At 60.0% G+C, this 57229-nt stretch carries 51 protein-coding genes (1 of these 51 cut by a window edge); 17 read left to right on the forward strand and 34 right to left on the reverse strand.

Annotated features, from left to right (window positions below):
- Window positions 1-245 precede the first annotated feature (245 nt).
- From KGB03_RS30440 to KGB03_RS30465, 6 genes are all read left to right on the forward strand, one after another.
- Complete coding sequence (locus KGB03_RS30440; RefSeq protein ID WP_223530843.1) at window positions 246-1262, forward strand: AraC family transcriptional regulator; 1017 nt, start codon at window positions 246-248, stop codon at window positions 1260-1262.
- A gap of 255 nt (window positions 1263-1517) precedes the next feature.
- A complete protein-coding gene (locus KGB03_RS30445) occupies window positions 1518-3182 on the forward strand; it encodes an AMP-binding protein (protein WP_223530845.1) in 1665 nt (554 codons plus the stop codon).
- Window positions 3183-3198: 16 nt separating this feature from the next.
- Window positions 3199-3960, forward strand: coding sequence for an SDR family NAD(P)-dependent oxidoreductase (locus tag KGB03_RS30450; RefSeq protein ID WP_223530847.1), 762 nt, complete (start codon window positions 3199-3201; stop codon window positions 3958-3960).
- Window positions 3961-3972: 12 nt separating this feature from the next.
- Window positions 3973-5166: an acetyl-CoA C-acyltransferase gene (locus tag KGB03_RS30455; RefSeq protein WP_192409411.1), complete on the forward strand. Its 1194-nt coding sequence runs from the start codon at window positions 3973-3975 to the stop codon at window positions 5164-5166.
- Between the two features lie 161 nt (window positions 5167-5327).
- Window positions 5328-6455: an acyl-CoA dehydrogenase gene (locus KGB03_RS30460; RefSeq protein WP_223530849.1), complete on the forward strand. Its 1128-nt coding sequence runs from the start codon at window positions 5328-5330 to the stop codon at window positions 6453-6455.
- Window positions 6456-6469: 14 nt separating this feature from the next.
- Window positions 6470-7243, forward strand: a complete 774-nt coding sequence (locus KGB03_RS30465) for an enoyl-CoA hydratase (protein ID WP_223530851.1) — start codon at window positions 6470-6472, stop codon at window positions 7241-7243.
- Between the two features lie 162 nt (window positions 7244-7405).
- On the opposite strand, the gene KGB03_RS30470 is transcribed toward KGB03_RS30465, so the two are convergent.
- Together KGB03_RS30470 and KGB03_RS30475 are read right to left on the reverse strand one after the other, a co-directional pair.
- On the reverse strand, window positions 7406-8557 hold the full coding sequence (locus KGB03_RS30470; protein WP_129443945.1) for an acyl-CoA dehydrogenase family protein: 1152 nt from the start codon (window positions 8555-8557) through the stop codon (window positions 7406-7408).
- A gap of 3 nt (window positions 8558-8560) precedes the next feature.
- On the reverse strand, window positions 8561-9667 hold the full coding sequence (locus KGB03_RS30475) for an enoyl-CoA hydratase/isomerase family protein (RefSeq protein WP_223530853.1): 1107 nt from the start codon (window positions 9665-9667) through the stop codon (window positions 8561-8563).
- 448 nt (window positions 9668-10115) lie between these two features.
- Here KGB03_RS30475 and KGB03_RS30480 point away from each other — a divergent pair, with 448 nt between their 5' ends.
- The 7 genes from KGB03_RS30480 (at window position 10116) to astA (ending at window position 15867) form a co-directional block, all read left to right on the forward strand.
- Complete coding sequence (locus KGB03_RS30480) at window positions 10116-10895, forward strand: transporter substrate-binding domain-containing protein (protein WP_111451608.1); 780 nt, start codon at window positions 10116-10118, stop codon at window positions 10893-10895.
- Between the two features lie 75 nt (window positions 10896-10970).
- Window positions 10971-11696, forward strand: a complete 726-nt coding sequence (locus KGB03_RS30485; protein WP_223530855.1) for an ABC transporter permease — start codon at window positions 10971-10973, stop codon at window positions 11694-11696.
- Window positions 11693-12403 (forward strand): ABC transporter permease, encoded by a 711-nt coding sequence (locus KGB03_RS30490; RefSeq protein ID WP_008155279.1) that lies wholly within the window; start codon window positions 11693-11695, stop codon window positions 12401-12403. The genes KGB03_RS30485 and KGB03_RS30490 overlap by 4 nt, the downstream gene beginning before the upstream one ends.
- Before the next feature lie 56 nt (window positions 12404-12459).
- Window positions 12460-13221, forward strand: coding sequence for an ABC transporter ATP-binding protein (locus KGB03_RS30495; RefSeq protein WP_074876725.1), 762 nt, complete (start codon window positions 12460-12462; stop codon window positions 13219-13221).
- Between the two features lie 12 nt (window positions 13222-13233).
- Window positions 13234-13713 carry an Lrp/AsnC family transcriptional regulator gene (locus KGB03_RS30500; protein WP_007974731.1) on the forward strand — a complete coding sequence of 160 codons (480 nt, stop codon included), beginning with the start codon at window positions 13234-13236 and terminating at the stop codon, window positions 13711-13713.
- Window positions 13714-13897: 184 nt separating this feature from the next.
- Window positions 13898-14836 (forward strand): citrulline utilization hydrolase CtlX, encoded by a 939-nt coding sequence (ctlX, locus tag KGB03_RS30505; protein WP_008155283.1) that lies wholly within the window; start codon window positions 13898-13900, stop codon window positions 14834-14836.
- Complete coding sequence (gene astA, locus KGB03_RS30510) at window positions 14833-15867, forward strand: arginine N-succinyltransferase (protein ID WP_223530857.1); 1035 nt, start codon at window positions 14833-14835, stop codon at window positions 15865-15867. Before ctlX ends, astA begins: the two co-directional genes overlap by 4 nt.
- A 132-nt stretch (window positions 15868-15999) precedes the next feature.
- Here astA and KGB03_RS30515 read toward each other — a convergent pair whose 3' ends face one another.
- The 9 genes from KGB03_RS30515 to argH all read right to left on the reverse strand — a co-directional run bounded on the left by KGB03_RS30515 (window position 16000) and on the right by argH (window position 25536).
- The gene (locus KGB03_RS30515; RefSeq protein ID WP_223530859.1) at window positions 16000-16695 is read right to left on the reverse strand and encodes an HPP family protein; all 696 of its coding nucleotides are present in this window, start codon (window positions 16693-16695) and stop codon (window positions 16000-16002) included.
- Between the two features lie 159 nt (window positions 16696-16854).
- Window positions 16855-18033 carry an MFS transporter gene (locus tag KGB03_RS30520; RefSeq protein WP_192409406.1) on the reverse strand — a complete coding sequence of 393 codons (1179 nt, stop codon included), beginning with the start codon at window positions 18031-18033 and terminating at the stop codon, window positions 16855-16857.
- Between the two features lie 177 nt (window positions 18034-18210).
- Window positions 18211-19560: an MmgE/PrpD family protein gene (locus tag KGB03_RS30525; RefSeq protein ID WP_223530861.1), complete on the reverse strand. Its 1350-nt coding sequence runs from the start codon at window positions 19558-19560 to the stop codon at window positions 18211-18213.
- Complete coding sequence (locus KGB03_RS30530) at window positions 19557-20444, reverse strand: polysaccharide deacetylase family protein (RefSeq protein ID WP_223530863.1); 888 nt, start codon at window positions 20442-20444, stop codon at window positions 19557-19559. Before KGB03_RS30530 ends, KGB03_RS30525 begins: the two co-directional genes overlap by 4 nt.
- Window positions 20437-21285, reverse strand: coding sequence for a polysaccharide deacetylase family protein (locus KGB03_RS30535; RefSeq protein ID WP_223530865.1), 849 nt, complete (start codon window positions 21283-21285; stop codon window positions 20437-20439). The genes KGB03_RS30530 and KGB03_RS30535 overlap by 8 nt, the downstream gene beginning before the upstream one ends.
- Window positions 21286-21440: 155 nt before the next feature.
- A complete protein-coding gene (locus KGB03_RS30540; RefSeq protein WP_218534696.1) occupies window positions 21441-22265 on the reverse strand; it encodes an ABC transporter substrate-binding protein in 825 nt (274 codons plus the stop codon).
- A 39-nt stretch (window positions 22266-22304) separates the two neighbouring features.
- A complete protein-coding gene (locus KGB03_RS30545; RefSeq protein WP_111451619.1) occupies window positions 22305-23069 on the reverse strand; it encodes an amino acid ABC transporter ATP-binding protein in 765 nt (254 codons plus the stop codon).
- 10 nt (window positions 23070-23079) lie between these two features.
- On the reverse strand, window positions 23080-23958 hold the full coding sequence (locus tag KGB03_RS30550; RefSeq protein ID WP_223530867.1) for an amino acid ABC transporter permease: 879 nt from the start codon (window positions 23956-23958) through the stop codon (window positions 23080-23082).
- 150 nt (window positions 23959-24108) lie between these two features.
- Window positions 24109-25536: an argininosuccinate lyase gene (gene argH / locus KGB03_RS30555; protein WP_223530869.1), complete on the reverse strand. Its 1428-nt coding sequence runs from the start codon at window positions 25534-25536 to the stop codon at window positions 24109-24111.
- 296 nt (window positions 25537-25832) lie between these two features.
- Between argH and KGB03_RS30560 the strand changes: the two genes are divergently transcribed.
- Window positions 25833-26798 (forward strand): LysR family transcriptional regulator, encoded by a 966-nt coding sequence (locus KGB03_RS30560; RefSeq protein WP_218534699.1) that lies wholly within the window; start codon window positions 25833-25835, stop codon window positions 26796-26798.
- A gap of 240 nt (window positions 26799-27038) precedes the next feature.
- Here the strand turns inward: KGB03_RS30560 and KGB03_RS30565 are convergent, their stop codons facing one another.
- The 9 genes from KGB03_RS30565 to arnB are packed head-to-tail and all read right to left on the reverse strand — an operon-like array spanning window position 27039 to window position 37428.
- Window positions 27039-28625 carry an ArnT family glycosyltransferase gene (locus tag KGB03_RS30565; RefSeq protein WP_223530872.1) on the reverse strand — a complete coding sequence of 529 codons (1587 nt, stop codon included), beginning with the start codon at window positions 28623-28625 and terminating at the stop codon, window positions 27039-27041.
- Window positions 28626-28630: 5 nt separating this feature from the next.
- A complete protein-coding gene (locus tag KGB03_RS30570) occupies window positions 28631-30010 on the reverse strand; it encodes a UDP-glucose dehydrogenase family protein (protein WP_218534701.1) in 1380 nt (459 codons plus the stop codon).
- Complete coding sequence (gene arnF, locus KGB03_RS30575) at window positions 30007-30408, reverse strand: 4-amino-4-deoxy-L-arabinose-phosphoundecaprenol flippase subunit ArnF (RefSeq protein ID WP_111451624.1); 402 nt, start codon at window positions 30406-30408, stop codon at window positions 30007-30009. Before arnF ends, KGB03_RS30570 begins: the two co-directional genes overlap by 4 nt.
- Window positions 30405-30749, reverse strand: coding sequence for a 4-amino-4-deoxy-L-arabinose-phosphoundecaprenol flippase subunit ArnE (gene arnE / locus KGB03_RS30580; protein ID WP_223530874.1), 345 nt, complete (start codon window positions 30747-30749; stop codon window positions 30405-30407). The genes arnF and arnE overlap by 4 nt, the downstream gene beginning before the upstream one ends.
- On the reverse strand, window positions 30746-32395 hold the full coding sequence (arnT, locus tag KGB03_RS30585) for a lipid IV(A) 4-amino-4-deoxy-L-arabinosyltransferase (protein WP_223530876.1): 1650 nt from the start codon (window positions 32393-32395) through the stop codon (window positions 30746-30748). Before arnT (KGB03_RS30585) ends, arnE begins: the two co-directional genes overlap by 4 nt.
- On the reverse strand, window positions 32392-33276 hold the full coding sequence (gene arnD, locus KGB03_RS30590; protein WP_218534704.1) for a 4-deoxy-4-formamido-L-arabinose-phosphoundecaprenol deformylase: 885 nt from the start codon (window positions 33274-33276) through the stop codon (window positions 32392-32394). The genes arnT (KGB03_RS30585) and arnD overlap by 4 nt, the downstream gene beginning before the upstream one ends.
- Window positions 33276-35267 (reverse strand): bifunctional UDP-4-amino-4-deoxy-L-arabinose formyltransferase/UDP-glucuronic acid oxidase ArnA, encoded by a 1992-nt coding sequence (gene arnA / locus KGB03_RS30595; RefSeq protein WP_223530879.1) that lies wholly within the window; start codon window positions 35265-35267, stop codon window positions 33276-33278. The genes arnD and arnA overlap by 1 nt, the downstream gene beginning before the upstream one ends.
- On the reverse strand, window positions 35264-36283 hold the full coding sequence (gene arnC, locus KGB03_RS30600) for an undecaprenyl-phosphate 4-deoxy-4-formamido-L-arabinose transferase (RefSeq protein WP_218534706.1): 1020 nt from the start codon (window positions 36281-36283) through the stop codon (window positions 35264-35266). The genes arnA and arnC overlap by 4 nt, the downstream gene beginning before the upstream one ends.
- The gene (gene arnB, locus KGB03_RS30605) at window positions 36280-37428 is read right to left on the reverse strand and encodes a UDP-4-amino-4-deoxy-L-arabinose aminotransferase (RefSeq protein ID WP_008155322.1); all 1149 of its coding nucleotides are present in this window, start codon (window positions 37426-37428) and stop codon (window positions 36280-36282) included. Before arnB ends, arnC begins: the two co-directional genes overlap by 4 nt.
- A 391-nt stretch (window positions 37429-37819) precedes the next feature.
- Between arnB and xerC the strand changes: the two genes are divergently transcribed.
- On the forward strand, window positions 37820-38758 hold the full coding sequence (gene xerC, locus KGB03_RS30610; RefSeq protein ID WP_375154702.1) for a tyrosine recombinase XerC: 939 nt from the start codon (window positions 37820-37822) through the stop codon (window positions 38756-38758).
- 10 nt (window positions 38759-38768) lie between these two features.
- Here the strand turns inward: xerC and KGB03_RS30615 are convergent, their stop codons facing one another.
- From KGB03_RS30615 to KGB03_RS30635, 5 genes are all read right to left on the reverse strand, one after another.
- Complete coding sequence (locus KGB03_RS30615) at window positions 38769-39839, reverse strand: ABC transporter ATP-binding protein (RefSeq protein WP_218534707.1); 1071 nt, start codon at window positions 39837-39839, stop codon at window positions 38769-38771.
- A complete protein-coding gene (locus tag KGB03_RS30620; RefSeq protein ID WP_218534708.1) occupies window positions 39836-41434 on the reverse strand; it encodes an ABC transporter permease in 1599 nt (532 codons plus the stop codon). Before KGB03_RS30620 ends, KGB03_RS30615 begins: the two co-directional genes overlap by 4 nt.
- A gap of 3 nt (window positions 41435-41437) precedes the next feature.
- On the reverse strand, window positions 41438-42451 hold the full coding sequence (locus KGB03_RS30625) for an iron ABC transporter substrate-binding protein (protein ID WP_218534709.1): 1014 nt from the start codon (window positions 42449-42451) through the stop codon (window positions 41438-41440).
- Between the two features lie 260 nt (window positions 42452-42711).
- Window positions 42712-44433, reverse strand: a complete 1722-nt coding sequence (arnT, locus tag KGB03_RS30630; protein WP_223530880.1) for a lipid IV(A) 4-amino-4-deoxy-L-arabinosyltransferase — start codon at window positions 44431-44433, stop codon at window positions 42712-42714.
- Between the two features lie 180 nt (window positions 44434-44613).
- Window positions 44614-45294: a histidine phosphatase family protein gene (locus KGB03_RS30635; RefSeq protein WP_411740396.1), complete on the reverse strand. Its 681-nt coding sequence runs from the start codon at window positions 45292-45294 to the stop codon at window positions 44614-44616.
- Between the two features lie 291 nt (window positions 45295-45585).
- Between KGB03_RS30635 and KGB03_RS30640 the strand changes: the two genes are divergently transcribed.
- Window positions 45586-46902 carry a sensor histidine kinase gene (locus KGB03_RS30640; RefSeq protein ID WP_218534712.1) on the forward strand — a complete coding sequence of 439 codons (1317 nt, stop codon included), beginning with the start codon at window positions 45586-45588 and terminating at the stop codon, window positions 46900-46902.
- On the opposite strand, the gene KGB03_RS30645 is transcribed toward KGB03_RS30640, so the two are convergent.
- From KGB03_RS30645 to KGB03_RS30675, 7 genes are all read right to left on the reverse strand, one after another.
- Window positions 46865-47425, reverse strand: coding sequence for a membrane integrity-associated transporter subunit PqiC (locus tag KGB03_RS30645; protein WP_218534713.1), 561 nt, complete (start codon window positions 47423-47425; stop codon window positions 46865-46867). The genes KGB03_RS30640 and KGB03_RS30645 overlap by 38 nt on opposite strands.
- 17 nt (window positions 47426-47442) lie before the next feature.
- Window positions 47443-49098 carry an intermembrane transport protein PqiB gene (locus KGB03_RS30650; protein ID WP_218534714.1) on the reverse strand — a complete coding sequence of 552 codons (1656 nt, stop codon included), beginning with the start codon at window positions 49096-49098 and terminating at the stop codon, window positions 47443-47445.
- Window positions 49079-49735 carry a paraquat-inducible protein A gene (locus KGB03_RS30655; protein WP_192409387.1) on the reverse strand — a complete coding sequence of 219 codons (657 nt, stop codon included), beginning with the start codon at window positions 49733-49735 and terminating at the stop codon, window positions 49079-49081. The genes KGB03_RS30650 and KGB03_RS30655 overlap by 20 nt, the downstream gene beginning before the upstream one ends.
- Window positions 49732-50328, reverse strand: coding sequence for a paraquat-inducible protein A (locus tag KGB03_RS30660; RefSeq protein WP_192409386.1), 597 nt, complete (start codon window positions 50326-50328; stop codon window positions 49732-49734). The genes KGB03_RS30655 and KGB03_RS30660 overlap by 4 nt, the downstream gene beginning before the upstream one ends.
- Window positions 50329-50564: 236 nt before the next feature.
- Entirely contained in the window at window positions 50565-51866 is a 1302-nt protein-coding gene (locus tag KGB03_RS30665; RefSeq protein ID WP_223530884.1) for an NAD(P)/FAD-dependent oxidoreductase, read from the reverse strand.
- On the reverse strand, window positions 51863-52951 hold the full coding sequence (locus KGB03_RS30670) for a polyamine ABC transporter substrate-binding protein (RefSeq protein WP_111451641.1): 1089 nt from the start codon (window positions 52949-52951) through the stop codon (window positions 51863-51865). Before KGB03_RS30670 ends, KGB03_RS30665 begins: the two co-directional genes overlap by 4 nt.
- A 171-nt stretch (window positions 52952-53122) precedes the next feature.
- Window positions 53123-54481, reverse strand: a complete 1359-nt coding sequence (locus tag KGB03_RS30675) for a glutamine synthetase family protein (protein ID WP_033053302.1) — start codon at window positions 54479-54481, stop codon at window positions 53123-53125.
- Window positions 54482-54642: 161 nt separating this feature from the next.
- On the opposite strand from KGB03_RS30675, the gene KGB03_RS30680 reads away from it, so the two are divergent.
- Window positions 54643-55566, forward strand: coding sequence for a helix-turn-helix domain-containing protein (locus KGB03_RS30680; RefSeq protein ID WP_223530886.1), 924 nt, complete (start codon window positions 54643-54645; stop codon window positions 55564-55566).
- A 12-nt stretch (window positions 55567-55578) separates the two neighbouring features.
- Here KGB03_RS30680 and KGB03_RS30685 read toward each other — a convergent pair whose 3' ends face one another.
- Both KGB03_RS30685 and KGB03_RS30690 read right to left on the reverse strand, forming a co-directional pair.
- Entirely contained in the window at window positions 55579-56499 is a 921-nt protein-coding gene (locus tag KGB03_RS30685) for a MurR/RpiR family transcriptional regulator (protein ID WP_111451644.1), read from the reverse strand.
- 115 nt (window positions 56500-56614) lie between these two features.
- On the reverse strand, window positions 56615-57229 hold the 3' portion of the coding sequence (locus KGB03_RS30690; RefSeq protein ID WP_223530889.1) for an ABC transporter ATP-binding protein. 150 nt of this gene lie beyond the right edge of the window; the window shows 615 of its 765 coding nt (coding positions 151-765); its start codon lies beyond the right edge, outside the window; its stop codon occupies window positions 56615-56617.

Here is a 57229-nt window from a genome sequence, read left to right on the forward strand (position 1 = left end):
TATCGGCGCTTGGGTGAAAGGAGGAGGGGCGAAATCTCCCACGGTCTGTACTGCGTCAACAGTCGGAATCGAGCCTTGTCCCTCCTCCTCCCTTCAAGTCCTACCATACAAGCGAGCCTGCTCGCGAAAGCGGCGTGTCAGGCGACATCAATACTGACTGGTACGGCCCCTTCGCGAGCAGGCTCGCTCCCACAGGGTTCTGCGCTAAGATGCCGGCACTCAAATAACAAGGCTCGCCACGGTCAATGTCGGAAAAAGACACCATCTCCATTCAACTGGTGCGTGAAGCACTGTTGCAAAGTTGCGCCCCCGGAGCGACCACTGATGAGGTGTTGAGCAAGGTCGGCATCGATCCGGCACTGCTCGACAGCAGCGATGCCCGCGTCCCGGCCACCGCTTATGCGCGTCTGTGGCGTTTACTGGCACGACGTGGGGACGATGAGTTTTTTGGCATGGACCCGCGCAAACTCAAATCCGGCAGCCTGGCGTTTCTCTGTCGCTGCTCCATGGTCCAGCCGAGCCTGGCCGCGGGCCTGACCTCGGGTTTGAGCTTTTTGTCGTTGATGCTCGAACACCTGCCCGCGCAACTGGTTCGTCAGCAAAGCCTGGCGGAAATCGTCCTGCTCGAAGACGACCAGGACCCGCGCCGCGCCTTCACGTATTTCACGTACTGGATGATCGTTCACGGCGTCGCCTGCTGGCTGGCGGGGCGGCGGATTCCGATCCTGGCCATCGAGTTACGCTGCCCGCAGCCTGACTTCTGCGATGACTATCAGGTGATGTTCTCCGAGAACCTGCGTTTCGACCGGCCGCGCACGCGGATGATTTTCTCCGCCGAGTGCCTGGACTTGCCGATCAAGCGCAGCCCGGAAGAGCTCAAGCGTTTCCTGGCCCATGCGCCGGCCAATATTCTGGTCAAGTACCGCGACCCGCAGAGCCTGGCCAGCCGGATCAAGCACGATTTGCGGCAACTGCCCGCCGAACACTGGCCGGAAACCGAACCCCTGGCGCAACAGCTGTGCATGTCGGCTTCCACCCTGCGTCGACGCCTGGCCGAAGAGGGGCAGACTTACCAGGGGCTCAAGGACAGCGTGCGCAAGGAGTTGGCGATTGTCTGGCTGGCAGAACCGACCATCAGCTTTGCCGAGATCGCCGCGCGTTTGGGCTTTGCCGATACCAGCTCGTTCTACAAGGCGTTTCGCAAGTGGTCCGGGTCAAATCCGGGGCATTACCGCAGCCTGATTCTCAACGAAGCCAGCTGATCCGGATTTTGTGTTGATTGGTTTGGCGCCTTCGCGAGCAAGCCCGCTCCCACAGGGGGGGCACACCACAGAACTACTGTGGGAGCGGGCTTGCTCGCGAAGAGGCCATCCCTGACGACGCATCCCTTGAATCTTGGCCAAACCAGTCACGCAACTTGATAGCTTTGACCATTGTCCTGCACCCCGCGCAGAGCGAGTATTTCCTTGTTAATCGAGGTTCCCCCAGCCTAATAAAAATACAAAGGGATTCTGGCAATGCGCGATTACTTGTCTGCTACATCACAGTTCAATTATCAGCACACCGTCGACGCCGCACTCGCGGGCGATTTGTCTGCCCTCAACGCCTGTGTCGAGTGTTGCGACCGGCATGCCTTGCCGGGGCGCATCGCGCTGTTCTGGGAAGGCCGCGATGGCGCCAGCGCGACCTACACCTTCAGCGACTTGCAGGACAAAGCCGCGCGGTTAGCCAATTTCCTGCTGGCCCAGGGCGTGAAAAAAGGCGACAAGGTGGCCGGTCTCCTGCCACGTAACATCGAATTGCTGATCACCGTATTCGCCACCTGGCGCATCGGCGCGGTCTACCAGCCGCTGTTCACGGCATTCGGCCCGAAAGCCATCGAACACCGCCTCAGCTCCTCGGGCGCCAAAGTGGTGGTGACCGACGCGGGCAATCGCTCCAAACTCTCGGAAGTCGCCGACTGCCCGACCATCGTCACCGTCGCCGGTCCCAAAGGCCAAGGCATCGTCCGCGGCGATTACAGCTTCTGGGCCGAACTGGCCAATTATTCTGCTGAGTGCGAGCCGGTCCTGCTGACGGGTGAAGACCCGTTCCTGCTGATGTTCACCTCGGGCACCACCGGCCCATCGAAAGCGCTGTCCGTTCCGCTCAAGGCCATCGTCGCCTTCCAGAGCTACACCCGTGACGCCGTGGACTTGCGCCCTGAAGACGCCTTCTGGAACGTCGCCGATCCGGGCTGGGCCTATGGCATCTATTTCGGTGTTACCGGGCCGATGGCCATGGGGCATCCGATCACCTTTTACGATGGCCCGTTCTCCCTCGAAAGCACCTGCCGGGTGATCAACAAATACGGGATCACCAACCTCACCGGCTCGCCGACGGCCTACCGCCTGTTGATCGCGGTTGGCGACGAGTTCGCTCGCTCGATCAAGGGCAAGTTGCGCATCGTCAGCAGCGCCGGCGAGCCGCTGAACCCGGAAGTGATTCGCTGGTTCGCCGACAACCTCGGCGTGGTCATCAACGACCACTATGGCCAGACCGAACTGGGCATGGTGCTGTGCAATCACCATGGCCTGGAGCATCCGATCCACATGGGCGCCGCCGGTTTCGCCTCGCCGGGGCATCGCATCGCGGTGCTGGATGACGAGTACAAAGAACTCGGCGTCGGTCAGCCGGGCATTCTGGCCATCGATCGTACCCAGTCGCCAATGTGCTGGTTCGCCGGTTACGAAGGCGCACCGACCAAGGCCTTCGTCGGCAACTATTACCTGAGCGGCGACACCGTCGAGTGGAACCCGGACGGCAGCATCAGCTTCGTCGGTCGCAGCGACGACGTGATCACCACCTCCGGCTACCGGGTCGGCCCGTTCGACGTGGAAAGCGCATTGATCGAACACCCGGCAGTGGTCGAAGCGGCGGTGGTCGGCAAGCCCGATCCGGAGCGCACCGAACTGGTCAAAGCCTTTGTCGTGCTCAGCCCGCAGTACCGCGCTGCACCGGAACTGGCCGAAGAATTGCGCCAACACGTGCGCAAACGACTGGCCGCGCACTCATACCCGCGCGAAATCGAATTTGTCAGCGAATTGCCGAAAACCCCTAGCGGCAAATTGCAGCGCTTTATCTTGCGCAACCAGGAAATCGCCAAGGCTCAAGAGGCCGCCGCGAAGAACGTTTCAGCTTGAATCCAAGGAAACAATGATGCAGATCGAAAACAAGGTTTTTCTCGTCACCGGCGGTGCGTCGGGCCTCGGTGCGGCCACGGCTGAAATGCTGGTCGCGGCCGGTGCCAAAGTGATGCTGGTGGACATGAACGCCGAAGCTGTTGCGGCCCAGGCTGAACGTCTCGGCGCGCGAAGCGTGGTGGCGGACATCAGCAACGAAGCCGCGGCTGAAGCCGCTGTGCAGGCGACGGTCAAAGCCTTCGGCGGCCTCAATGGTCTGGTCAACTGCGCCGGTATCGTGCGCGGCGAGAAGATCCTCGGCAAGAATGGCCCGCACCTGTTGGCCAATTTCAGCCAGGTGATCAACGTCAACCTGATCGGCAGTTTCAACATGCTGCGCCTGGCCGCTGCGGCGATTGCCGAAACCGAAGCCGATGCTGACGGCGAGCGCGGCGTGATCATCAACACCGCCTCGGCTGCCGCCTATGACGGCCAGATCGGTCAGGCCGCGTATGCCGCCTCCAAAGGCGCGATCGTCAGCCTGACCTTGCCCGCCGCCCGTGAACTGGCGCGCTTCGGCATCCGCGTGATGACCATCGCCCCGGGCATTTTCGAAACCCCGATGATGGCCGGCATGACCCCGGAAGTCCGCGCGTCCCTGGCGGCTGGCGTGCCGTTTCCGCCACGTTTGGGCAAACCGAGCGAGTATGCCGGGCTGGTCAGGCATATCATTGAAAACAGCATGCTCAATGGCGAGGTGATCCGTCTCGACGGCGCCTTGCGCATGGCCGCCAAATAAGGAGGATTTGTCATGACTATTTCCAACGATCCCATTGTTATCGTCAGCGCCGTCCGCACCCCGATGGGCGGTTTCCAGGGCGAACTGAAAAGCCTGACTGCACCGCAACTCGGTGCTGCGGCAATTCGCGCTGCCGTCGAGCGCGCCGGTGTGGCGCCAGACTCGGTTGAAGAAGTGCTGTTCGGTTGCGTCCTCTCTGCCGGTCTCGGCCAAGCCCCGGCGCGCCAGGCTGCATTGGGCGCAGGGCTGGATAAATCGACCCGCTGTACCACCCTGAACAAAATGTGCGGTTCGGGCATGGAAGCGGCCATTCTGGCCCACGACATGCTGGTGGCCGGCAGCGCCGATGTGGTTGTCGCCGGCGGCATGGAAAGCATGTCCAACGCCCCGTATCTGCTGGACCGCGCCCGTAGCGGTTACCGCATGGGCCACGGTCGCGTCCTTGACCACATGTTCCTCGACGGCCTGGAAGACGCTTACGACAAGGGTCGCCTGATGGGCACCTACGCCGAGGATTGCGCTGAAACCAACGGTTTCACCCGTGAAGCCCAGGACGCGTTTGCCATTGCCTCGACCACCCGCGCACAGCAGGCGATCAACGACGGCAGTTTCAAAGACGAGATCGTGCCGCTCACCGTGACCGTCGGCAAAGAGCAGGTGCTGATCAGCAATGACGAACAGCCACCGAAAGCCAAACTGGACAAGATCGCCTCCTTGAAACCGGCGTTCCGCGACGGCGGCACGGTGACGGCGGCGAACTCCAGCTCGATCTCCGATGGTGCTGCGGCACTGGTGTTGATGCGCCGTTCCGAAGCTGAAAAGCGCGGCCTGAAACCACTGGCAGTGATTCACGGCCACGCGGCGTTTGCCGACACTCCGGGCCTGTTCCCGGTGGCACCGGTGGGCGCGATCGAGAAGCTGATGAAAAAAACCGGCTGGTCCCTGGACGACGTCGATCTGGTCGAAGTCAACGAAGCTTTCGCCGTGGTCAGTCTGGTGACCATGACCAAACTGGAAATCCCCCACGAGAAGATCAACGTTCACGGCGGCGCTTGCGCCCTCGGTCACCCGATCGGTGCGTCCGGCGCGCGGATCCTTGTGACCTTGCTCTCGGCCCTGCGCCAGAAAGGCCTGAAACGCGGCGTTGCAGCGATCTGCATCGGCGGCGGTGAAGCCACGGCCATGGCCGTTGAATGCCTGTACTAAGGGCTGACGCCAATCCCGTGGGAGCGGGCTTGCTCGCGAAAGCGGTGTGTCATTCAACCTTGATGTCGACTGACACGGCCTCTTCGCGAGCAAGCCCGCTCCCACAGGTCCAGCGTTTCACCAGGTATTTTGTGCGACAGGCTCACTTTTAAGGATTTGGCATGATTCCCAATGACGAACAACTGCAAATCAGCGACGCGGCCCGGCAGTTTGCCCAGGAACGGCTGAAACCGTTCGCCGCCGAGTGGGACCGCGAGCATCGCTTCCCCAAGGAGGCCATCGGCGAGATGGCGGAACTGGGCTTCTTCGGCATGTTGGTGCCGGAAGAGTGGGGCGGTTGCGACACCGGCTACCTGGCCTACGCCATGGCCCTGGAAGAAATCGCGGCCGGCGACGGCGCCTGCTCGACCATCATGAGCGTGCACAACTCGGTGGGTTGCGTGCCGATTCTCAAGTACGGCAACGACGACCAGAAAGAGCGCTTCCTCAAACCGTTGGCCAGCGGCTCGATGCTAGGGGCGTTTGCCCTGACCGAACCGCAGGCCGGCTCCGACGCCAGCGGCTTGAAAACCCGTGCCCGTATGGAAGGCGATCACTACGTGTTGAACGGCTGCAAGCAGTTCATCACCTCCGGGCAGAACGCCGGGGTGGTGATCGTGTTCGCCGTGACTGACCCGAGTGCCGGCAAGCGTGGCATCACGGCGCTGATCGTGCCCACCGATTCGCCAGGCTATAAAGTTGCGCGGGTCGAAGACAAACTCGGCCAGCACGCTTCCGACACCTGCCAGATCCTGTTCGAAGACGTGAAGGTGCCGGTGGCCAACCGCTTGGGCGAGGAGGGCGAAGGTTATCGAATCGCCTTGGCCAACCTCGAAGGCGGCCGTGTCGGCATCGCTTCGCAATCGGTGGGCATGGCCCGCGCTGCGTTCGAAGCAGCCCGCGACTATGCCCGCGAGCGTGAAAGCTTTGGCAAGCCGATCATCGAACATCAAGCGGTCGCGTTCCGCCTGGCGGACATGGCGACCCAAATCGCTGTGGCTCGGCAGATGGTGCATTACGCGGCGGCGCTGCGTGACAGCGGTAAACCGGCCTTGGTCGAAGCGTCCATGGCCAAGCTGTTCGCCTCGGAAATGGCCGAAAAAGTCTGCTCCTCGGCGTTGCAAACCCTCGGTGGTTACGGTTACTTGAACGATTTCCCGCTGGAGCGGATCTACCGCGACGTGCGCGTTTGCCAGATCTACGAAGGCACCAGCGATATTCAGCGCATGGTTATTTCGCGCAATCTTTGAGAAGGAAGCTACTTGTGAACTACGAAACGATTTTGTTGGAAACCCACGGTCGCGTTGGCCTGATCACCCTGAACCGCCCGCAAGCGTTGAATGCGTTGAACGCGCAGATCGTCAGCGAGCTGAACCACGCCCTCGATGGCCTGGAAGCCGATTCGAACATTGGCTGCGTCGTGCTCACCGGCTCGAAAAAAGCCTTCGCGGCCGGCGCCGACATCAAGGAAATGGCCGAGCTGACCTACCCGCAGATCTACCTCGACGACCTGTTCAGCGACAGCGATCGCGTGGCTAACCGCCGCAAGCCGATCATTGCCGCCGTCAACGGTTTCGCCTTGGGCGGTGGTTGTGAACTGGCGCTGATGTGCGACTTCATCCTGGCCGGCGACAACGCCAAGTTCGGTCAGCCGGAAATCAACCTCGGCGTACTGCCGGGCATGGGCGGCACCCAGCGCCTGACCCGCGCGGTGGGCAAGGCCAAGGCTATGGAAATGTGCCTCAGCGGTCGGCTGATCGATGCGGTGGAAGCGGAGCGTTGCGGGATTGTCGCGCGGATTGTTCCGGCTGATGAGTTGCTGGAAGAAGCGTTGAAAGTCGCGGCGCTGATTGCCAAGAAGTCGTTGCCGATTGCAATGATGATCAAGGAAAGCGTCAACCGTGCGTTTGAAGTGAGCCTGTCGGAAGGTGTGCGCTTTGAACGTCGGGTGTTCCATGCGGCGTTTGCGACGCAGGATCAGAAGGAAGGGATGGCGGCGTTTATTGCCAAGCGTGAGGCCGAGTTCCAAGGGAAGTAATGTAGCGTTCTTGAAGGCGCTTTCGCGAGCAAGCCCGCTCCCACATTAGTCCGCGTGTTTCCAGGAGGAACGCGGACTAATGTGGGAGCGGGCTTGCTCGCGAAGCTTTTAAGCTTTTGATCGTTCCCATGCGCGTGGGAACGATCAGTTCGGTGGCGATCATTAGACCAGGTAGTGCTTCAACTCCCGGGCAATCACCATCCGTTGTATCTCGCTCGACCCTTCATAAATCTGCGTAATCCGCGCATCCCGGTAGTAACGCTCCACCGGGTAATCCTCCAGATACCCATACCCGCCGTGAATCTGCATCGCCGACGAACACACTTTCTCGGCCATCTCCGATGCAAACAATTTAGCCTGTGAAGCCTCCGACAGACACGGCTTGCCGGCACTGCGCAACCGCGCGGCATGCAGGATCAGCAGTCGTGCCGCGTTCAACCGGGTGTGCATGTCGGCCAGCATGTTGGCAATGCTCTGGTGCTCGATGATCGGCTTGTTGAACTGCACCCGATCCCGTGAGTAGGCCAGCGCTGCTTCAAACGCCGCGCGGGCAATGCCCAACGCCTGCGCCGCGATGCCGATGCGGCCGCCTTCGAGGTTGGAGAGGGCAATCGCCAGTCCTTTGCCGCGCTCACCCAGCAGGTTGGCTTCAGGGATCGTGCAATTGCTCAGGGTCACCGCGCAGGTATCGGACGCTCGAATACCCATTTTGTGTTCGGTGCGATCAACGATGAAACCGGCGGTATCGGTCGGCACCAGGAACGCCGAGATGCCGCGCTTGCCCAGGTCCGGATCGGTCACCGCAAACACGATGGCCAGTTTTGCCCGTTTGCCGTTGCTGACGAATTGCTTGGCGCCGTTGATCACCCACTGGCCGTCGCGCAGTTCGGCGCGGGTGCGCAGGTTGTGGGCTTCGGAGCCGGCCTGGGGTTCGGTCAGGCAGAAGCAGCCGATGGCCTGACCGCTGGCCAGATCCGGCAGCCAGGTCTGTTTCTGTTCTTCAGTGCCGTAGTTGAGGACCGGACCGCAACCTACGGAGTTGTGAATGCTCATCAGTGCGCCAGTGGCGCCGTCACCGGCCGAAATCTCTTCCACAGCCAAGGCGTAGGCGACGTAGTCGACATAGGTGCCGCCCCATTCCTCGGGCACCACCATGCCCAGCAGGCCGAGTTCGCCCATCTTCGCCACCAGACCATCATCGATCCAGCCGGCCTTTTCCCAAGCCTGGGCGTGGGGTGCGATTTCGCCGCGGGCAAAGTCCCGGGCCATGTCGCGGATCATGACTTGCTCTTCGCTCAATTCGATATCGTGCATGGCTCAGCTCCCGCTTTGGTCAAAACCGGTGAAGAAACTCGCGACGTGCTCGGCGTCCAGCGCCTGCAAGGTCGGCGGGTTCCAGCGCGGTTTCTTGTCTTTGTCGATCAGCAAGGCGCGCACGCCTTCGATCAGGTCGCCGCGCTCGAACCACTGACGGTCCAGGTGCAGCTCAAGGGCGAAGCAGTCTTCCAGACTCAAGTGCCGACCACGACGGAGCATTTCCAGGGTCACGCCCATGGCCAGCGGTGAACGGCTTTCCAGCAGGTCGGCGGTGGTCGTGGCCCATTCGTGGCTGTCGGCGACCGTTACTTCACGCAGTTGCTCAACAATACTCGGCACATCGGGCAGGGCGAAGAAGTGATCGATGGCCGGGCGCAACGCGCTCAATGGCGCGTCGGGTAGCTGTTGCACCGCAAGTTTCGCCAGCAGACCTTGAAGGTCCTTCAACGGCGTTTCGTGCCATTCGAGCTGATCGAGTCGCTCGTCGAGGGTGCCCAGTTTGTCGCTCTCCAGGTACCAGTCGGCCAGGCCGCAATAGAGCGCATCGGCCGCACGGATCTGCACGCCGCTGACGCCGAGGTAAATCCCCAGTTCACCGGGAACGCGCGGCAGGAAATGGCTGCCACCGACATCCGGGAAATAACCGATCGCTACTTCCGGCATCGCCAGACGGCTTTTCTCGGTGACCACCCGCAAGTCAGCACCTTGCACCAGGCCCATGCCGCCACCCAGGACAAAACCGTCCATCAAGGCGAGTACAGGTTTGCGGTAATGGTGAATCGCGAGGTCGAGGGCGTATTCCTCGACGAAGAAATCTTCGTGCAGCGTGTCGCCGTTCTTGAAGCTGTCGTACAGCGAGCGAATATCACCGCCGGCACAGAAAGCCTTCTCGCCAGCGCCGCGTAATACCACCGCGTGTACGTGCGGATCCTGTGCCCAGGCGTCGAGCTGACGCTGAAGGTTGCGCACCATGTCCAGGGTAATGGCGTTGAGCCCGGCGGGGCGATTGAGGGTCAGGTGACCGATGTGGTTGCGGACCTCGGCCAGCACGTCGTTTTGCATGGCATCCATGGACGAAGTCCACTTCGATGAAACCTGAGCAGTCATCACTAACTCCCTGCTTTTATTGTTCTTTATAGAGAAGCTCGCGCGCGAGCGATGCTGGATCGTAACAGTGCAAATTTGTGATGTACAACCGGCATATGTGCAGGTCTTGCCTGCATTTTTGTAATGCCGGTGTGGAATTCCTTTGCGAAAACGGCCGCGGGCCGGGCTCACGACAGATTCGGCTGTCAAAACAGCCTTATCAGCGCATTCCGGGTGTCTGCACCGGCCCGTACGACACCTGCACCCGCTCATCTGTTGGCATTCTGGCCTCGGGTTTGAAGCCGTCTGTGTCGAGGGTTTCAGGCCGGGTGCCGCTGAGTGCGGCCCACCGTGCAAAACAATAAGAACGCTGTTGCGGTGTTAGCCGCATCGACTCTCTGTTCCTGCCCATAAAGGTGGCCTGGTTAGCCTGGCCGCGATAATTCCAAACAAATCGGGATTCAAGAAGATGAAGACTAGATGGCTGAGCTTGTCGGTACTCGCATTGCTGTGCTGCACCACCGGCGCCAGTGCCAAGGAATGGAAAGAGCTGCGATTCGGCGTCAACCCGAGCTACCCGCCTTTTGAGTCCACCACCGCCGATGGCGGCGTGCAGGGTTTTGGCGTGGATTTGGGCAACGCGATCTGCGCCGAACTGAAGGTGAAATGCGTGTGGGTCAGCAATGACTTCGACGGGCTGATTCCGGCGCTCAAGGCGGGCAAATTCGATGCCATCGAATCGTCGATGACCGTGACCGATGCGCGCAAGAAACAGATCGACTTCACCGATCGCCTGTATGCCGGGCCGACCGCCATCGTCACTCGCAAGGATTCCGGGCTGTTGCCTACCGCTGAGTCGCTGCAGGGCAAGACCATCGGTTACATGCAGGGCACGATTCAGGAAACCTATGCCAAGGCCAAACTGGCACCCGGCGGCGTGAAACTGCGGGCCTATCAGAATCAGGATCAGGTTTACGCCGACCTGGTATTTGGCCGTCTCGACGCCTCGATCCAGGACAAGATGCAGGCGCAAATGAGCTTTTTGACCTCACCGCAAGGCGCTGACTTCAAGAACAGTGAAGGCATCAGCGACCCGTTGGTACCGTCCGACATCGCCATCGGCGTGCGCAAGGACAACGAAGAACTCAAAGGCATGCTCAATACCGCCATCAAGGCCCTGCATGACAAGGGTATCTACGCACAGATCCAGCAGAAACACTTCGGCGATCTGGACCTCTACAACTACTGATCCTCGCGCCCCGAAGGCTGCGTCTGGTAACAGGCGCAGCGCTTGAGCGCGGGCGCCTCAAGACAGGTGATTGACGTGAACTCCTTCCTGAATCTGATCGGGGTCGATCTCTCGGCCCTGCAAGGCTATGGCCCTTTGTTGCTGCACGGCACCTGGGTCACGCTGAAATTGTCAGCGCTCTCTCTGCTGGTGAGCATGGCGCTGGGCCTGCTCGGCGCAGCGGCGAAACTGTCGCCGCTAAAACTGTTGAACTTGCCGGCGACCTTCTACACGACACTGATTCGCGGGGTGCCGGACCTGGTTTTGATGCTGCTGATTTTCTACAGCCTGCAAGGCTGGCTGAGCCGCCTGACCGAGGCGATGGACTGGCCCTACATGGAAATCGATCCGTTCGTGGCCGGCGTCATCACCCTTGGGTTTATCTACGGCGCGTATTTCACCGAGACCTTTCGCGGGGCGATTCTGAGCGTGCCGCGCGGCCAGCAGGAGGCCGCCGCGTGCTTTGGTCTGAACCGCTGGCAGCGATTCCGCTTTGTGGTGTTCCCGCAGATGATGCGTTTCGCTTTGCCGAGCCTGGGCAATAACTGGCTGGTGCTGCTCAAGGCCACGGCGCTGGTGTCGATCATCGGTTTGTCGGACCTGGTCAAAGTCGCGCAGGAAGCGGGTAAAAGCACCTTCAATATGCTCGATTTCCTGCTGCTGGCAGCGGCGCTGTATTTGCTGATCACCAGCGCTTCGAACTACGTTTTGCGCGTGTTGGAACGGCGCTATAACCAGGGTGTGCGGGGGATGGCACGATGATCGAGTTGATTGCCGAATACTGGAAACCCTTTCTGTTCAGCGACGGCTACAGCCTCACCGGGTTGGCCATGACCTTGTGGCTGCTGGTGGCGAGCATTGTGATGGGGTTCTTCCTGTCGCTGCCATTGGCGATCATGCGCACCTCGCGCTGGGGCCTGCTGCGCTGGCCGGTTCAGCTGTTCACTTATGTGTTTCGCGGCACGCCGCTGTATATCCAGTTGCTGATTTGCTACAGCGGGATCTACGGCATCGCGGTGGTGCGCTCGCAACCGCTGCTCGAAGCTTTTTTTCGCGATGCGATGAATTGCACCTTGCTCGCGTTCACGCTCAACACGTGCGCCTACACCGTGGAAATCTTCGCCGGGGCGATTCGCAGCATTCCCTACGGTGAAATCGAGGCCGCACACGCCTATGGCTTGAGCGGTTGGCGCCTGTACCTGCGGCTGATTCTGCCTTCGGCGTTGCGCCGGGCACTGCCGTATTACAGCAACGAAGTGATCCTGATGTTGCACGCGACCTCAGTGGCGTTCACCGCCACCATTCCCGACATCCTCAAAATCGCCCGGGACGCCAATGCCGCGACCTTCATGACCTTCCAGGCGTTCGGCATTGCCGGCCTGCTGTACCTCGCGCTGTCGTTCGGCCTGGTCGGCGCCTTCCGCCTGGCAGAGAAGCGCTGGCTGAGTTTTCTCGGCCCGACTCACTGAATCCCATTTTCTGTCCAGAGCGGTGCCGCCAGGCGCGCCGCTCCAGGAGTGCTGACATGTACAAACTCACGGTTGAAAATCTGTATAAACGTTTTGGTGACAACGAAGTGCTCAAGGGCGTCTCGTTGAATGCACGGGCAGGCGATGTGGTGAGCATGATCGGCGCCAGCGGTTCGGGTAAAAGCACGATGCTGCGCTGCATCAACTTTCTGGAGCGCGCGGACGAAGGCGCCATTGAACTGGACGGCGAGCGCGTCATCACGCGCCCGGGTGCCGGTGGCATGCGTGTCGCTCATCCGGCGCAATTGCAGCGTTTGCGCACGCGCCTGGCGATGGTGTTCCAGCATTTCAATCTGTGGAGCCATCTGACGGTGCTGGAGAACATCGTGCTGGCGCCGTGTCGGGTGCTGGGGATCAGCCGCAAGGCCGCCGAAGAGAGTGCGCGGGCCTATCTGGACAAGGTCGGTCTGGCGCAACGAGTGGCCGATCAATACCCGGCGTTTCTGTCCGGTGGGCAGCAACAGCGGGTGGCGATCGCGCGTGCCCTGGCGGTGGAACCGGAGATTCTGTTGTTCGACGAGCCGACTTCGGCACTCGATCCGGAATTGGTGGGTGAGGTGCTGAAGGTCATTCAGGCGCTGGCCGAAGAAGGCCGTACCATGTTGATGGTGACCCACGAGATGGGGTTTGCCCGGCAGGTTTCCAGCCAGGTGTTGTTCTTGCATCAGGGCAAGGTCGAGGAGCAGGGTGACGCTACGATCCTCGACCAGCCAAAAAGTGAACGTTTGCAGCAATTTCTATCGGGTCGTTTGAAGTGAGGCAAGACGTACATGGCGGATATCCGCGATCTGTCGATCGTGCTTGATCGTATCGATCAGGCAATCATCGAAGTGCTGCGCCACGAAGGGCGCATCACTTATCAAAAGCTTTCCGAGCGCGTGCACCTGACGCCCAGGCCGTGCCTGGAACGGGTGCGCAAACTCGAACAGCTCGGGGTCATTCGTGGGTATGGCGCGATTCTCGATGAAAAGAAACTGACGCCAGGCTTGTCGTTGCTGGTGCTGGTTGCATTGTCCAACCAGAGTGGGCGGGCGGCGCAAAAGGCGTTCGAAGCCAAGGTCCGCGCCTGCCCGCAGGTACTGGAATGTCGGTTGATCAGCGGTGCGTTCGACTACAGCTTGCGCATGCGTTGCCGGGACATGGAGCACTATCGGGTGCTGACCGAAGTCTGGTTCGATGACCCGGATTTGCACATCGACAAGTTGGTCAGCCATCCGGAATTGGCGATGGTCAAGACCACGATGGAATAGGTTTGGCAGAACAAAAAAATCGCAGCTCCGGGCTGCGATTTTTTTTGTGTCCAGCTCCGCCGAATCGGCTGGGCCACACACGTTTTTCAGCCGTTTCCATCACGCCGCAGCCACTTATCAACCGGGTTTTCCAGCCTGCGAAACAGACAATGAGTACCTCTTAACCCTCATTGAATCTGTGCCCATGCAAACCACCAATACCGTTTTGATGATTCGCCCGACACGTTTCTCCTTCAATCAGGACACGGCGGCGAACAACCGTTTCCAGCAGCCGGCCGCCGTCAGCGAAGACGTGCAGCTCAAGGCCCTGCAAGAGTTCGATGGCTACGTTGCCGCGCTGCGTCACCACGGTGTCGAGGTCATGGTGCACAACGACCGCGAAGCGCCGCATACCCCGGATTCGATCTTCCCCAACAACTGGTGGAGCAGCCATCCCGACGGCACCTTGGTGCTGTACCCGATGCAGGGCCATAACCGGCGCCTGGAACGGGACAAAGGCGTGCTCGACTGGCTGCGGGACGAGTACCGGGTGGAACAGTTGCTGGACCTTTCCAGCCTCGAACAGCAGGAAGTGTTCCTTGAAGGCACCGGCAGCATGGTGCTGGATCGTCAGCAGCGGATTTGCTACGCCGGTTACTCCACCCGCACCCATGCCCGCGCCCTGGACCAGGTGGTCAGTCATTTGGGTTACGAGCTGTGTGCATTCAATGCGGTGGACCGTCAGGGCGTCGCGATTTACCACACCAACGTGATGATGAGTGTCGGCACGCGCCTGGCCGTGGCGTGCCTGGCCTCGGTCACGCACCCGGCCGAACGCCTGGCCCTGCGTAAACGCCTGGAGGACAGCGGCAAGCAGGTGATTGCCTTGAACTGGGCGCAGCTGGAATCTTTCGCCGGCAACATGCTGGAAGTCCACAACGCTGCGGGCGAACCCTTGCTGGTGATGTCGCGCACGGCCTGGCAATCGCTGGATGCCGCGCAGCGTCGCTTGATCGAAACCCACACCACGCCACTCCCCGTGAACATCGACACCATCGAGCGCATCGGCGGCGGCAGCGCGCGCTGCATGTTGGCCGAGGTCTTTCTGTCCAAACATCTGGCTACCCAGGAGCAAATGCGATGATCGTTCGTCCAGCCACACCGGCAGACCTGCCGGCACTGTTAGCCCTGGCCCATAGCGCCGGAACCGGTTTGACCACCTTGCCGGCCGACGCGGGGCGTTTGCGCCAGCGTCTGGAATGGGCGGCGAAAACCTTCGCCGGCGAAGCCGAGCGTGCCGATGCCGATTACCTGTTTGTGCTCGAGAATGACCAGCATGAAGCCATCGGCATTTGCGCACTGGCCGGTGCCGTCGGCCTGCGCGAGCCTTGGTACAACTATCGACTGGGCCTGTTTGTCGCGGCCTCGAAAAACCTCGGGATCAATCAGCAGCTGCCGACGTTGTTCCTCGGTAACGACATGACCGGTCACTCAGAGCTGTGTTCGCTGTTCCTGCATGCCGACCACCGCAGCGGCCTGAACGGGCGCTTGCTGTCCAAGGCGCGGTTCCTGTTTCTGGCGGAGTTTCGTCAGCACTTCGGGGAGAAGGTCATCGCCGAGATGCGCGGTTACTCGGACGCGGAGGGCGTTTCACCGTTCTGGGAAGGCCTGGGTCGGCACTTCTTCAAGATGGACTTTGCCGATGCCGACTATCTGACCGGGCTGGGTAACAAGACGTTCATCGCCGAGCTGATGCCCAAGTTTCCGTTGCCCACCTGCCTGTTGCCTGAAGCAGCAAGAACCGTCATCGGTCGGGTTCACCCCAACACCGAACCGGCGCTGGGCATGCTCAAGGCTGAAGGATTCGAACACCGCGATTACATCGACATCTTTGACGGTGGCCCGCTGATCGAATGCGCCACCGGGGATATCCGCGCAGTGCGCGACAGTCAGGTGCTGCAACTGAGCATTGGCACACCGGGTGAGCAGGCGGCGACTTACCTGATTCATAACCGTCAATTTGCCGAGTGCCGGATTACCGCGGCACCGGCACGGGTGGCTGCCGGGACGTTGATAGTCGATGCGGAGACTGCGAAGAGTTTGGGGTTGAGTGCCGGTTCATCGGTGCGCGCGGTGAGTCTGGCAGTGCCTGCACGGCAACAATCAGCGGCCTAAACAGATTTTTGGGTTGGCGCTGAACCTGTGGGAGCGGGCTTGCTCGCGAAGGGGCCCTGCCAATCAACATTGATGTTGGATGACACACCGCTTTCGCGAGCAAGCCCGCTCCCACAGGGGATCTGTGTTTCTTCAGGTTCTACTGCTGAGTACCTCAGCAATGCTGCGGCGCCTGGCATGTAGCTCACTGGCATGGATCAACTGTTCAAGGTCTTCCGGGGTGACGTCGAAGAAGGCTTCCATGTCCGCCAGGGCCAGTTTCAGGTCCTGGGCGGTGATCGCCTGGCTGTCGGGGACGGGCATCATCGGTGCCGGTTCAGCGGGACGTTTTGGGTAACGAATGCGCGTCAGGTTGTTGTAGGCCAGGGCGCTGAGCAACATGGTCGATCCGCTGAGCATCACCGGGCCGAGGGCTTTCCAGTCGAGGGCAATGGTCGCCGGGTCTGCCAATACCAACAGCAACGCCAAGGCCCCGGCCGGTGGATGCAGGCAACGCAGCCAGCACATCAGAATCAGCGCCATGCCCGCCGCCAGGCAAGCGCTGCCAAGGGTTCGCCCGAGCACGTGAGCGACCAGCAGCGCAACCACCCCGGCGCTGAGGTAGCCGCCGAGAATCGACCAGGGCTGGGCGAGGGCGCCGGAGGACACGGCGAACAGCAACACGGCCGATGCACCCAGCGGACCGATCAGGTGCTGCGCCACTGGCATGCCGAATACCTGGCTGCAGAGCCAGACGCTGAACATCGTGCCCAACGACATGCCGATCGCGGCGCGGCTCCATTCGGAGGGGCGGGTGTTGATGGCGGCGGGAAACCAGCGAGCGAACATGATTCAGACGATCCGTTGAAAAAAACCTAGGCAAAAAAAAGGCTTAGCTGGGATACCCAGAAAGCCCTTGAAGTTGTTCCAACTATTGGGGGAGGAACGGGCACAGTGTGCCGTTCAATCCTGATGCTGACAAATTCATATTAATGCAGTTTTAGTGCATTAATTTTGCTGTAACGCCACCCGACGACCGCTCATGAAACACAGGAAACCGCCCATGGCGGTCAGCGCGCTCAGGGCATAAAACATCGTGGGCGCCGGGGTGTGCATCAGCAGGAAACCGCAAATCACCGGGCTCAAGGCACCGCCCAGGGCCGCGAGGTTTTGCGCGCCGTAATAACTACCGCGCAGTTCTTCCGGGGCCAGGGTGTCGACGAAGAGGAATTCGGCGGGGTAAATGATCATTTCACCGAGGGTGAAGATGAACATGGCCACGCACCAGCTCACCAGGCTGTCGGCCAGGCTGAAGCCGATCAATCCGACGATGAACAGGCTGGTACCGCCCGCGATCCAGTAACGCAATTGTTCGCGTTTGAGGAAACGGCCGATCTGGTATTGCAGCAGGATCACGCTGATCGCATTGCAGGCGAGCAGGACGGCCATGGTTTCCAGTGCCCGTTTGGAATCGTGGGTCACCAGCAGGTATTGCGACAGGTACAGGGTGAAACGGCCATGAACCACGGTACTGAGCAGGCAGCCGCAGGTGAACATGATCAGCGTGCGGTCGTTCTTCAGGGTGACCAGGGTCTTGAGAAAACTCTGGGGCTGGCCGATTGCGGGTGTCTGGGCCGGGTCCTTCGGTATCCCGATCATCAGGAAAATACTGAAGAACGCGATGCCGCCGGCGATCAGGAACGGTGCAATCGGATACACCCCGGCAATCACCACGCCCAGCATCGGGCCGGTGGCGTAGCCGATGTTGGTCAAGGTGTAGCGCAGGGAAAACGCCTTGGCGCGCTGGCCTATGGGCAGGTTTTCGCTGAGGATCGCCTTCGAGCCGATCAGGAACAGCGCCGAGGCGGTTTCGGTGATCACCAGGGTGGCGGTGGTCAGGTAGAGGTTGTCGGCGAAGGTCAGCAGCACGAAGCCGATGGCGCTGGAGAGCATCGCCAGAATCAGTAGGCGGCGCTTTTCGAGGCGGTCGATGATGTAACCGCCGTAGAGCGCGAGCAGGGTGGCGATAAACACCGCGATGCCCAGCAGCAAGCCGACATCCTGTTGGTTGAGGCCGAGTTTGTTGCTCAGGAACAGCGTCAGCAGCGGGCTGGTGATGGCGCGGCTGACGACGATGGTCAGCGAAACGATCATCAACCGGCGGATAACGAGTGAGTAAGTGGCCACGGTGGTGCAAATATCCTTATTTAGATTTTAGTGTTCGTCGTAACACCCAGTCGCTGCCATTCGCGAGCAAGCCCGCTCCCACAGTTGATCTTCAGTGATCACCAATTTTGTGTCCACTGAAGATCAACTGTGGGAGCGGGCTTGCTCGCGAAGAGGGCGGATCAGGCAACGCAATGTTCAAGTCAGCCACCGATCCAGAGTCCCAGCCGACTCCAGTTCGTCCAACTTCCACAACTGCTCAAGCAGTTCCGCCGCTTGCTCCCGCGGCATCACCCGCACCGCCAGGCTGAAAAACTTCTCCTCCAGCGCCGCATCACTCAACGGATTGCCCGGCGCACCCAGTGGCGGGTCGACACACAGGCTCGCCTGCCGACCGTCCACGGTCCGCACGCTGACGACGGGCTCGCCATCCTCTGACAGTTGCGGGTCCACTTCAAGGCGGATGCGCGACATCCAGTGAGCAATCCTTGGATCGCCCCGTTGTTCATCGTCATACGCCTCCAGCCGGCAATGACCCTGCACCAGCCGGGCCGCGAGGGCATACCGCAGGCTCATCTGCGCCGCCGCCAGCGTGCTGACATCGCGTCCGCCGCACATGTCCTGCAGAAACCCGCACAACGACACCTGGACGTCCTCGACTTGATCCGCGCTGACCTGCAGTTGATCCAGCAACAGCCCCAGCGCATCGATGGCCGAATGTGTTCCGCGGCACGCGGCATGAGGTTTGATCGAGCAGCGAGCGAGTTTCCACACGACGCCCAGGTCGGCATCCAGCGCGTCAGGTTGTGCAGTCTCACTTGCCAAAGTCTTGAGAAATCCGCCCCAGACATCATCGAATAATCGGGTCGGCCCGCTGATGCCTCGCTGGGCAAATCGCGCCGCCAGCAATCCACCCTCGGCGGCACGACCACTGTGAAGTTTTTTACTTTGCGAGCCGTCGTGGATAAACGCCCATAACCCCCCACTGAAACTGCCGGCAATGCCCAGCGCCGAGACGGTTTGCCCGATATCCAGTCCGAGAATTCGCGCACTGGCCGCCGCCGCACCGAACACGCCGCAGGTGGCGGTGGAGTGCCAGCCGGCGCCGTTGTGGGCTGAGTAGCTGCCGCAGGCTTCGAGCACCCGACGGCCGATTTCGTAGCCGATTACCACAGCGGTGATCAACTCCCGGCCATTCACCGGTTTTCCAGACATCGACACCGCAGACATGACTGCCGGCAGCACCACCGCGCCAGAATGGTCGCAGCCCCCGGTGTCGTCCAGCTCCAGGGCGTGGGCGGCGACACCATTGAGCATGGCGGCCTGAGCCGCGCCGGTGCGCTGATCGGTGCCCCAGATCAGCGTGCTCCCGGTTTCCCCGTCGAAGACCTGCCGTGCCTGCTTGGCTACCTCGCTGCCAGCCCCGGCCAGGGTCGCGCCGAAGGTGTCGAGTATGTGCCGCTTGGCTTGGGCCACCAGTGCGGGCGGCAAGTCTTCGAATCGGCTGTCGACGCAGAACTGCGCCAGTCGCTGCATCCGTTCACTCATGAAAGGTAATCCCGATAATGCCGCTCATACACGGCCGTCGGATGGTCCTCGGTCACCGGCAGCGCCGATTCAGCCCACCATTGAGCGACGTCGGCACCCGTGGCAATCCACACGTCATCGTGCTGTTGAATCCCCTCCAGCAACTCGCGCAACACGCCAATCCGTCCGGGCGTAGCAATGATCTCCGGGTGCAGCCGTAGCACATAACACAAGCCAAACCGGTGAAACCCGGCGAAGTCCATTTGCAGGTTGCCCAGGGTGTGGCTGTAAGAAGCGATCCGCGATTGCGCCGGCGGTACGGCCGGGCTCAGGTTGAAAGCGAAGTAGGGTTCGTCTTCCAGTTCGTAGTGCAACGGCAACTCGATGACGTCGGGCGCCGTCGGATGAGCGAATGGCAAATCATCACCGCGCCACGACGATGACCAGCGTATGCCGTGATCCTTCAACGCCCCGATGAAACCCGGCGCACCGTTGCCGGCCGGGATGCGAAAGCCCGTCGGGCGCTGGCCAGTCAGCGCGCTCAACGCCTCACAGCCTTTGGCAATCTCGGCGCTTTGCTCGGTGAGACTCAGGTTGTCGTAGTTCTGGTGGTGATAACCGGCGCAGGCGATCTCATGTCCACCGGCCTGGATTGCCCGAATGTGCCCGGGGTTTTCCTCGGCGACGATACCGGGAATAAACCAGCTGCTGGAAACCCCCTGTTCGTCGAACAAACCGAGCAAACGGTCGACGCCGCGTTGGGTGCCATAGCGCCAGACCGACAGCGTCTTGTCGCGCCCGGCGACTTCCGGGGCCTGGGTCAGGATGCCGTGGACGTCGTTGTAATCGACGGTCAGTACCACGGCGCAGCGGTAGCCTTTGGGCCAGACAGTGGAATCAGCCATGGTGATGCTCCTTCAGCCACCACTGGGCGACATCGCGGCACGTGGCGAACCACACGTCATCGCGCTGGCGCATGTGTTCGAAGAGTTTTTCCAGCAGCAGGATGCGTCCTGGTTTGCCGGTGATCTTGGGGTGGAACAGAGTGGTCAGGCACAACCCTTCGTTCATCGCACCGTCGTATTCGCGGCACCAGTTATCGAGGGTCAGCGCGTAGCTGGCGGTGCGGTCCAGCCCGGAAGGAAAGTCCGGCGCGCGGGTGTAGGCGAGGGAGGCGTAATCGTCCATTTCCCAGCGACCGGGGATTTCCACCAGCGGTGTTTCGTGGCCCGGCACGTTCACCAGGTACGGCCGGTCATCACCGCGCATGCTGCTGGAGTAGGTCACGCCGGCATCTACCAGCATCGCCGGGGTTTCGGCCCGCCAGTCGCCGGACGGAGTGCGAAACCCTTCGGCGCGGATGTTCAAGTGCTTCCAGAACACCTCGCGGGATTTGTTCATCACGTCCTTTTGCTGTTCCAGCGTCAAGGCGTAAAAGGATTCGTGTTTGTAGCCGTGGTAGGCCACTTCATGCCCGCGCTCGACAATCGCCTGGCACTGTTTCGGCCAGTTCTCCACGACCCAGGCCGGGACGAAGAACGTCGTCGGGATTTGGTACTCATCGAGCACATCGAGGATTCGTGGCAAGGCGCGGTAAGGGCCGTAACCACCAAAACCGAAGTACTCGGGCTTGCGCCAGATCGAGCCGTTGAGCATGGCATCGCCGGTCGGGCCGTCGAGGTCGAAGGCCAGGGCGAGGCAGGCTTTGTGTTGGTCGGGCCAGGTGGGTTGGGGTGAGGAGGACATGGGTGTGGCACTCCATAATTCCATAGGTAAAACACAAAACCCTGTGGGAGCGGGCTTGCTCGCGAAGGGGCCGTATCAGTCAATGAATATGTCGAATGACACACCGCATTCGCGAGCAAGCCCGCTCCCACATTTGGTCCGGGTCGCCTGCTTAATTATTTGCCGGCGTTAATGGTCACAGTCTTGATCGCACCCAACTCCAGGTCCCATTTCTTCAGGATCGTCTGGTAAGTGCCGTCATCGACCATGCTCTGCATCGCCACTTTCACCGCCTCACTCAGCTCAGGCTTTTTCTTGCTCACGCCCAGCCCGGTGAACTGCTTGGAGATCGGCAGGCCCACGGTTTTGTACATGTCCTTTTCCTGAGTCTTCAGGTAGGGCAAGGTCTCGCTGCCCTGCATGGCGGCGTCGATACGGCTCTGACGCAATTGCGCGCGGGCATCGGCCGAGCCTTCGGTGCCGATCACGTTGATCGCAGGCTTGCCGGCGGCTTCGCAATTGGCCTTGCTCCACTCGGCGATTTCCGCCGGGAAGGTGGTGCGGCGGCTGGTGCCGACTTTCTTGCCACACAAATCAATGATCTCGTTGAAATCCTTGTTCTTCTGCAAGGTGTAGAACTGCGGGCCACTGGTGAAGTAGTCGACGAAGGTCACGCTGGCCTGACGTTCGGCGGTGTCGGTCATGCCCGACATCACCATGTCCACGCGGTCGGTGGTCAGCGCATTGATCATTTGCTCGAAACCGGTTTCCTGCCATTTGATCTTCACGCCCAGACGTTCGGCCAGGGCATTGCCCAGGTCATAGTCGAGGCCGGTGAGGGTGTTGGTGGCCGGGTCCTTGAAGTCCATCGGCGGATAGTTCGGCATGATCGCGACCACGACCTCGCCTTTTGCTTTGATGCTGGCCGGTAGTTCGGCGGCCCAGGTGAAGCCGGAAGCCATAACGCCTGCGAGTACTGCTGGGATAACAATGTTCTTCATGGTCGTTCTCTTATGAGTGTTGTGAGCGCCAAAGGGCGCTTAGGTTCGAACGGCAGAAATGAAGCTTTGGGTGCGTGGGTTTTGCGGACTTATTAGTATTTCTTCGGGGCTTCCAGCCTCCACGATCTGCCCGCCGTCCATGAACACCATGCGGTTGGAAACTTCGCGGGCGAAGCCCAGTTCATGGGTGACGACGATCATGGTCATGCCGGTTTGCGCCAGATCGCGCATCACCGACAGCACCTCACCGACCAGTTCCGGGTCGAGTGCCGAAGTGGGTTCATCGAACAGCATCAGCTTGGGTCGCATGGCCAGTGCGCGGGCAATGGCGACGCGTTGTTGCTGACCCCCCGAGAGTTCGATCGGGTAGCTGTTGCGCTTGTCGGCCAGGCCGACGCGAGCGAGCAATTCCAAGGCTTCTTCGTGCGCCTCTTTGGGCGAACGCTTGAGCACCTGACATGGCCCTTCGATGATGTTTTGCAGCACGGTCATGTGCGGGAACAGGTTGAAGCGCTGGAACACCATGCCGGTGGCCAGGCGTTGACGGGCGATCTGCGACTCGTTGAGTTCGTGCAGCTTGTTGCCGACGATCCGGTAACCCACCAGTTCGCCGTCGACCCAAAGACCGCCCTTGTCGATTTTTTCCAGCTGGTTGATGCAACGCAGCAAGGTGCTTTTGCCGGAGCCGGACGGGCCGATGATGCACAGCACTTCGCCTTGCTCGACTTCGATGTTGATGTCCTTGAGCGCGTGGAAATGGTCGTAGTACTTGTTCAGGCTCACGGCCTTGACGATGCTTCTCATGTGGGGCTCCTCAAGAACGCTTGCCGGCGCCGCGAGCGAAACGACGCTCCAGACGGCTTTGACCGAAGGACAGGACGGTGACCGTGGCCAGGTACCAGATACCGGCGACGATCAGCAGCTCCATCACGCGGGCGTTGGCGTAGTAGATGTTCTGGGCGTTGTAGAGCAGTTCCGAGTACTGGATGACGCTCGCCAGGGAGGTCATCTTCACCATGCCGATGAACTCGTTACCGACCGGCGGAATGATCACCCGCATGGCTTGCGGCAGGATGATTCGGCGCAGCGCTTGCAGGCGAGGCATGCCGATCGACTTGGCGGCTTCGTACTGGCCGGTGTCCACCGACAGCAGGCCGGCACGCACCACTTCGGCGGTGTAGGCGCCCTGGTTGATGCTCAAGCCGAGGAGGGCGGCCGCGAACGGGGTCATCAGGCTCACGGTGTCCATTTCGAACAGACCGGGGATGCCGATGGTGGGGAAGATCAGCGCCAGGTTGAACCACAACAGCAGTTGCAGGATCAGTGGCGTGCCGCGAAACAGCCAGGTGTAGGTCACCGCCACGTAGCGCAGGATCGGGTTGGCCGACATGCGCATGATCGCGGTGATCACCCCGAAAACAATGCCCAACGCCATCGCTAGTACCGCCATGACGATGGTGTTGAGCAGGCCCCACATGATCGCCTGGGAAGTGAGGAACTGGCCGATGTAAGACCACTCGATCTTGCCTTCGGCGAAGGCTCGCACCAGTCCGAGAATCGCAATGACAATCACGGTGGCGAAGAAAATCCGCCCGTAGTAACGCCGTGGCACATGGTGGTACTGGGTGATATCGAACTGGTTTTCCGCCAGTTTGCGCTCCGACTGGAGTCGTTCTGCCTGAGTCTGGCTCATGTTGTTTCTCCGTACACTTGGTAATTCAGGCCAACCACAATCCCTGTGGGAGCGGGCTTGCTCGCGAATGCGGTGTGTCATTCAACATAAATGGCGACTGACACGGCCCCTTCGCGAGCAAGCCCGCTCCCACAGGTTTTGTGTGCTGCTTCAGAGCCGGAAACCTTGATAGTTCTCGGTCCATTCGTGCTGCGTAGCCAGGGCCGTTTTCAACCGCCCGATTTGCTCGCGCACCTGTTGCGGTGCGGTGCCGCCCCAGCCACTGCGGGCGGCGATGGCGGCTTCGAGGGTCAGGCTGTCGCGCACTTGCGCGGTCAGGCGCGGGTCAATCTCGGCCAACAGCGCCGGCGAGGCTTCCCACAGTTCGATGTCATGTTTCTCGCAGGCCTGGACCAGCGCACCGGTGATTTCGTGGGCTTCCTTGAACGGCACGCCGCGCATGGCCAGCCAGTCGGCGACTTCGGTGGCGAGGGTGAAACCCAGTGGCGCCTGACGACGCAACTCTTCGACGTTGACCTTCATGGTCGCGACCATCCCGGCCATGGCTGGCAGCACCAGCAACAGGGTGTCGACACTGTCGAGCACGCCGTTTTTGTCTTCGCTCAAGTCGCGGTTGTACGACAGCGGCAGGGATTTCAGCGTGGAAAGCAGGCCGGTCAGGTTGCCGATCAGGCGACCCGCCTTGCCCCGGGCCAGTTCAGCGATGTCCGGGTTTTTCTTCTGCGGCATGATCGAGCTGCCGGTGGCGTAGGCATCGTCCAGCGCGACCCAGCGAAATTGCCGCGACGACCACAGGCAGAACTCTTCGGCGAGCCGGGAAATGTTGATCCCGAGCATGCTGGCGATAAACAGGAACTCGGCGACGTGATCGCGGCTGGCCACGGCGTCGATGGAGTTTTCACACACGCCGCTGTAACCCATTTCCTTGGCCGACTGCTGCGGCAAGCGCGCGATGGCGGAACCGGCCATGGCCGCCGCGCCGAGTGGCGACAGCGAAGTGCGCACGTCCCAGTCCACCAGGCGTTGCACGTCACGCAACATGGATTGGGCGTGGGCCAGCAAGTGGTGAGCGAAAACGATCGGCTGGGCTTGCTGCAGGTGAGTGAACCCCGGGCAGATGCTTTCGATGTGCTGCTCGGCCTGATCCACCAGTGCTTGTTGCAGGGCCAGGACTTCAACGGCCAGGGTGCGGACGTGATCACGCAGGAACAGGCGCAGGTCGTTGGCGGTCTGGTCGTTGCGTGAACGGCCGGCGCGCAGCTTGCCGCCGAGGGCGCCGAGGCGTTCGGTCAGCAGGCGTTCGATGAAGGTGTGGACGTCTTCGTCGTCCAGGGTCGGCGCGATGCTGCCGGCGCCGAAGTCATCACCGATGCGCCCCAAAGCGTCGAGCATGGTCAGGGTTTCTTGTTCGCTCAGCAGCCCGGCGCGCTGCAATTCACGGGCATGCGCCTTGGAACCGGCGAGGTCATACGGGGTGAGGCGAAAGTAGCGCTCGGGGCAACGGGACAAGGCCGCCAGGGCTTCGGACGGGCCGCTTTTGAAGCGGGCACCCCAGAGACGGTCGGTGGTTTGAGACATTGTTGTTTTCCTCGTCGGTAAAGCGAACTGAAATCGATGTGCAGAGCCAGGAACATCTGCCGGAAATGATTCGGGCGTGGTTCGGCTTAAGCAGTTTTCAAGAGGGCAGTTGCATCGTTGCGAGAGCTGATCGAAGTGTCAGCTTTTAATAGTTCGAAATCAGTGAGTTGGCACTGATGTGCGGGATTTATTAGCGGTTGCCAAGCCTGGTTTTCTGTGGTCATTATTATTTACCAGCACTGTTTTTGTTGTTGGACACAGGTTGTTGAATAGGGCGCCAGAGGTAAATAGGCATTATGGAAACCCCACTTTCCAATTCCGGAAACCCGCCGCTGAAAACGGGTCATCGGGCACCGCTGACCCTCAGCGGTCTGGACTTCAAACTGCTCAAAGTATTCAAGGCCGTGGTCGAGGCCGGCGGCTTCAGTGCCGCCCAGAACGAGCTGAATGTGGGACTGGCAGCCATCAGCAAACAGATCTCCGACCTGGAGATCCGCATCGGCATGCGCCTGTGCACCCGCGGTCGCGAGGGTTTTCACCTGACCGAAGAGGGTCGCCTGGTGTATCAGGCATCCATTGATTTATTTGCCTCGGTCGACAACTTTCGTGATCGCCTTAGTTCAGCGCAAAACGAACTGATCGGTGACCTTGGTGTGGGAGTTATTGATAATACGATTTCCGATGTTAATTCGCCGTTAGTTGCTGCGCTTAGAATAATTAATGAGACATCGCCGAAAGTAAGATTCCAACTTCAAGCCTCTCAGTTGGATGAAGTGGAAAGAGGCGTGGTAGAGGGGCGGTTAGTGGCGGGGATCGTGCCGGTTTATCAGAAACGCGAAGAGTTTGATTACTACACGCTTTATGAAGAGCGCTCCGAAGTTTATTGTGCGGTCGGTCATCCGTTATTCACGGTGCCGGAGGCAGAAATCGGCAGTCATGTACTCAAGGATTACGAGTGCATCAACCACCGCTACGCGATTCATCGCGACAAACTGAATTTTGCCCACTACGACAGCTTTTCTGCCTCAGCCAGCCAGGTCGAAGCGGTGGCATTGTTGATCAAGACCGGGCGTTTCGTGGGTTTTCTGCCACAGCATTACGCCGCATCGATGGTCGCTCAGGGGCAGTTTCGGGCGGTGCGTCCGGACCTCATCCACATCGTCACGCCGTTCAATCTGATCCTTCGCCACAACACCGTGCGCAGTCCGCTGGTCAAGGCGTTTGCCCAGGCGTTGGGGGTTGATTTGAAGGCGCCGGTGTGATGTCGACAACACGCGAAACGTGGTCTGAATCGATCGGATTAATCGCGACTTGCAGCAACTTGTTGCGCTGAAAAACTTACGACTGCTGCGCGTTCGAATGCAGGCTTCGCCAGGTGCTACATAAAGCTTGGTGTACACCGTAATGCTCGGGGTTACAGGTGGACCTACATAGTGGTTGCTTTGATTGGGTGTATATCCGTTACCGAGGAAACGGATATGTACCCAATCCAATCCCCCTGACTACGGTTTCACATGCAGCAGGATGTAATCGTTTTTGTCGAAACTGCCGCTCAACACGGGCGGCAACGCTCCCAACGGCGTGCCCTGCAGGGCGCGGTAGTCGTTTTCATCCATCATCAACCACGCTGGCCGCTGAAGGTTTTCCAGTTCTTGGGTCGATTCGGTGAAAACCGGCTGCAAGTCCTGTTCGATGTTGACCATGAACTTGATCGCCTTGGCGTCTTTACCCATGGCGTGCAGCACCAGGGGCGCCGGGTCTTTCTGGACCAGTGCAAAGGCCGCGCGGCTGAAAGTCCGGGTGTCGTAGAGTCGGCGTTCGACCGGTTCGAATACCAGTATGTAGACCGACCACAGCGCCAGGACCGCACACGAGGCCAGTGTCTGAGCCCGCCAGCCGGGGCGCAAAAGCACCGCCAGCGCAATGACTTGCAGCACGCCGAGGATGATCAGAATTGCAGGCAGTGGCGGCAATTGCTCGGAAAAACGTCGGTGAGCGACCATCAATCCAACGGCCAACAGGGCGGGAATCAATAACCACACCCCTTGCATCAACCCCCGCAACCAGGCGAATACCCGACCTTGCGCCACCTGAAACGGATACGCCGCAATGATCGCTGCCATGGGCAACATCGGCAGCAGATAGCGGGCCTTTTTGGCCTGGGGAATCGAGAGCCCGACCATCACGATCAGGCCGGCTGCCGTGCAGTACTGCAACAGGCGCAATGCAGGACCGGCCTGCCGTGGAGTTGTCAGCCAGACGGCGGCCAGTACCAGCAATGCCAACGGGTACGCGAGCGCATAGTTGCCCACCGAGCTGGTGAAGTAATACAGCGAACCGCTGACGCCTTCGCTACCGTCCATGCGCCCCATGAACTGCATGCGCACCACGTCGTGCATGAACTCCGGGCCGCCGGTGGTTTCCGCCAGCCACAGCAGCACGCCAATGCACAAGCCCAGCAGCACCGACGCCATCAGGCCAAAACCAAAAAAATGCTGCCATTGTCGATTGAGCAAGAAATAGCTGCACAGCATGCCCGTGGGAATCACCAGCCCGATCGGCCCGCGAATCCCGAAACCCAGCAGCAACAAGGCAAAGATCAGCCACCACCGGCGCTTTGCTGCGAAATGATCGGCGGCATAGCCCAGGTAGAACACCGAAAACGCCACCGCCGCGAGCATCAAATCCAGGGACACGGCACGGGCTTCGGTGACAAACGTGTTGGTCAGCAGCATCAGGGCGATGCTCAGCAACGCCCAGCGCTGGGAGTAGGGCGCCAGCAACCGGTACATCAACGTGACGATCACCGCCCCGGCAATGGCGCTCGGCAACCAGGCACTCAGGCTGTTGACCTGACCGAACGGGAGTGACAGCAGCCAGGTGAACAGCGTCGCAAGCGCCGAATAGTCCGCATACGGCTGGCCATAGGTGGTCGGAAAAACCGACGGCCCGTGGCGCAGCATTTCCTGAGCGAACAACACGAAGCGCGAATCGAAGCCGATCACCGCCTGCTGATACACCCCGGCGCTGAACAGCAGCAGCGCCAACAGTCCCAGGCCTAGCGACTGTCGGCGGATACCAGGTGACATCGCAATCAAGCGGTGACCGACGCAGCAGGCCACTGCTGATGCGGAATCGGCAGATTGCGCGATTCACCACGGCCCATCGGGAAGTACTTGAAGCCGGCGCGAGCCAGGCGATCGGCGTCGTAGAGGTTGCGTCCGTCGAAGATTATCGGTGCGTTGAGCCGCTGTTGGATCAGGTTGAAATCCGGGGCCTTGAACTGCTGCCATTCGGTGCAGATGATCAACGCGTCAGCGCCGGACAATACCGATTCCGGTGTGCCCATGAGCATCAACTTGGGTTCATCGGGATACAGTTGCTGGGTTTCCTGCATGGCTTCCGGGTCGAACGCGCGGACGCTGGCTCCGGCGGCCCACAGTGATTCGAGCAGCACCCGACTCGGTGCATCGCGCATGTCGTCGGTGTTCGGTTTGAACGCCAGTCCCCACACGGCAAAGGTCTTGCCGCGCAAATCGCCCTTGTAGAACGCGTTGATGCGCTCAAACAGCTTGTGCTTCTGACGCTCGTTGATTGCTTCTACCGCTTTCAGCAAATCGTTGGAGCAATGCGCCTCTTCAGCGCTGTGGATCAGCGCGCGCATGTCCTTGGGAAAGCACGAGCCGCCATAACCGCAGCCGGGGTAGATGAAATGGTAGCCAATGCGCGAATCGGCGCCGATGCCCAGGCGCACCGATTCGATGTCGGCGCCCAGGTGTTCGGCCAGTTCGGCGATCTGGTTGATGAAGCTGATCTTGGTCGCCAGCATGCAGTTGGCGGCGTACTTGGTCAGCTCGGCGCTGCGCAGGTCCATGAACATGACCCGGTCATGGTTGCGGTTGAAGGGCGCGTAGAGGTCACGCATCACGTCACGCACTTCATCGCGTTCGCAACCGATGATGATCCGGTCCGGGCGCCGGCAATCGGCGACGGCCGAGCCTTCTTTCAAAAATTCCGGGTTGGAGACGATATCGAACTGCAGCAAGCGGCCGACCTTGACCAGGCACTTGTCGATGTGCGCGCGCAAGGTGTCACCCGTGCCCACCGGCACCGTGGATTTCTCCACCAGAATCACCGGTTGTTCACGATGACGCGCCACGGCTTCTCCCACCGACAGCACATAACTCAGATCCGCCGAACCATCGTCCCGGGACGGTGTGCCGACCGCGATAAACAATACCTGACCATGCTGCACCGCGAATTTTTCGTCGCTGGTGAACTGTAGACGTTTGGCTTCCAGGCTTTCACGCACCAGGCTGGCCAGCCCCGGTTCGAAAATGCTCACGTGGCCTTGCTGCAACAGCTCGATTTTTTTCTCGTCAATGTCCATGCAGACCACGTCGTGGCCAACTTCTGCCAGGACGGCGGCTTGCACCAGACCAACGTAACCGCTACCAAATACACTGATTTTCATGGAGCACTCCTGAGTTCGCGCGTGCGAGCAGGCCGAGAGTTAATGGTAATGACACCGAGGATGACCAGGGCCACCCCGATGGTTTTTGAAAGGCTGAATGTTTCGTTGAACAGCGGCAGGCTGGCGGCCAGCAGGTACACCAGCGCGTAGCTGATGCTCAGCAGTGAATAAGCCCGGCCCAGCGGTAAATCCCGCAGGGCGGCAAGCCAGCTGAGCATCGACAGGGCGTAAGCGAAAATGGCGACCAGCACCACGGCGACAGCGCTCAGATCGATGCTGGTGGTGAGCCAGTGCTCGGGCGATGGCAGGCGGCTCATGCTCCAGCGCATGCCCAATTGCGCGGCACTGACCAACAGTACGCTGCCCAGTGCGAAGGTAATTCCGCGACGCAGGTTCATGTGTGTTGCCCCAGCAGCACCACGCCACCGATCACCAGCGCCACACCCAACCAGTGGCGACGGTCGATGGTTTCGTGGAAAACGAAGCGGGCGACCAGGGTGATCAGTACGAAGTTGAGGCTCAGCATCGGGTAGGCGATGCCGACTTCAAGGCGCTGCAACACCAGCAGCCACACCAGCAAGCCCAATCCCAACGCGGCGAGCGCCAGCCACAGCCACGGCGAACGCAGTTTCTCGCTCCAGCCCGAGGCCTTGTCGCGCCAGCTTTCAACAGCGTATTTCTGGGCGATCTGACCCAGGCAGGTGAGGAGGCAGGCGGTCAAGAGCAGTAGCAGGCTCATGACGCCTCCTGAGGGAAAATCAGAATCACAATGTTGCCTTGTTCATAGCGCTTGCCATCCTTGGGCAGCCGTTCGATTTCGCGCAGTTCGTCATCACCCTTGATGCGCATCACCACGCCGACCGAACCGCTCTGGCGGGCATCGCGCATCCATGCTTGAACCTGGTTCGGGTCGACTCGCTGCTGTGCGCCGTCAGGATAGGCGAGGCCATATTTCAATTCGCCTATTGTGTTGTACAACGCCACGTCCGGGCGCTTCAGGCGCCAGGCCAGGGCCCCGGCGGCGCCGAGGTCGTTGCTCAGCAACTGGTCGGTCTGGCCGAGTTCCTCGGTATGTTCGAGGATGAACTGGTCGGGCATCTTGTTGGCGACCACCGATTCGGGCAGCCCGGCCGGCAACAAGCCGATCAGCAGCAGACTGCCGAAGGCCGGCGCTGCCCAGCATTGCAAGGGTCTGAAGGCTTGCAGCAGGTTGGCCATGATCCAGCCGGTCAGGCCGATGAACACCAGCACCAGGTTGTGCAGTTCATGGTTGTAGAGCGGCTTTTTCAGTTGCAGGTAGACCAGGGCCACCAGGATCGTCACGCCCAGTATCAGGTTCAGCAAACCATTGATGCCCAGTACCCGGCCTTGCTCAAGCTTCAAGCGGTCCACCAGTGCGTGGCCCAGCAGCAACGCCAGCGGTAACAGGCACGGCAGGATGTAGCTCGGCAATTTGCCTTTGCTGAGGCTGAAAAACAGCAGCGGCATCAACAGCCACAACAACAGGAAAGCGATATTCGACTGACGTCGTGTTTGCCACGCCTGCCGCAACGCCGCTGGCAACAACGCCACCCACGGCAGACTGAACACCACCAGCAACGGCAAGTAGTAGTACCACGGGGCGTCATGCTGGGCATCGTCCCCGGCGAAGCGGCGGATGTGTTCGTGCCAGAAGAAGAACCGCCAGTAATCGGACTCCTGGCCATGCACCGCCAAGGCCCACGGCAAGCTGACGGCGATGGCCACGACAATCGCCAACGGCCCGTAGATCAGCAGCTCACGCCAGCGTTTTTGCCAGAGCATCCAGGGCAGGGCGATCAACACCGGCAACAACCAGGCGAGGAAACCCTTGGTCATGAACCCCATGCCGCAGGCCAGGCCTAACCCGGCCCAACTGATCAGGCGTTGGGTGCGGTCGACGCTGTCCAGCGCAAACCACAAAGCGACCAGGCTCAAATTGACCCAGAACGTGAATTGCGGATCGAGATTGGCGTAGCCCGCCGCGCCGGCGATGACGGTGAGACTCATGTACAGCAGCGCACAGGCAAAACTCTTGCGTGGATCGTTCCACATCCGGCGAGCGATGAGGTAACACAGCAACACACTCAGCCCGGTGCTCAGGGCGGAGGCAAACCGCACGCCGAACAGGTTCTGGCCAAACAGTGCCTGGCTGGCGGCGATCATCCAGTAGCCGGCCGCGGGTTTTTCGAAATAACGCAAACTCATGAAATGCGGCGACACCCAGTTACCGCTCAGGAGCATGTCCTGGCTGATCTGGGCGTAGCGGGTTTCGTCGGGAATCCATAAGCCGTGGCTGCCCAGCGGCAGCAGATACGCCAGCAAGAAGATGCCCAGCAACAACGGCAATGCCCAGCGCTTGCTCATACGCCTTGTACTCCCAACCAGCCTTCGCGACCTTCCAGGGTGCCGCGCAGCACTCGGCCGACCGGCAAGGTGTCGGGGTTTTCGGGCAGCAGATCGCCCAAGGGTTGAAAATGGATGTCTCGCTGGCGCGCATCGGCGAGCAGTTTGCGGAAATCGTTGGCCATCAGAATCCCTTCTACTTCGGCATGGATCGTATAGACGTTGAGTTTTTCGGGGTTGAAGCGATCAAGAATGAAGGCGTTGAAGTCCTTGGCCGCCACGTGGGGGCCGACTACCTCATCGAACGTCGGCAGGTCCACCGGAATCTGTGGCGCACCCAAACCACCATCGGCCAATCTCGGCTGGAACAGGCTCTGGCCCCGGCAATCGCTGTTGTAGCGAAAGCTGAACGCTTGCTTGGCCTCGATCACGCGCTCGTCCGCCCGCCACCCGGCGGATGCCGAGCACTCGACGTTTTGCCCGAGGATATCGCAGAGCGTGTCCACGCCCCGACGAAGTTGCTCGATCAGCTGCTTGTCGCTCCAGCGTCCGGCATTGGCCTGCCAGCCGTGATGATCCCAGGCGTGCAGGCCGACTTCATGCCCGGCGGCCACGGTTTGACGCATCAAATGCCCAAGATCACGACCGATCGGTTTGCCGGGCCACGCGGTGCCGGCCAGCAAGATGTCCCAGCCGTACAGGCCTGCCGCGTTGGAACGGAGCATTTTCCAGAGAAATTGCGGACGGATCAGGCGCCATAAGTGGCGCCCCATGTTGTCCGGCCCGACGCTGAAAAAAAACGTTGCCTTGACCTGCGCTTCATCGAGGATTTCCAGGAGCCGCGGCACCCCCTCACGGGTGCCTCGGTACGTGTCGACATCGATTCGAAGACCTGCCTGCATTAACGCTTGTCCGCGATTTCGAGCATGGCTTCACGCAAGAAGAAGTCCAGCGTGTTGCCGATGGTTTCACTCATTTCCACGGTCGGCGTCCAGTCCAGCAGGCGCTTGGCGTTGGCGATGCTCGGTTTGCGGTGCGACACGTCCTGATACCCGGTGCCGTAGAACGCTTTGCTTTCGACATCGCGGAACCCGGCGAACGGCGGGAAGTTGTCGCGCAACGGGTGGGCTTCGAACTGACGCAGCAGCTCTTCGCCCAACTGGCGGATGCTGGCTTCGTTGTCCGGGTTGCCGATGTTGATGATCTGGCCGTTGCAGGCGTCGTTGTCGTTGTCGATGATCCGCGCCAGGGCTTCTACGCCGTCGGCAATGTCGGTGAAGCAGCGTTTTTGCTCACCGCCATCGAACAGGCGAATCGGTGTGCCTTCCACCAGATTGAGGATCAGCTGGGTGATCGCCCGGGAACTGCCGATACGCGCCGAGTCCAGGCGGTCGAGGCGTGGGCCCATCCAGTTGAAGGGACGGAACAAGGTGAAGTTCAGGCCTTTCTGGCCGTAGGCCCAGATCACGCGGTCGAGCAGTTGCTTGGAGATCGAGTAGATCCAGCGCTGCTTGTTGATCGGACCGACGATCAGGTTGGAGGTGTCTTCGTCGAAATTCTGATCCTGGCACATGCCATAGACTTCGGAGGTCGACGGGAAGATCACGCGTTTGTTGTACTTGACGCAGTAGCGAACCAGTTTCAGGTTCTCTTCAAAGTCCAGCTCGAACACCCGCAGCGGGTTGCGGGTGTATTCGATCGGCGTGGCGATCGCCACCAGTGGCAGGACCACGTCGCACTTCTTGATGTGGTATTCGATCCACTCGGAGTGGATGCTGATGTCGCCTTCGACGAAATGGAAGTTCGGGTGACTGCGCAGACGCTCGATGGCGTCCGAGCCGATGTCCAGGCCATAGACTTCGTATCTATCGTCACGCAGCAGGCGCTCGGACAGGTGATTGCCGATGAAGCCGTTGACGCCGAGGATCAGCACGCGCGTGCGACGCGGGGCGCGACCGGACTCGGCGCCACGCAGCACCGAACCGTCCACCAGGCCCAGCTCGTTGGCCAGTTGCGGGCCGCTCAGGTACAGGCCATTGTCGTTGCGCTGGCCGGCGGTAATCACCAGGGAATCTTCGCCGCAGGCGATTCGCAGCGGGTTGACGCTGATGACGCGACCAGGCGCTTGACCTTCATTGCCTTGGGCGACTTCTGCGCTCCAGACAATCAGCTTGTGCTCGCCCACGGCGCAGAACGCGCCTGGATACGGCTGGGTGACCGCACGGACCAGGTTGAACAGCTCTTCGGCGGGACGCTTCCAGACCAGTTTGCCGTCGGCTGGCGTGCGACGACCAAACACAGTGGCTTTGGATTCGTCCTGCGCCGTTTCGCTGATTTTGCCGGCGAGCAACTCAGGCAAGGTGTCACGCAGCAAGTCGGTGGCGGCCAGGCGCAACTTACCGTGCAGGGTCAACGCGGTGTCGCTGCGGTCGATGGCAACCTTTTGCTGGGCAATGATGGCACCGGCATCGGCACGCTTGACCATGCGATGCAAGGTAACGCCGGTTTCGGTTTCTCCGTTGACCAGCACCCAGTTGGCCGGCGCGCGTCCACGGTAGCGCGGCAGCAACGAACCGTGCAGGTTGAAGGCGCCTTTGCTGGCGATGGCCAGCAGCGGTTCGCTCAGCAGGTGGCGGTAGTAGAACGAGAACAGGTAATCCGGGTTGAGCTTGCTGATGCGCTCGATCCACAGCGGGTGGTTGGCATCTTCGGGGGCGTGCACCGGGATGCCATTGCGGGCGCACAGTTGCGCAACCGAGCCATAGAACGCGTTCTCCTTCGGATCATCGGCGTGGGTAAACACGGCAGCAATTTCAAAGCCCGAACTGAGCAGGGTTTCAATGCCGGCACAGCCGATATCGTGATAGGCGAAGACAATAGCTTTTGCACTCATGAGAGAACCTGATCTGAAGAAGTGGAAGTGAGGCCGTCAACGGTGACAACGGGAACAGGGGCAGCAGGCTGACTACGCAGAACCTTTTCGATAAAGAACCGGGGGCGGGCGCGCACGTCGCTGTACATGCGGCCCAAGTACTCGCCCAACAGGCCCATGCCGATGAACTGACCACCGGTGAAGATGAACAGCACGGCGAACAGTACGAAGGTGCCGTCGCCGGCCCAATGGGCGCCGAAGGCCAGGCGCAGCACGATCAGCAAACTGGCAAACAGCACGCCGAGGGCCGCCATGCCGAAGCCGACGATGCTCAGCAAACGCAGGGGCGTGGTGGTCATGCAGGTGATCAGGTCGAACATCAGATTGACCAGGCGCATCGGGCTGTACTTGGACTCCCCGTGTTCGCGCTCGGCGTGGAGCACGAGGATTTCCGTGGTGTGCCGGGCGAAGCTGTTGGCAAGGATCGGGATGAAGGTGCTGCGTTCACGGCAGGCGAGCATGGCGTCGACGATGGTTCGCCGGTAAGCGCGGAGCATGCAGCCGTAGTCAGTCATGGCGACGCCGGTGGAGCGCTGCACGGCCAGGTTGATCAGCTTCGACGGCCAGCGGCGCAGCGCCGAGTCCTGGCGGTTGTTGCGCACGGTGGCGACCACGTCATAACCCAGCTCGGCCTGAGCCACCAACCGCGGGATTTCTTCGGGAGGGTTTTGCAGGTCGGCGTCGAGGGTGATGACCACATCGCCCTTGCACTGCTCGAAACCGGCCATGATTGCCGCGTGCTGGCCGTAGTTGCGGTTGAGAATGACCGCCACCACCGGGCTGTTCTCGCGACTGGCGGCGGCTTCGAGGATCTGCGCCGAGTCATCGCGGCTGCCGTCATCGACCAATACAATCTCGTAGTCATGGTGCAATTGCTGACAGGCCGCTTCGGTACGCCGGAGCAACTCGGGCAGGCTGTCTTGCTCGTTGTAGACCGGGATGACGATCGACACGCAACGGATTGGGTAAGGTTTCACAGGCTTGAGTCCATAACGTTTTCAATGGCGCCGACCACACGATCGACGTCATCGAGGGTCATGTCGGGGAACAATGGAATCGAGCACAGCCGTGCAGAGTTCCATTCGGTGTTGGGCAAATAGATGTTGGGGAAGCGTTGGCGGTAGTAGGTGTGCAGGTGAGTGGCGATGAAGTGAATGCCGGTGCCGATGTTCTGTGCCTGCAGGGCCTTCATGAATGCCTCACGGTCCAGCCCGCAGCGCTCGGTGTCGATGCGCAGGATGAACAGGTGCCAGGCGTGCTGTTGCGGGTACGCTGGAATCGCCAATGGCTGCACCTTTGAGCCTTCCAGGCGTTGCAGGTAGGCGCCGGCCAGTTCGGTACGCTTGGCGTTGATCTGGTCCAGGCGTTCCAGCTGCACCAGGGCGATGGCGGCGTTGATGTCGGCCAGGTTGTATTTGAACCCCGGCTCCATGACCTGAGCCTGGGGTTTGCGGCCGTGCGTCATGCGGTCATAGGCGTCGACGCCAAGGCCGTGAAACTTGAGCATGCGTACACGACTGGCCAGGGCCTCATCGTCACTGACGAACATGGCGCCCTCGGCGCAGGTCATGTTCTTGATCGCGTGGAAGGAGAAGATCGCCGTGCCTTTGGCGCCGACATGCCGACCTTTGTAGAAGGTGCCTGCTGCATGAGCGGCGTCTTCGATGACCGGGATGCCGTGTTTGTCGGCCAACGCATAAAGCGGATCGAGATCGAACGCGGCGCCGGCGTAGTGCACCGGAATGATGGCTTTGGTGCGCGGCGTGATCGCGGCTTCGATGCTTGCCAGGTCACTCATCAGCGTGTCGCGATCAACGTCGACGAACACCGGTGTCGCGCCCAGCAGGCAGATCATGTTGGCGGTGGATACCCACGTCTGGGACGGCGTAATGACCTCGTCGCCAGGACCAATGCCCAATGCCAGTAACGTGATGTGCATCCCGCCGGTGGCGGAGGACAGTGCCACGGCATGACGGCATCCCACGTAGTTGGCGAATTGCTCTTCCAGTTCCTGGTTCTTCGGCCCGGTAGTGATCCAGCCGGAGCGCAATACTTGCTCTACGGCGGCAATTTCTTCATCGCCGATACTGGGGCGGGAGAAGGGGAGAAAAGCCTGACTCATGGACACCTCGGGGGCTGAAGAGCAAATAGCCTGTGAGGCTAAAAAAAAATTGGATCCCTTGCAAGCTTAGACGAAAAAACAAAAGCTGCATCAGTCAGTTACTTCAAATGCATGAGAAAGCACATCAGTTGACTTTTGCTGCCCTGCTCGGCAGGTTGGGACCAAAGGCAGGGTCACCCCGGACTCATTGAGGTTATTCCCGATTTTGTGAAAGGAACATGAAAACCCGGTCGGCGAATCGTTTATCTGTATGTCATACAGCCACTGTTCAGGCTTGTGCCGTTCATCGAGATTTCCAGTAGAAAGTCCTACAGAAATGCCCCGCTTTACATGAAGGATGTTTCAATCCTTAGTTGTTTAATGAACTGTTTCCACATTAAGGCCGTTTCGTTTGATTGACTTACCCGCTACCGACCCAATCCCTTCAAAGACCAATCCGCTGACCCTGTACCTGGCACGTCTGGCGCCTTCCAGCCAACTGACCATGCGTTATGTGCTGCAGGACGCCGCTGACCGGCTGGGCTTCGAAGACATGAATGTCGAGGAGATTCCCTGGCACAACCTGCAACCCGAAGATGTCATCGCACTGGTGGCCACCTTGCGCACCGACGGCTACGCGCCGAACACCTCTTCGCTGTACGTCAACGCGGTGCGCGGGGTGATGAACGAAGCGTGGCGCATGAGCCTGATCAGTCAGGAACACTTGCTGAAAATGCGCTCGGTCAAGGGGATTTCCGGCACGCGATTGTCCCAGGGGCGAAACCTCAGGCGTACGCTGATCCAGGAATTGATGGCGGTTTGCGCCGCCGATCCACGGCCTCAAGGGTTGAGGGATGCGGCGATTATCGGGATTTTGTATGGCTCGGGCATGCGCAAATCGGAATCGGTGAACCTGGACCTGAATCAGGTCGATTTCGCCGAGCGCAGCCTTCGTGTGACCGCCAAGGGCAACAAGCAATTGATCAAGTACGCACCGGCCTGGGCGTTCGCCAAACTCAATGACTGGCTGGAGTTGCGGCGCTCGCTACTGAAGGAGGGCGAAACGGACGATACGTTCCTGTTCAATCGCATCCGTCGCGGCAGTCACATCACCCGCGAGCGCATCACCAAACATGCGATCTATTACATCGCCAGACAGCGGGGCGCGCAGGTCGGGGTGAAAATCATGCCGCATGATTTTCGACGTTCGTTCATTACCCGAGTGATTGAGGAGTACGACTTGTCGATCGCCCAGAAACTCGCCCATCACAGCAACATCCAGACCACGGCCAACTACGATGTGCGCGATGACAACGAGCGGCGTCGGGCCGTGGACCGGTTCGATCTTTGAAGGGTGGGGTTCACGATTCGCTCAGTACGTGGGCATGGCCGATTGTCGTGACGTGAACCTCGCTGCCGGCGGGTGGTGCATACAGGCCCGAACTGCGCACCATCAATGATCGACCAGGCTGTTGCCCGGACGCCAAAGCCTCCAGTTCCACCGTCAAGGTGCAGGAATTGCCACTGAAATCCCGCTCGGTCACGACGGCGCGACACCCCGCAGCCTTGGTCGGGCTGGGCTGAATGCTGACCAGTTGCAGTTGTTCGGGACGCAGCATGATCTGCGCCGATTTGTTGGCCCGGTGGTTGTTCACCGGTATCCGACCGAGATCGCAATGGGCCCAGCCGGCTTCGATTCTGGCGGGCATGACGATGGCATCCCCCAGAAACAGCGCGGTTTGTTCATCCTCGGGGTAACGGTAAAGGTCCAGCGGATGCCCCGACTGCACCAGCCTGCCGCCGCGCATCACCGCCAGCTGATCGGCAAACGACAAGGCTTCACTCTGGTCATGGGTGACCAGAATGGTGGTCACGCCGGCGTCGCTCAGCAGCCGTGCGACCATTTTGCGCATGGCGCCTCGAAGCCCGGTGTCGAGGGCCGAAAACGGCTCGTCCAGCAGCATCAATCGTGGCTGTTGCGCCAACGCCCGCGCCAGCGCCACACGTTGTTGCTGGCCGCCGGACAGTTCATGAGGCCAACGGTTGGCCATGTTCGCATCCAGCGCCACGCTGTCCATCAACTCTGCGACTCGCTCCTGTTTTGCACTGCCCTTGATCGAAAGCCCGAAACCGATGTTCGCGGCCACGGTCATGTGCGGGAACAGGGCGCCGTCCTGGGGAACATAGCCAATCAGGCGCTGATGCGCTGGAACCTCGTGCGTCTCATCGACGAGCGTTTGGCCATTGAGTGAAAGACGGCCCGTGTCCGGGAATTCGAAGCCGGCGATCATCCGCAACAGCGTGGTTTTTCCTGAGCCGGACGGGCCGACGATGACCGTTCGGCTGCCTGTTGGCACCGACAGGTTGATGTTCTCCAGCGCTTGATGGGCGCCGTAGGCCTTGGAAATGGAATGGAGTTCAAGAGCGTTCATCGGCCAGCCGTTCGTTTGGATTGGTGATAAAGAAGTCCGGTTAACGGAAGCGACAGCAGGATCATCAGCAAGGCGTAGGGCGCAGCGGCGGCGTAGTCGATTTCGCTGGTCATGGCCCAGAACCCAGTGGCCAGGGTGCGTGTGCCGTTGGGGGCGAGCAGCAAGGTGGCGGTCAACTCATTGGTGATCGCCAGAAACACCAGCGCGGCGCCTGCGGCAGCGCCAGGCGCGGCCAGACGCAAGGTGATCAGCCACAATGCCCGGGCAGGGGAGCGGCCGAGGCTGCGGGCCATGTTTTCCAGCTCCACCGGCGCCTGTGCGATGCCGGCGCGCAAACTCACCAGGGCGCGGGGCAAAAACATCAGCAGGTACGCCAGCAACACCGTCACAGTCGTCTGGTAAATCGGCCGGGCGAAATGGATGGTGACGGTGACTAATGCCAGCGCCACGACGATCCCGGGCAACGAACTGGTGATGTAGTTGCAACTTTCCAGGACACGTTGCAACCGGCCCGGAGAGCGAATCGACAGCCAGGCAATCGGAATGGCAGCGCAGGTGGTCAAGGCGGCACCCGCAACGCCGAGCAGCAGCGTCTGCTCCAGCGCCGGCAGAAGTTCGTCCATCTGCCAGACCTGCGCACCGCCGGCGATCAGCCAGTTACCTAAGGTCACGAGTGGCACGCCCAGTGCCAGCGCGCAGGTCGCAATCTGTACGGTCAGGGCGAGGAAGGTGGTTGCGGGTTTCAGGCGCACCACCCGCTGTTCGCGAGCGCTTCCCGAGCCGACCCGGGCGTAACGCGCCGTGCCGCGAGCGGCCGATTCTGCGGTCAGCATCACCAGGCAACACAGGGCGAGTACGCTGGCCAGCATATGGGCGGCGGGGCCGTTGAAGGTGGATTTGAACTGATCGAAGATGGCCGTGGTGAAGGTGTCGAAACGGATCATCGCGTACAGGCCATATTCGGCCAGCAGGTGCAGGCCCACCAGTAACGCGCCACCGCAGATGGCCAGGCGCAATTGCGGCAGCACCACGCGGAAAAATATCGCCCAAGGCTTGAGCCCCAGCGATTCGGCAACGTCTTCGATGGCCGGATCGAGCCTGCGCAGGGTCGCAGCAATCGGCAAGTACAGGAACGGGAAGTAGGCGATGACCGAGACCAGCACCCCGGCAAACAGACCGTGAATCGGCGGGACCAGACTGACCCACGCATAGCTGTGGACGAACGCCGGCACCGCCAGCGGCGCGGTCGCCAACAACGACCACCAGCGCCGCCCAGGCAGGTTGGTGCGCTCTGTCAGCCAGGCCAGACACAGGCCTAACGTGACGCACAACGGAATCGTGATCACCACCAGTAAAACGGTGTTGATCAATAATTCAGCGACCCGCGGCCGGAACACCAGCGGCACAAGGGTCGCCCAGCCTGTCTGAAACGATACGCCGATGACGAAGGCAATCGGCAGCAGCGACAGCAGCGAAACCAGCACCGACAAACTGATCACCCACGCGCCACCACGTCCCGCGAAGAGGCCGCGGGATCGTCGTCGCAAATTCGCGGGTATCGCCTCGGCGACACCCGCTGGCAAGGTTTCAGGCATCAATTAGAGCAGTCCCGCCTGAGTCATTAGCTCCACGGCTTTTTTACTGTCGAGTTTTGAAGCATCGACTGTCGGCGCGTCGAGTTGCTGCAAAGGCACCAGTTTTGGATTGGATTCAGCGTTCTTGCCCACGGCGTATTCGAACGATTTACCGGTTTTGAGGATGGCCTGGCCATCCTTGCCAGTGATCCACTTGAGGAACGCCTGGGCTTGTTCCTTGTGTTTGCTGGACGCCAGCACGCCGCCACCGGAGACACTGACAAACGCGCCCGGATCCTTGTGCTTGAAGTAGTGCAGGGCGGTGTTGTTGCTGTTTTCGCCGGTCTTGGCCTGGTCACCGAAGCTGTAATAGTGGTAAATCACGCCGCTGTCGATCTGCCCGGCGTTGACGGCTTTGAGCACGGCGCTGTTGCCACGATAGGCCGTGTAGTTGGTTTTCATCCCTTTCAGCCATTCCAGGGTGGCGGCTTCGCCTTTGAGTTCCAGCACGGCGGCGACGATGGCCTGGAAGTCGGCACCGGCCGGCGAAGCGCCCCAGCGACCTTTCCAGTTCGGGCCGGCGAGGTCCATCAGCGACTTGGGCAGCTCGGCTTCGGGCAGTTTGCTCGGGTTATAGACAAACACCGTGGAGCGCGCAGCAATCCCCACCCATTTGCCATGGGCCGGGCGGTAAGCATTGCCGACCTGTTCCAGAGTGGCCGGCGCAACCGGCGCAAACAGCCCCGCGTTGTCGACCAGCACCATGGCCGGGGAGTTTTCGGTCAGGAACACATCGGCCGGGGAGGCCGCGCCTTCCTGCACGATCTGATTGCCCATCTCGGTGTCGTCACCATTGCGAACGGTGACCTTGATCCCGGTTTCCTTGGTAAAGCCCTCGATCCAGGATTTGGTCAGGCTTTCGTGCTGCGCGTTGTAGACCACGATGCCATCGGCATCCGCGGCATACACATGGCCGGCGCTCAGCAGAGCGGTGGCCAGCAGTGCGGTTTTCAGGAAAGAAGGGAAATGGGCATTCATGCGTCGGCAGCTCCTGTTTTTTAATCGTGCGCACAGATTCGACAGCATCGACGAGGTACGTCGTCGATGAGTGTAGATCAATAGGAATCATTTGCATGTTTGAGACGCGGCGAATGTAGTGCCTGAAATGAGAAAAAAACGTCAATTTAATCGTTAATTCCTGTCATTTGGCGTCTGGGCTCGGGGACTGAGACAGTCACTCGCGAGCCGTTGCCTGGAGCGCTGTGCACGGTGATGTGGCCACCGAGTGTTTCGACATGTCAGGGTTGGCGCTGCGCGAAGATCAGAATGTGCAGGTCACCGCGCTCATAACGCTTGCCGTCGATGGGCAACAACTCGACTTCTTGCTCTTCCTGGACACTGTTGACTCGCATCACCACGCCGACCGCGCCTTTTTTGCGGGCCTCGGTCATCCACTGGGCGACATTGTCCATGGTCACTTTTCTCGATTCCATCGCAGGATCGTTGAGGCCGTACTTCAGCTCGCCGACGGTGTTGTAAAGTGCGATCTGCGGCCGCTTCAGGCGCCACGACAAGGCCGCTGCAGCACCCAAATCATTACTGAGCAACGAGGTCGTCTGGCTCAAGGCATCCAGATGCTCGGCAATGAACTGATCGGGCATCTTGCTATCGACGATCTGGCCGGGCATCGCCGCCGGCAGCAAGGCGACCAGCAGCCAGATGCCCAGGGCCGGCATGCCCCAGAACATCAAAGGACGCAAGACTTGCAACGCGTTAGCGATGATCCAGCCAAGCAGCACGAAAAACACCAGCGACAGGCTGAACATTTCCGTGTTTTCGTAGAGCTCTTTGGTGGCCTGCAAATAAAGCAGAACGATCAGGGCTGTGGTCGCAATGACGACATTGATCACACCGTTGATACGAATCGCCCGGCCGCGTGCCTTATTCAGCAACTCGGTCAGAGCATGGCCCATCAGCAACGCCAGGGGTAAAAGGCACGGCATGATATAGGTCGGCAGCTTGCCGCTGCTCAGGCTGAAGAACCCCAGTGGCAATAGCAGCCAGAGCAATAGAAAGCAGATCGCCGGCTGGCGTTTGTGCTGCCAGGCCTGGACGAATGTCGCTGGCAGCAAGGCTGCCCAAGGCAGACTCGACACGACCATTAGCGGCACGTAGAACCACCAGGGACGAGCGTGCTGCGCATCATCGGCAGCAAAACGGCGAATGTGTTCGTTCCAGAAGAAAAACCGCCAGAAGTCCGGTTCCTGATGGTGGATCGCGAGTACCCACGGCAGGCAGACCACTGCGGCCACGACGACTGCCAGAGGCCCGTAACGTAACAACTCACCCAAGCGTCGTTGCCAGAGCATCCAGGGCAGGGCGATCAACACGGGCAACAACCAGGCAAGAAAACCCTTGGTCATGAAACCCATACCGCAGGCAACGCCCAACACTGCCCAAGCGCCGAGTCGAGCGCGTGAAACCTGGCTATCGATGGCAAACCACAGCGCAACCAGACTCAGGTTGACCCATAACGTGAATTGCGGATCGAGGTTGGCGTATCCGGCCTGACCGGCGATCAACCCGAAGCTCATGTACAACAGTGCGCAGGCGAAGCTTTTGCGCGGGTCGTTCCAGAGGCGACGGGCAATCAGGTAGGTTAGCCAGATACTCAGCCCGGTGCTCAATGCCGAGGCGATACGCACCCCAAACAAGGTGTCGCCAAATACAGCCTGACCGATGGCGATCATCCAGTAACCGGCAATCGGCTTCTCGAAATACCGAATCCCCATGAAATGCGGAGCGATCCAGTTACCGCTCAACCGCATTTCCTGACTGATCTGACCATAACGGGTTTCATCAGGCGTCCATAAGCCATGGGTCACCAGCGGCAGGAGATAAAAGACCAGGAAGGCCAGCAGCAATCCCGGAACCATCCAGCGCTCGGCGATCGACCGGGCTGAGGCGTCTGCTCGGGACAAATGGCCAGCAGAACGGGGAAGCAGGTTATCGGGTGTCATGACTAAACCTTGGTAAAGTTTGTAAATGAACAGGCGCGTGGCACGAAGCAACAAGAGCGCAACTTCTTCAATGTCATGACGCAACCGCGACCTGAACTTGGAAGTTGGCTCAATGGGTTTTGAATTTTTTAAGTTAAAGGGATTTGTTCTCAAACACTGTATTCGACTGCGCCCGCAGGATTATTGGCTCACCTGTTTTTCGCTCAACAGCGAATCCCAGTCATTGGCATTGACGATCCCGAGCACCTGAAGTTTTCCATCCGCACTAATGCTCACGAACAACGAACTGCCATATTCACTTTTCTTCACGTGTTTGAAACCGGTCTGCCCTTCAAATTCGTGAATACAACCGCTGTGAGTGACCAACACCAGATTGCGATGGGCCACCTTGCGCGCCACCACATCGTTACGCAGGGTCTTGCCGCAGGTTGCCAGCCAGTCCTGAGTCATCGCGTCTTTGCCGAGCATATAGTGTGAGGTTTGCACTGTACGGGTAACCGGACTACTCAGGACATCGGTCTGCGACAGCCCCAGGCGCAGGAAACCCTGGCCCACCGCCGCGGCCGCAACGCTGCCGGCTTGGGTGATGCCGTCAGCCGGGCCCAGGCATGGGTTCGTGGATCGGTCGCATCGCTCGGTATGGCGTACCAGCGCGACGACCTCACCGGCTTGCCAGCGCTGGAGCAGGTCCGCTTTAGTTGCGGATCCGGCAGTGACCACGTTGGCCGGAGATCTTGGCCACAAGGCAAAACCGGTTACCCCGGCAAGGGTGACCAACACCACGATCAACCCCGTGAGCCCGAACAGCCGCGATAGCCACGTTGGTTTATGCGGAAACTTGCGCGATAGTAAATTAGGCACGTATGTTTTTACCCCTGAGTACGCGATAAACATCAACTTTCAATGCGCTTCTTCCAATCGGATGTTGAAGCTGATTGGCTATTTGGTTGTCAAGACGCTATCGACGACAAACTAAAAGGTGTCAGGTGCCTGAGAAGTGAAAGAAATGTGAAAGTTTTGCGAGAGGGTTGCGCGGTTAATTATTAGTGCATTGTTGCAAACGTTTCTCTTATGTACCTTGCCTGTGGACTGACGTTGGTTTTAGCCCCGGTTCTGCGGCAATAGACCCCGACAATGGAGCCCGACACCAGAATGGATTTAAAGCAAAGTCTGACGAAACGGATTGTCATCGTATTCACCCTGATGAGCGCGCTGGTCGCGGGGATTTTTGCGTTTGGCATTGTGGCGACTGTCCATGTGGTGGAACGAAAGCTCTCGGCCGCGACCCTGGGAGGAGGGCTGCACCGCCTGCTGTTGATGGACAACCCCGATAACTGGCTCCATCAACCCGAAAAAGATGAACTGTTTTTCGCCCAGGGAGCCAAGGCCCCCATGGCCCTGAACTCGGTGCTGGAGGCGCTGCCCCCGGGGTTTCAGGAGATTCTCTACGGTGGTTCGAAGTACTACGCCATGGTGAACCTGGTGGGTGATCGAAAATACGTTTTGTTGCGCGACGAACGAAGCCTCGAACGACGGGAACATGTGCTGTTCCTGGTAGTGGTTGTCGGGGTTTTCTTGAGTGTCTTGCTGGCGATTTTGATGGGCCGGTTGCTGGCCCGACGCGTCCTCGCACCTGTGATTCGTCTGGCGCGTCAGGTGCGGCATCGCGATCAACTGCTGGAGCTGGCACCACCGCTACATCCCGATTATGCAAAGGACGAAGTGGGTGAACTGGCGCTTTCCTTCGATCAGACGCTGGGCCGTTTGCGCGCTGCACTGGGACGGGAAAAACTCTTTACCAGCGATGTCAGTCACGAACTGCGCACGCCTTTGATGGTGCTGGCCAGCTCCTGTGAACTGCTACTCGGCAATCCCTCGCTGGACCACCGTTCCACGGCGCAGGTTCAGCGAATCGCCCGTGCCAGTCATGAAATGCGCCAATTGGTCGAGACGTTTTTGATGTTGGCGCGTGCGCGGGAGGATTCCGGTTCAGGTGTGAGTGCCACCCTGAAGGACATCGCCGACGCGCTGGTGGATGTCTGGAGACCGCTGATCAGGGAAAAGGACATCGAGTTTATTTACGTCGTCGAACATGTTTCAACGGAACGCCATAACCTGACGTTCCTGCAATCGGTCATGGGCAACTTGTTGCGTAATGCCTGGCACTACACCGATCGGGGTTTCATTCGGCTGACGTTGCGCGAGCACGGTTTCAGTGTCGAAGACAGTGGCATAGGCATTGCGGAAGAAAAACGTCATGCAATGTTTCAACCGTTTGTGCGCGGTGATGAGCAACGTGGCGAAGGGCTGGGCCTGGGCCTTTCGTTGATCCAGCGTATTTGCACCCATCAGAATTGGCGAGTGGAACTCACCAGCCGCCAGCCAAACGGATGTTGCTTCACGGTTGACTTGACGGGTGGGAGGTCGGCGCTTACTGCGCCGCCGGACAACCTCTTGATGTACCGGTAGCGGCCTGATTGATCAACGCGGCCAGGCGTTTGACGTTGTTCTGTTGGGCGCTCACCAGTTCATCGATGGAAGGCCCTGATGGTGTCTGCAGCGTGCTGCGGCAAGTGATCAGCGTGTTATCGCTTTCGCCGAGATTGCGCAGGCGCCATTTGACGTCAATCAGCGCGTATTGGCCGGGGATCGAATCAAAGCGTTGCACGTCCAGCCGCACCGACACCCTGCGCTGGGGATTGCTGTTGACCAGTTGATCGACCAGGGCAGTGCGCAATTCATCCGACAGGCTCGCCCCCCACCATTGGGTTTCGAGGATCGCCAGGCCGCTGTTGCCTTGGCGAATAACGATCTGCGGACGGTCGACCTGCGGCGGGACGCTGAGGCCCTCGATCTGGATATCCGCAGTGCTGGTCCTTGAATTGCTGCTCGGTTGGGCCGGGGTCAGGGTGTGGAATTGAATCGGCTCACTGCGGCAAGCCGTGAGCAAAAACAATGCGCTGACCAAGGTGATCTTTAACGAAAAAGCCATGGGTGATGCTCCTGTGGTCATTTGCGTGGTGGCCCCTGCAGGTCCATCGGCGCGGCATTGTCGGGGCGGCCGCGAATCAGCGATTCCGGATGCCGTCCCAGGTAATCCGAGAGTTCACGCAAGGAGCGCGACATACGCCCGAGCTCGTCGAGGGTCTGACCTAATTGTTCGCGTTGCGGCGAGTCTTCGGCCAAGGTCGAACTGGCCGATTGCAGCGTCTTGCTGACATCCGCCAGGGTGGTCTGCACGCCGGGCAGGGTCTTGGCGTTGAATTGCGCCAGGCTTTTGCGCAGTTCGACGAGGTTGCTGTCCAGGTTGCCGGCAATGCGTTCGATCGGCAGTTGGTTGATCTTGTTGATCATGCCCTCCAGTTTTTCCTGCAATTGTTCGAGGCTGCCAGGAATGGTTGGGATAGAGACTGGACGAGCGGTTGGATCGAACACGACTTTCTCCGCTTTGGGGTAGAAGTCGAGTGCAATGTAAAGCTGGCCGGTCAATAGATTGCCGCTCCGAGCCTGGGCCCGCAGACCATTTTCGATAAAGCTGCCCATCAGCTGGACGCCAGCGGCTTCGTCGTTGGGGTCATGATTCAAGGCCTTGAGCATTTTGGTGTGAGCCTGGCCGAGACGTTGCGGGTAGATCATGATGCCGACGTTGACGGGGAAGCTGCGTTTTTTCGCGTCGAAATCCAGATTGACCGCCACGACTCTGCCGAACTCGATGCCAAGGAACTCAACCGGCGCACCGACCTTGAGCCCGCGCAAGGCTTGATCGAAACGCAAGGCCAGGAATTGCCCCTTGCCGCTGGGCGGGGCGAGGGCAGTTAACTGGTCTTCGAACAGGTCGAAGGCTTTGTCCTCTTTAGCCGGTTGATCATTGGGGCTGTAATCCGGAGCGCGGAAGGCGATGCCGCCCACCAGGATCGATGACAGCGACTCGGTTTTCAGCGAAAAGCCGTTGGCGTCGACGTTCACGTCGATTCCGCTGGCGTTCCAGAACCGGGTATTTTCAGTGACGTAGGCATCGTTGGGCGAGTGGATGAACACTTCGATGTTGACCCCTTTGCCGTCGGCGTCCAGGGCATAGGCCACCACTTGCCCCACCGGAATCTTGCGGTAGTAAACCGGAGAGCCGATATCCAGCGAACCGAGGTCCTGGGTGTTCAGGGTGAAGCGCTTGCCCGGCTCGCCATAGGTAATCGGTGGCGGGTTTTCCAGGCCGATAAAGTTTTTTGCACGAGCGTGGGCCTGGCCGATGTCGGCGCCAATGTAGTCCCCGGACAGCAGGGTATCGATACCCGACACCCCGCCGGCGCCAATTCGCGGACGCACGACCCAGAATTGCGAATCTTCGCGGGTGAAACTTTCCGCCTGCTTGGACAGTTTGATGGTGGCGTCGACGCTCTTCTGATCGTTGCTCAGCTCCACGTCCGAAACATGGCCGATCACCACGTTGCGGTATTTGACTTCGGTTTTGTTGGCCGTCAGACCGCTACCGGTCTTGAACGTGACGGTAATGGTCGGACCTTCCTGCAGCATGGTGTGCACGACCAGGGAAATCCCCACCAGCACCGCGACAATCGGCACGATCCACACCAGTGAAACGCTGAAGCGGCGGGTCTTGACCGGGGCCTGACCGGGGGCTTGCGGCCCGTCAGTGATTTGCGACTTCATCCATGACCTCCTCGTTTGGGTTATCCCGCTCTTCTTTATCCCAGATCAGGCGTGGGTCGAAACTCATTGCCGACAGCATGGTGAAGACCACCACCAGGCCAAAAAACAGAATGCCCGGGCGCGGTTCGATATCGGCCAGGGCTTGAAACTTCACCAGTGAGGCCACCAGGGCGACCACGATTACATCGAGCATCGACCAGTAACCGATGAGCTCGACGAAACGGTACAGCGTTGACCGCTGTTTGCTCGCCCATTGGCTGTCGCGCTGGACGGTCACCAGTAACAGCGTCAGGGCGACGAACTTGATGCCCGGCACCGCGATGCTGGCGATGAAAATAATCAGGGCAATGTCCCAGGCGCCGTGCTGCCAGAACTCAATTACACCGCTCATGATCGTGCTATCGGCGCCGTTGCCGACCATCTTGGTGTTCATCACTGGCAGCAGATTGGCCGGGACGTAAAACGCCAGGGCAGTGAACATGTAGGCCCAGGTCCGGGCCAGTGAGTTGGTTTTGCGCCGATGCAGCGGCGCGCCGCACCGTGTGCATTCGTGAGGTTCATCGGTCATGTCACAGGCCAGGCCGCAGCTATGACACAGGCACAGGTTGAGTTCACTCGCCACCGGAGGCCTGTTCATAAGATGTCCCATAGATCACGGATGTCGCGCCCGGCGATGCGGATCATCATCAGACTGAGAATGGCCAGTGCAAACAGGCCGATGCCAGGCAGTACATCTAGCAATCCGGCGAGTTTGATGACCGCGACCATCGCCCCCAGCAGACAGACCTCCAGCATGCTCCAGGGCCTGAGGGTTTCCAGCCAGCGCATGCAGAACCTGAAACCGGGCGAGCGCTGGTGGGCGAGGGCGAAGCTCAGGACCCAGATAAGCAGCAACAGCTGGAAAATCGGCGCGATAATCATCGAGATCGCCGCCACCATGGCGATGAAAGTGATCGGCCCCAGACTCAGGGCCAGCACCGAATCCCAGAGCGTTGCGCTGTTTTTAAGGCCTTTGAGGCTGATGCTCATGACGGGATAGAAGTTGGCGAAAATCCACAGCATCAACGCGGTGAAGGTCAACGCCAGACGTTGTTCCACCGTCAGGCCGTTATAGCGCTGAAGCACACCGCCACAGCGTGTACAGAGGGTTTTTTGATGTTTGGCGAGCGTGACTTTTTGATACACGCAGTCGCAGTGCTCGCAGATGATCAGTGGGTCAGTCGTAGCCATAGGCTGCACTCGCCAGGACGCAGGGAAGTCAGAGCACTCCCTCAATATAGAAGCGCCTAGCGATTGAGCAAATCTAAAGGCTCAAACAACTGCTTGACCGCGTTGTCGTTCTTCGCGAGCAAGCCCGCTCCCACATTTGATCTTCAGTAGCCACATCATTTGTGAGCGACGCAGATCCAGTGTGGGAGCGGGCTTGCTCGCGAAGGCGGATTGTCAGGCTACTAACGTCTTACTAATCACCCCAGCAGTTCGCGCAATCGATACCAGAACATGCCGAGGGCCAGCAGTGGAGAGCGCAGCATCGGCCCACCGGGAAAGGTCATGTGCGGCACGGCGCTGAACACGTCAAAGCCCTGACTGTGCCCGACGTGGATCGCTTCACCCAACAGCTTGGCGCACCAGTGGGTCACGTTCAGGCCATGACCGGAGTAACCCTGGGCGTAGAACACGTTCGGATGCTGGTTCAAGCGCCCGACCTGAGGGAAGCGATTGGCGCTGATGCCAATCTTGCCGCCCCATTGATAGTCGATGCGCACGTCGGCCAGTTGCGGGAAGACCTTGAGCATGTGCGGGCGCATGTAAGCTTCGATGTCCGCCGGATCACGCCCGGAATAATGACAGGCGCCGCCGAACAGCAAGCGTCGGTCCGCCGAGAGCCGGTAGTAATCCAGGCCGACTTTCTGATCGCAGAGCGCCAGGTTCAGCGGGATCAATTGCGCTGCCTGTTCGGGCGTCAACGGCTCGGTGGCGATGATGTAGCTGCCCGCCGGAAGCACCTTGCCGCTCAGTTTCGGTTCGAGCTCTTCCAGGTGAGCGTTGCACGCCAGCACCAGACTGCCGGCGCGCACCGTGCCGCCGGCACAGCGAACCTGCACGGTGCTGCCATGGATCAACTCCAGCACCGGGCTCTGCTCGAAGATCTGCACCCCTAAGGATTGCGCCAATAGCGCTTCGCCAAGGACCAGATTGAGCGGGTGCAAGTGACCCGAGCCCATGTCAACGAGACCACCGGCATACACGCCGGAGTTCACCACCTGCTGACGGATTTGCTCCGGCCCGACGAGTCGGGTTTCGTGGGCGTAACCCGATTCGGCAAGGCCTTGCTGCTCAGCCTTGAACGCCGCGAACTGCGCTTTGGTATTGGCCAGTTCACAGAACCCCCAGCGCAGGTCGCAATCAATCCCGTGCTCACGAATGCGGTTGCCCACCAGTGCTACCGACTCGACGCCCGCACGCTCAAGGTAGCGCACGCCTTCTTCACCGACATGACGGGCGAAACCGCTGACGTCATGGCCGATGCCGCGAATCAACTGCCCGCCGTTGCGCCCGCTGGCACCCCAACCGATCCGTCGGCCCTCCAGCAGAATCACCGAGAGCCCGCGTTGCGCCAGTTCGATCGCCGTGTTAACGCCGGTAAAGCCGCCGCCGATCACACAGACATCGGCTTCAAGGTCCTCGGCCAGTGTAGGGTAGGGTGCCGTTCCATTGGCTGACGCCGCGTAATAGGAACGAGCATGTTCGTTGCTGTACTGGTTCATTGGTTGGACTTCACTTTGCTCCAGGAACGGGTCATCAACCGCATGATTGCCTGGGGCGGGGTGGTGGAAATGTAGAGCTTGTCGAGGACTGCCTGAGGCGGATAAACCTCAGGGTTGTTGACCAGTTCAGGGTCCATGTCTTGCTTGGACGCCGGGTTCGGGTTGGCGTAACCGACCGAAGCACTGACCTTGGCAATCACGTGCGGATCGAGCAGGTAATTAATGAAAGCATGCGCCTCTTTCTGGTTGCTGGCGTCTGCGGGAACCGCCAACAGGTCGAACCACAAGTTGCTGCCTTCCTTGGGAATCGCGTAGGCGATATTCACGCCGTTCTTGGCTTCCTTGGCCCGGTTCGCGGCCTGGAACACGTCACCCGAGTAACCGAACGCCACGCAGATGTCGCCGTTGGCCAGGTCCGAAACGTACTTGGAGGAGTGGAAATAGGTGATGTAAGGGCGGATGGTCAGCAGCTTGGCTTCAGCTTTCTTGAAGTCTTCAGGGTTTTCGCTGCGCGGGTCCATGCCCATGTAATTGAGAACGGCCGGGAACACTTCATCGGCCGAATCCATCATCGACACGCCGCACTGGCTGAGTTTCTTCAGATTCTCCGGTTCGAAAAAAACCGCCCAGGAATCGATGCGGTCAATGCCCAGCACTTGCTTGACCTTGTCGACGTTGTAGCCGATGCCGTTGGTGCCCCACAGGTACGGAACCGAGTGTTCGTTGCCCGGATCGTTTTTCTCCAGCAGCGCCAGCAGTTTCGGGTCGAGGTTCTTGAAGTTGGGCAGCTGCGAACGGTCGAGCTTCAGGAACGCACCGGCTTTCACCTGGCGAGCGAGGAAGTGGTTGGACGGCACCACCACGTCATACCCGGTGCGGCCGGCGAGCAGTTTGCCCTCCAGGGTTTCGTTGGAATCGAACACGTCGTAGATCACCTTGATCCCGCTTTTCGCCTGGAAATCGGCTAGGGTGGTCTCGCCGATGTAATCGGTCCAGTTGTAGACGCTGACCGTTGGCTGAGCCTGCGCAACGGCGCTGAACAACACGGCCAGCGCGACCGGAACCATGGATTTCAATAGACGCATACGACACCTCTTGTAGTTGTTGGATTTTTCAGGCGTTGGCATTTTCCTTGTGGGAGCGGGCTTGCTCGCGAAAGCGGTCTATCAGTCAACGGTGATGTTGCATGTGCCGGCCTATTCGCGAGCAAGCCCGCTCCCACAGGGGGAATGCGGTCTCAGGTGAGCGCTTGTTTGCTAGACGCTGAGCAGCAGGAACTCGCGCTCCCACGAGCTGATCACCCGTTTGAAGTTCTCGTGTTCCGCTCGCTTGACTGCGACATAACCGCGAACGAATTTGCTGCCCAGATAACGCGAAACGGTGTCGCATTCCTCCATCTGCGTCAGAGCGTCTTCGATGGTGATCGGCAGGCGCAGATTGCGGCGCTCATAGGCACGTCCCTGGACCGCAGCGCTCGGTTCGATACGTTCGACCATCCCCAGATACCCGCACAACAGACTCGCAGCGATGGCTAGATAAGGGTTGGCATCGGCGCCCGGCAAACGGTTTTCCACGCGCATCGCGTCCGGCGTGGAGGTCGGCACACGCAGGCCAACGGTACGGTTTTCTTCGCCCCATTCGACGTTCACCGGTGCCGACGTGTCTGGCAGGAAGCGGCGGAACGAATTGACGTTGGGTGCGAACATCGGCAGCACTTTGGGGATGTACTTTTGCAGGCCGCCGATGTGGTGCAGGAACAGCTCGCTCATTTTTCCATCGGCATCGGCAAAGATCGGCTGGCCGGTGGCGATGTCCACCACGCTTTGGTGGATATGCATGGCGCTGCCGGGCTCATCGCCAATCGGTTTGGCCATGAAGGTCGCGGTGACGTTGTGCTTGAGCGCCGCTTCACGCAGGGTGCGCTTGAACACGGTGATCTGGTCGGCCAGATCCAGTGCGTCGCCATGCCGGAAGTTGATTTCCATCTGCGCCGGGCCGTCTTCGTGGATCAGGGTATCGAGGTCAAGACCCTGAAGTTCACACCAGTCGTACACGTCTTCAAACAGCGGATCGAATTCGTTGGCGGCGTCGATGGAAAACGACTGACGACCACTTTCTGCACGGCCCGAACGACCCAGCGGCGCCTTGAGCGGCAAGTCCGGGTCTTCGCAGCGCTGGGTCAGGTAGAACTCCATTTCCGGCGCGACAATCGGCCGCCAGCCTTTGTCGGTGTACAGCTGCAGGACTTTTTTCAGCACGTTGCGCGGTGACAGCTCGATCGGGTTGCCGAACTTGTCGAAGGTGTCGTGAATCACGATGGCGGTGGGCTCGATGGCCCATGGAATCACGTACACCGCGTCGGAGACGGGCTTGCACACCATGTCGATGTCGGCCGGGTCGAGCAGGTCGTAGTAGATGTCGTCGTCGACAAAGTCCCCGGTTACCGTTTGCAAAAGCACACTTTCCGGCAGGCGCATGCCTCGCTCATGCAGGAACTTGTTGGTGGGTGCAATTTTGCCGCGTGCAATGCCGGTCAAGTCGCTGACCACACACTCGACTTCGGTAATCTTGTGATCTTTCAGCCACGTGAGCAGCTGATCGAAAGGGACATTCATAAAGACCTCGTTATTGGTTTTATTAACGCCGGGGAGGCTGGTTTCATCCACCACACACTTCCCCTGTGGCGCGTTGACGACTATCTTGGGCGAGCCTTGACGTTCCATCTATCCACTTTCAGCAGCACCAAAACGCACCAAACGAGTGCGTAAGGTCACCCATGACAACGTGCAACCCCCTGCAAGTCCAAGCGTTCGACACCGCCGATGTCGCCGAGCAAATCCGCGTCACACCGGGTTGGGTCCAGCATTACCAACAAATGTCACCGGGGCATTTCGCCGGGCGCGTGCGCTACCTGGACCTGCAAGGTGTGGAGATTTACGAGGAACAGATGAACACCCGGGTCGAGCAGAATTTCAGCGCGCCCGAAGGTTCGCTGGCGTTCTGTTTCGATCGCAGCGACAACGCGCTGTACGTGTTGAATGGCGAAAGTCGCAACATCTGGATCACCCCGGAGAACTACCAGGAAATTGCCGTGGTGTTCGGTCCGGCGTTCGTGCAGCGTCACGGATTGAACGTGGACAGGCTCGAAGGCCTGTTCATGGCGCCGCTGAACTCGGGGCAGAATGCATTGTTCAGTCGCTGGCTCAGCGGGACGCTGACCCGACTGGCGCAGACCCTCGATCCGCCGAGCAAGGAGGCGTTGACTCAGCAGTTGCTCGAAGACTGCCTGTACATCCTCGACAACGCGTGTGTTTGCCTTGATCGCGGAGGGTTACAGCGCCGCGCCGAAGAGCGTGCGGTGATGAAACGCATCGGTGAGTGGGCGGCGGACGCCCCGGAAGACACCCTGAATCTGCTGGAGCTTTCGCAAATTGCCGGGGTTTCACTGCGTCAGTTGCAGCATGCGTTCAAGGCTTATACCGGGATGACCCCGACCCATTGGCTGCGCTTGCGCCGACTCAACAGCGCACGCCGCGAGTTGCTCAGCCGCACAGCGATGGACACCACCGTTGCCGAAGTGGCGATGCACTGGTCGTTCTGGCATTTAGGGCGATTTTCCAGCAGCTATCGCGCGTTGTTCAACGAACTTCCCAGTCAGACGCTCGCCCGCACACCCTGTGGCGCAACAAGTCGCGGGTAAGTCGGGTATACGTCAGCGCGGCTTTGTGGCTTTCGACGATTTGCTGTTACCCGGCATGTGCAGGTAAGCCATCACGCTTTCGGTCAGTTCGGTCGCCAGTTTGACGGCTTCTTTATTGCGCGCCATCACGCCCGCCACCAAGCCTTCGATCAAGGCGAGCACCGCGATGTTGGAACTGGTCAATACCGGATGGTCGGCGGGAGCAAACAGCACGTGTTCGGCAATGCTGGTGAGCGGCGAGGCGGGTGAATCGGTGATTGCCAACACCGTGGCACCCCGTTCATTGGCGAAACGGGCGAGTTGCAGGGTGTCGAGGGAATAGCGCGGCAGGGAGATCGCCAGCAACACATCCTGATCGGTAATCGCGGCCAGACGGTAGGCGGCGTTTTCGTTGCCGCCCTCCATGCTGATGGCGGTGGCGTCGGCGCAGAAGGGCATCAGGGTCGAGGCGGCGAGGCCGGCGAAGTACACGCTGTTGCCAAAACCCAGGATGTAGATTTTGCGCGCCTGGGTCAGGCGGGTCACGAACGCTTCAAAGGTGTCTGCGTGGTTGTTGGTCGCCGCCGTCGCGAGGTTGCTGCTGGCGCTTTGGATTTGCTCATGCAGGCCAAACGCGCCGCCAGGACGATGTGCCAGTTCGTTGCGCAGTTTGTCGACCGGCGACACCATTTGCTGCAATGTCGCGACGAGTTCGGCTTTCATGCCGGTGTAGCCACCCAGGTTCAGGGCCTTGGCCAAGCGGTTGACTGCGGCTGGCGAGGTGGATGTTTCGTGGGCCATCTCCTCGATGGTCAGCGTCGCGGCCCGCAGCGGGTGACGCAGGATAAAGTCCGCCACCTTGCGCAGGGACGGCTGCAAATCGCCAACGATCTCCGCCAGTTTGCGCATAACCGGTGCGGCATAGACCGTGGTGTTGTTCGATGGGGTCGGCATATCCGGCTCAACATTTCCTGAGGGTTGATAAAGCTGGCGGGAGTGTATCCGAAGCCGACCCTCGGTGTGCAGCGCTGCCAAGAGTCGGTAATGTCAGTCAGTTAAGCTGGGCGGATTACTTCAAGCTCCCGGCAAGAAACTGCTGGAGGCGTTCGGATTGCGGGTTGACCAGCACTTCCCGCGGGTCGCCACGTTCTTCGACCTGCCCTTTGTGCAGGAACACCAGTTGATTGGAAACCTCGCGGGCAAAACCCATTTCATGGGTCACGACTACCATGGTGCGGCCTTCGAGAGCGAGGTCCTGCATGACTTTGAGCACTTCGCCGACCAGTTCGGGGTCGAGTGCCGAGGTCGGCTCATCGAACAACATCACTTCCGGCTCCATCGCCAGCGCCCGGGCAATCGCCACACGCTGCTGCTCGCCGCCGGACATATGGGCTGGCCAGGCGTCCATCCGGTGCGCCACGCCGACTTTGTTCAGGTAGTGTTCGGCCTTTTCCCTGGCCTCTTGCTTGCTTATGCCAAGCACATGCACCGGGGCTTCCATGACGTTTTCAAGGGCGCTCATATGCGACCACAGGTTGAAGTGCTGAAACACCATCGACAGCCGTGAACGCATGCGTTGTAGCTGCTTGGGTTCGGCGGCCTTGAGCCCGCCGAGTTTGTTGGTCACCAGTTTCAATTGTTCGCCGTTGAGCACGATGTTGCCGGCGTTGGGCTGCTCCAGCAG

The sequence above is a fragment of the Pseudomonas sp. BF-B-26 genome, assembly GCF_019956495.1.
Classification (GTDB): Bacteria; Pseudomonadota; Gammaproteobacteria; order Pseudomonadales; family Pseudomonadaceae; genus Aquipseudomonas.

Excerpts from the sequence above, each read along its gene's own strand:
- KGB03_RS30655 (WP_192409387.1), bottom strand. The coding sequence starts at position 49,735 with ATGAACAGGCCTCCGGTGGCGAGTGAACTCAACCTGTGCCTGTGTCAT.
- KGB03_RS30650 (WP_218534714.1), bottom strand. The coding sequence starts at position 49,098 with ATGAAGTCGCAAATCACTGACGGGCCGCAAGCCCCCGGTCAGGCCCCG.
- KGB03_RS30440 (WP_223530843.1), top strand. The coding sequence starts at position 246 with ATGTCGGAAAAAGACACCATCTCCATTCAACTGGTGCGTGAAGCACTG.
- ctlX (WP_008155283.1), top strand. The coding sequence starts at position 13,898 with ATGCAAACCACCAATACCGTTTTGATGATTCGCCCGACACGTTTCTCC.
- KGB03_RS30470 (WP_129443945.1), bottom strand. The coding sequence starts at position 8,557 with ATGCACGATATCGAATTGAGCGAAGAGCAAGTCATGATCCGCGACATG.
- arnT (WP_223530880.1), bottom strand. The coding sequence starts at position 44,433 with ATGACACCCGATAACCTGCTTCCCCGTTCTGCTGGCCATTTGTCCCGA.
- arnD (WP_218534704.1), bottom strand. The coding sequence starts at position 33,276 with ATGCAGGCAGGTCTTCGAATCGATGTCGACACGTACCGAGGCACCCGT.
- arnF (WP_111451624.1), bottom strand. The coding sequence starts at position 30,408 with ATGAACCTGCGTCGCGGAATTACCTTCGCACTGGGCAGCGTACTGTTG.
- KGB03_RS30620 (WP_218534708.1), bottom strand. The coding sequence starts at position 41,434 with ATGCCTGAAACCTTGCCAGCGGGTGTCGCCGAGGCGATACCCGCGAAT.
- KGB03_RS30475 (WP_223530853.1), bottom strand. The coding sequence starts at position 9,667 with ATGACTGCTCAGGTTTCATCGAAGTGGACTTCGTCCATGGATGCCATG.
- KGB03_RS30550 (WP_223530867.1), bottom strand. The coding sequence starts at position 23,958 with ATGAGCCAGACTCAGGCAGAACGACTCCAGTCGGAGCGCAAACTGGCG.
- KGB03_RS30665 (WP_223530884.1), bottom strand. The coding sequence starts at position 51,866 with ATGAACCAGTACAGCAACGAACATGCTCGTTCCTATTACGCGGCGTCA.
- KGB03_RS30685 (WP_111451644.1), bottom strand. The coding sequence starts at position 56,499 with ATGCCGACCCCATCGAACAACACCACGGTCTATGCCGCACCGGTTATG.
- KGB03_RS30450 (WP_223530847.1), top strand. The coding sequence starts at position 3,199 with ATGCAGATCGAAAACAAGGTTTTTCTCGTCACCGGCGGTGCGTCGGGC.
- KGB03_RS30480 (WP_111451608.1), top strand. The coding sequence starts at position 10,116 with ATGAAGACTAGATGGCTGAGCTTGTCGGTACTCGCATTGCTGTGCTGC.
- arnE (WP_223530874.1), bottom strand. The coding sequence starts at position 30,749 with ATGAGCCTGCTACTGCTCTTGACCGCCTGCCTCCTCACCTGCCTGGGT.
- KGB03_RS30565 (WP_223530872.1), bottom strand. The coding sequence starts at position 28,625 with ATGTCACCTGGTATCCGCCGACAGTCGCTAGGCCTGGGACTGTTGGCG.
- KGB03_RS30490 (WP_008155279.1), top strand. The coding sequence starts at position 11,693 with ATGATCGAGTTGATTGCCGAATACTGGAAACCCTTTCTGTTCAGCGAC.
- KGB03_RS30640 (WP_218534712.1), top strand. The coding sequence starts at position 45,586 with ATGGATTTAAAGCAAAGTCTGACGAAACGGATTGTCATCGTATTCACC.
- argH (WP_223530869.1), bottom strand. The coding sequence starts at position 25,536 with ATGTCTCAAACCACCGACCGTCTCTGGGGTGCCCGCTTCAAAAGCGGC.
- KGB03_RS30560 (WP_218534699.1), top strand. The coding sequence starts at position 25,833 with ATGGAAACCCCACTTTCCAATTCCGGAAACCCGCCGCTGAAAACGGGT.
- arnA (WP_223530879.1), bottom strand. The coding sequence starts at position 35,267 with ATGAGTGCAAAAGCTATTGTCTTCGCCTATCACGATATCGGCTGTGCC.
- arnB (WP_008155322.1), bottom strand. The coding sequence starts at position 37,428 with ATGAGTCAGGCTTTTCTCCCCTTCTCCCGCCCCAGTATCGGCGATGAA.
- astA (WP_223530857.1), top strand. The coding sequence starts at position 14,833 with ATGATCGTTCGTCCAGCCACACCGGCAGACCTGCCGGCACTGTTAGCC.
- KGB03_RS30670 (WP_111451641.1), bottom strand. The coding sequence starts at position 52,951 with ATGCGTCTATTGAAATCCATGGTTCCGGTCGCGCTGGCCGTGTTGTTC.
- KGB03_RS30535 (WP_223530865.1), bottom strand. The coding sequence starts at position 21,285 with ATGTCCTCCTCACCCCAACCCACCTGGCCCGACCAACACAAAGCCTGC.
- KGB03_RS30660 (WP_192409386.1), bottom strand. The coding sequence starts at position 50,328 with ATGGCTACGACTGACCCACTGATCATCTGCGAGCACTGCGACTGCGTG.
- KGB03_RS30675 (WP_033053302.1), bottom strand. The coding sequence starts at position 54,481 with ATGAATGTCCCTTTCGATCAGCTGCTCACGTGGCTGAAAGATCACAAG.
- KGB03_RS30460 (WP_223530849.1), top strand. The coding sequence starts at position 5,328 with ATGATTCCCAATGACGAACAACTGCAAATCAGCGACGCGGCCCGGCAG.
- KGB03_RS30495 (WP_074876725.1), top strand. The coding sequence starts at position 12,460 with ATGTACAAACTCACGGTTGAAAATCTGTATAAACGTTTTGGTGACAAC.
- KGB03_RS30445 (WP_223530845.1), top strand. The coding sequence starts at position 1,518 with ATGCGCGATTACTTGTCTGCTACATCACAGTTCAATTATCAGCACACC.
- KGB03_RS30645 (WP_218534713.1), bottom strand. The coding sequence starts at position 47,425 with ATGGCTTTTTCGTTAAAGATCACCTTGGTCAGCGCATTGTTTTTGCTC.
- KGB03_RS30615 (WP_218534707.1), bottom strand. The coding sequence starts at position 39,839 with ATGAACGCTCTTGAACTCCATTCCATTTCCAAGGCCTACGGCGCCCAT.
- KGB03_RS30500 (WP_007974731.1), top strand. The coding sequence starts at position 13,234 with ATGGCGGATATCCGCGATCTGTCGATCGTGCTTGATCGTATCGATCAG.
- KGB03_RS30455 (WP_192409411.1), top strand. The coding sequence starts at position 3,973 with ATGACTATTTCCAACGATCCCATTGTTATCGTCAGCGCCGTCCGCACC.
- KGB03_RS30530 (WP_223530863.1), bottom strand. The coding sequence starts at position 20,444 with ATGGCTGATTCCACTGTCTGGCCCAAAGGCTACCGCTGCGCCGTGGTA.
- KGB03_RS30525 (WP_223530861.1), bottom strand. The coding sequence starts at position 19,560 with ATGAGTGAACGGATGCAGCGACTGGCGCAGTTCTGCGTCGACAGCCGA.
- KGB03_RS30625 (WP_218534709.1), bottom strand. The coding sequence starts at position 42,451 with ATGAATGCCCATTTCCCTTCTTTCCTGAAAACCGCACTGCTGGCCACC.
- KGB03_RS30545 (WP_111451619.1), bottom strand. The coding sequence starts at position 23,069 with ATGAGAAGCATCGTCAAGGCCGTGAGCCTGAACAAGTACTACGACCAT.
- arnT (WP_223530876.1), bottom strand. The coding sequence starts at position 32,395 with ATGAGCAAGCGCTGGGCATTGCCGTTGTTGCTGGGCATCTTCTTGCTG.
- KGB03_RS30540 (WP_218534696.1), bottom strand. The coding sequence starts at position 22,265 with ATGAAGAACATTGTTATCCCAGCAGTACTCGCAGGCGTTATGGCTTCC.
- KGB03_RS30515 (WP_223530859.1), bottom strand. The coding sequence starts at position 16,695 with ATGTTCGCTCGCTGGTTTCCCGCCGCCATCAACACCCGCCCCTCCGAA.
- KGB03_RS30570 (WP_218534701.1), bottom strand. The coding sequence starts at position 30,010 with ATGAAAATCAGTGTATTTGGTAGCGGTTACGTTGGTCTGGTGCAAGCC.
- KGB03_RS30680 (WP_223530886.1), top strand. The coding sequence starts at position 54,643 with ATGACAACGTGCAACCCCCTGCAAGTCCAAGCGTTCGACACCGCCGAT.